The 54,833-nt window shown below is 66.5% G+C and carries 60 protein-coding genes (2 of these 60 cut by a window edge); 32 read left to right on the forward strand and 28 right to left on the reverse strand.

What is annotated here, in order from left to right; genetic code table 11:
- From pgmG to SJY41_RS16810, 3 genes are all read right to left on the reverse strand, one after another.
- Positions 1-79, reverse strand: partial view of a phosphoglucomutase/phosphomannomutase PgmG gene (gene pgmG / locus SJY41_RS16800; protein WP_380783362.1) — the 5' portion only. 1,289 nt of this gene lie to the left of the window's left edge; the window shows 79 of its 1,368 coding nt (coding positions 1-79); the start codon lies at positions 77-79; its stop codon lies off the left edge, out of view.
- Positions 80-144: 65 nt separating this feature from the next.
- On the reverse strand, positions 145-399 hold the full coding sequence (locus tag SJY41_RS16805; RefSeq protein WP_380783363.1) for a DnaJ domain-containing protein: 255 nt from the start codon (positions 397-399) through the stop codon (positions 145-147).
- Positions 396-1,277, reverse strand: coding sequence for a division plane positioning ATPase MipZ (locus SJY41_RS16810; RefSeq protein ID WP_380784175.1), 882 nt, complete (start codon positions 1,275-1,277; stop codon positions 396-398). Before SJY41_RS16810 ends, SJY41_RS16805 begins: the two co-directional genes overlap by 4 nt.
- A gap of 81 nt (positions 1,278-1,358) precedes the next feature.
- On the opposite strand from SJY41_RS16810, the gene panC reads away from it, so the two are divergent.
- Together panC and SJY41_RS16820 are read left to right on the forward strand one after the other, a co-directional pair.
- Entirely contained in the window at positions 1,359-2,195 is an 837-nt protein-coding gene (panC, locus tag SJY41_RS16815; protein ID WP_380783364.1) for a pantoate--beta-alanine ligase, read from the forward strand.
- A gap of 93 nt (positions 2,196-2,288) precedes the next feature.
- Positions 2,289-2,585 carry a hypothetical protein gene (locus SJY41_RS16820; RefSeq protein WP_380783365.1) on the forward strand — a complete coding sequence of 99 codons (297 nt, stop codon included), beginning with the start codon at positions 2,289-2,291 and terminating at the stop codon, positions 2,583-2,585.
- A gap of 115 nt (positions 2,586-2,700) precedes the next feature.
- Here the strand turns inward: SJY41_RS16820 and topA are convergent, their stop codons facing one another.
- Positions 2,701-5,319: a type I DNA topoisomerase gene (topA, locus tag SJY41_RS16825; protein WP_380783366.1), complete on the reverse strand. Its 2,619-nt coding sequence runs from the start codon at positions 5,317-5,319 to the stop codon at positions 2,701-2,703.
- A 175-nt stretch (positions 5,320-5,494) separates the two neighbouring features.
- Here topA and SJY41_RS16830 point away from each other — a divergent pair, with 175 nt between their 5' ends.
- Positions 5,495-5,749 carry a hypothetical protein gene (locus SJY41_RS16830; protein ID WP_380783367.1) on the forward strand — a complete coding sequence of 85 codons (255 nt, stop codon included), beginning with the start codon at positions 5,495-5,497 and terminating at the stop codon, positions 5,747-5,749.
- A gap of 22 nt (positions 5,750-5,771) precedes the next feature.
- On the opposite strand, the gene dprA is transcribed toward SJY41_RS16830, so the two are convergent.
- Both dprA and plsY read right to left on the reverse strand, forming a co-directional pair.
- Positions 5,772-6,863, reverse strand: a complete 1,092-nt coding sequence (gene dprA, locus SJY41_RS16835; protein ID WP_380783368.1) for a DNA-processing protein DprA — start codon at positions 6,861-6,863, stop codon at positions 5,772-5,774.
- Entirely contained in the window at positions 6,856-7,473 is a 618-nt protein-coding gene (gene plsY / locus SJY41_RS16840) for a glycerol-3-phosphate 1-O-acyltransferase PlsY (RefSeq protein ID WP_380783369.1), read from the reverse strand. The genes dprA and plsY overlap by 8 nt, the downstream gene beginning before the upstream one ends.
- A 143-nt stretch (positions 7,474-7,616) precedes the next feature.
- Here plsY and murI point away from each other — a divergent pair, with 143 nt between their 5' ends.
- Positions 7,617-8,405, forward strand: coding sequence for a glutamate racemase (gene murI, locus SJY41_RS16845; RefSeq protein ID WP_380783370.1), 789 nt, complete (start codon positions 7,617-7,619; stop codon positions 8,403-8,405).
- A 135-nt stretch (positions 8,406-8,540) separates the two neighbouring features.
- Positions 8,541-9,803 (forward strand): 5-aminolevulinate synthase, encoded by a 1,263-nt coding sequence (hemA, locus tag SJY41_RS16850; RefSeq protein ID WP_380784176.1) that lies wholly within the window; start codon positions 8,541-8,543, stop codon positions 9,801-9,803.
- A 32-nt stretch (positions 9,804-9,835) separates the two neighbouring features.
- Here the strand turns inward: hemA and SJY41_RS16855 are convergent, their stop codons facing one another.
- From SJY41_RS16855 to SJY41_RS16875, 5 genes are read right to left on the reverse strand one after another with little or no spacing between them, the layout of a single operon-like run.
- Complete coding sequence (locus SJY41_RS16855) at positions 9,836-10,393, reverse strand: Uma2 family endonuclease (protein WP_380783371.1); 558 nt, start codon at positions 10,391-10,393, stop codon at positions 9,836-9,838.
- Positions 10,394-10,444: 51 nt separating this feature from the next.
- On the reverse strand, positions 10,445-10,921 hold the full coding sequence (locus SJY41_RS16860; RefSeq protein WP_380783372.1) for a DUF3429 domain-containing protein: 477 nt from the start codon (positions 10,919-10,921) through the stop codon (positions 10,445-10,447).
- Positions 10,921-11,643: an anti-sigma factor domain-containing protein gene (locus SJY41_RS16865; protein ID WP_380783373.1), complete on the reverse strand. Its 723-nt coding sequence runs from the start codon at positions 11,641-11,643 to the stop codon at positions 10,921-10,923. Before SJY41_RS16865 ends, SJY41_RS16860 begins: the two co-directional genes overlap by 1 nt.
- Positions 11,636-12,205 (reverse strand): sigma-70 family RNA polymerase sigma factor, encoded by a 570-nt coding sequence (locus tag SJY41_RS16870; protein WP_380783374.1) that lies wholly within the window; start codon positions 12,203-12,205, stop codon positions 11,636-11,638. Before SJY41_RS16870 ends, SJY41_RS16865 begins: the two co-directional genes overlap by 8 nt.
- 10 nt (positions 12,206-12,215) lie before the next feature.
- Positions 12,216-12,677: a hypothetical protein gene (locus tag SJY41_RS16875; RefSeq protein WP_380783376.1), complete on the reverse strand. Its 462-nt coding sequence runs from the start codon at positions 12,675-12,677 to the stop codon at positions 12,216-12,218.
- A 111-nt stretch (positions 12,678-12,788) separates the two neighbouring features.
- On the opposite strand from SJY41_RS16875, the gene rpiB reads away from it, so the two are divergent.
- The 5 genes from rpiB to SJY41_RS16900 all read left to right on the forward strand — a co-directional run bounded on the left by rpiB (position 12,789) and on the right by SJY41_RS16900 (position 16,561).
- Positions 12,789-13,223, forward strand: a complete 435-nt coding sequence (rpiB, locus tag SJY41_RS16880) for a ribose 5-phosphate isomerase B (protein ID WP_380783377.1) — start codon at positions 12,789-12,791, stop codon at positions 13,221-13,223.
- A complete protein-coding gene (locus SJY41_RS16885) occupies positions 13,220-14,542 on the forward strand; it encodes a serine hydroxymethyltransferase (RefSeq protein ID WP_380783378.1) in 1,323 nt (440 codons plus the stop codon). Before rpiB ends, SJY41_RS16885 begins: the two co-directional genes overlap by 4 nt.
- A gap of 3 nt (positions 14,543-14,545) precedes the next feature.
- On the forward strand, positions 14,546-14,725 hold the full coding sequence (locus tag SJY41_RS16890) for a hypothetical protein (protein WP_380783379.1): 180 nt from the start codon (positions 14,546-14,548) through the stop codon (positions 14,723-14,725).
- Complete coding sequence (gene nrdR, locus SJY41_RS16895) at positions 14,726-15,190, forward strand: transcriptional regulator NrdR (protein ID WP_380783380.1); 465 nt, start codon at positions 14,726-14,728, stop codon at positions 15,188-15,190.
- Between the two features lie 138 nt (positions 15,191-15,328).
- Complete coding sequence (locus SJY41_RS16900) at positions 15,329-16,561, forward strand: TrmH family RNA methyltransferase (RefSeq protein WP_380783381.1); 1,233 nt, start codon at positions 15,329-15,331, stop codon at positions 16,559-16,561.
- A gap of 148 nt (positions 16,562-16,709) precedes the next feature.
- Here the strand turns inward: SJY41_RS16900 and SJY41_RS16905 are convergent, their stop codons facing one another.
- Positions 16,710-17,009: a chorismate mutase gene (locus SJY41_RS16905; RefSeq protein ID WP_380783382.1), complete on the reverse strand. Its 300-nt coding sequence runs from the start codon at positions 17,007-17,009 to the stop codon at positions 16,710-16,712.
- Positions 17,010-17,200: 191 nt separating this feature from the next.
- Between SJY41_RS16905 and rpsD the strand changes: the two genes are divergently transcribed.
- Positions 17,201-17,815 (forward strand): 30S ribosomal protein S4, encoded by a 615-nt coding sequence (gene rpsD / locus SJY41_RS16910; RefSeq protein ID WP_056053294.1) that lies wholly within the window; start codon positions 17,201-17,203, stop codon positions 17,813-17,815.
- Positions 17,816-17,908: 93 nt separating this feature from the next.
- Here the strand turns inward: rpsD and SJY41_RS16915 are convergent, their stop codons facing one another.
- Positions 17,909-19,882, reverse strand: coding sequence for an alpha/beta hydrolase family protein (locus SJY41_RS16915; protein WP_380783383.1), 1,974 nt, complete (start codon positions 19,880-19,882; stop codon positions 17,909-17,911).
- 163 nt (positions 19,883-20,045) lie between these two features.
- On the opposite strand from SJY41_RS16915, the gene SJY41_RS16920 reads away from it, so the two are divergent.
- A complete protein-coding gene (locus SJY41_RS16920; RefSeq protein ID WP_380783384.1) occupies positions 20,046-21,683 on the forward strand; it encodes a M28 family peptidase in 1,638 nt (545 codons plus the stop codon).
- On the forward strand, positions 21,684-22,655 hold the full coding sequence (locus tag SJY41_RS16925; protein ID WP_380783385.1) for an agmatine deiminase family protein: 972 nt from the start codon (positions 21,684-21,686) through the stop codon (positions 22,653-22,655).
- 323 nt (positions 22,656-22,978) lie between these two features.
- Here the strand turns inward: SJY41_RS16925 and SJY41_RS16930 are convergent, their stop codons facing one another.
- The 8 genes from SJY41_RS16930 to SJY41_RS16965 form a co-directional block, all read right to left on the reverse strand.
- Positions 22,979-23,848: a class I SAM-dependent methyltransferase gene (locus SJY41_RS16930; RefSeq protein ID WP_380783386.1), complete on the reverse strand. Its 870-nt coding sequence runs from the start codon at positions 23,846-23,848 to the stop codon at positions 22,979-22,981.
- A 10-nt stretch (positions 23,849-23,858) separates the two neighbouring features.
- A complete protein-coding gene (gene thrC / locus SJY41_RS16935) occupies positions 23,859-25,259 on the reverse strand; it encodes a threonine synthase (RefSeq protein WP_380783387.1) in 1,401 nt (466 codons plus the stop codon).
- 278 nt (positions 25,260-25,537) lie between these two features.
- Positions 25,538-26,167, reverse strand: a complete 630-nt coding sequence (locus tag SJY41_RS16940) for an SURF1 family cytochrome oxidase biogenesis protein (protein ID WP_380783388.1) — start codon at positions 26,165-26,167, stop codon at positions 25,538-25,540.
- Positions 26,164-26,547 carry a DUF983 domain-containing protein gene (locus tag SJY41_RS16945; RefSeq protein ID WP_380783389.1) on the reverse strand — a complete coding sequence of 128 codons (384 nt, stop codon included), beginning with the start codon at positions 26,545-26,547 and terminating at the stop codon, positions 26,164-26,166. Before SJY41_RS16945 ends, SJY41_RS16940 begins: the two co-directional genes overlap by 4 nt.
- 256 nt (positions 26,548-26,803) lie before the next feature.
- Positions 26,804-27,730 (reverse strand): cytochrome c oxidase subunit 3, encoded by a 927-nt coding sequence (locus tag SJY41_RS16950; RefSeq protein WP_380783390.1) that lies wholly within the window; start codon positions 27,728-27,730, stop codon positions 26,804-26,806.
- Positions 27,731-27,760: 30 nt separating this feature from the next.
- Complete coding sequence (locus SJY41_RS16955; RefSeq protein ID WP_380783391.1) at positions 27,761-28,312, reverse strand: cytochrome c oxidase assembly protein; 552 nt, start codon at positions 28,310-28,312, stop codon at positions 27,761-27,763.
- Positions 28,312-28,458: a hypothetical protein gene (locus tag SJY41_RS16960; protein WP_380783392.1), complete on the reverse strand. Its 147-nt coding sequence runs from the start codon at positions 28,456-28,458 to the stop codon at positions 28,312-28,314. Before SJY41_RS16960 ends, SJY41_RS16955 begins: the two co-directional genes overlap by 1 nt.
- Entirely contained in the window at positions 28,455-29,354 is a 900-nt protein-coding gene (locus tag SJY41_RS16965; RefSeq protein WP_380783393.1) for a heme o synthase, read from the reverse strand. The genes SJY41_RS16960 and SJY41_RS16965 overlap by 4 nt, the downstream gene beginning before the upstream one ends.
- A 181-nt stretch (positions 29,355-29,535) precedes the next feature.
- Here SJY41_RS16965 and SJY41_RS16970 point away from each other — a divergent pair, with 181 nt between their 5' ends.
- Entirely contained in the window at positions 29,536-30,681 is a 1,146-nt protein-coding gene (locus SJY41_RS16970; RefSeq protein ID WP_380783394.1) for a diguanylate cyclase, read from the forward strand.
- Positions 30,682-30,808: 127 nt separating this feature from the next.
- On the opposite strand, the gene ctaD is transcribed toward SJY41_RS16970, so the two are convergent.
- Both ctaD and coxB read right to left on the reverse strand, forming a co-directional pair.
- Complete coding sequence (gene ctaD, locus SJY41_RS16975) at positions 30,809-32,473, reverse strand: cytochrome c oxidase subunit I (RefSeq protein ID WP_380783395.1); 1,665 nt, start codon at positions 32,471-32,473, stop codon at positions 30,809-30,811.
- Between the two features lies 1 nt (position 32,474).
- Positions 32,475-33,617 carry a cytochrome c oxidase subunit II gene (coxB, locus tag SJY41_RS16980; protein ID WP_380783396.1) on the reverse strand — a complete coding sequence of 381 codons (1,143 nt, stop codon included), beginning with the start codon at positions 33,615-33,617 and terminating at the stop codon, positions 32,475-32,477.
- A gap of 229 nt (positions 33,618-33,846) precedes the next feature.
- Here coxB and pyrE point away from each other — a divergent pair, with 229 nt between their 5' ends.
- The 5 genes from pyrE (at position 33,847) to SJY41_RS17005 (ending at position 37,841) form a co-directional block, all read left to right on the forward strand.
- A complete protein-coding gene (gene pyrE, locus SJY41_RS16985; protein ID WP_380783397.1) occupies positions 33,847-34,431 on the forward strand; it encodes an orotate phosphoribosyltransferase in 585 nt (194 codons plus the stop codon).
- Positions 34,428-35,168 carry a pyridoxine 5'-phosphate synthase gene (locus SJY41_RS16990; RefSeq protein ID WP_380783398.1) on the forward strand — a complete coding sequence of 247 codons (741 nt, stop codon included), beginning with the start codon at positions 34,428-34,430 and terminating at the stop codon, positions 35,166-35,168. Before pyrE ends, SJY41_RS16990 begins: the two co-directional genes overlap by 4 nt.
- Before the next feature lie 168 nt (positions 35,169-35,336).
- On the forward strand, positions 35,337-35,771 hold the full coding sequence (gene acpS / locus SJY41_RS16995; protein WP_380783399.1) for a holo-ACP synthase: 435 nt from the start codon (positions 35,337-35,339) through the stop codon (positions 35,769-35,771).
- Positions 35,768-36,757, forward strand: coding sequence for a signal peptidase I (gene lepB / locus SJY41_RS17000; RefSeq protein WP_380783400.1), 990 nt, complete (start codon positions 35,768-35,770; stop codon positions 36,755-36,757). The genes acpS and lepB overlap by 4 nt, the downstream gene beginning before the upstream one ends.
- Before the next feature lies 1 nt (position 36,758).
- The gene (locus SJY41_RS17005) at positions 36,759-37,841 is read left to right on the forward strand and encodes an AI-2E family transporter (RefSeq protein WP_380783401.1); all 1,083 of its coding nucleotides are present in this window, start codon (positions 36,759-36,761) and stop codon (positions 37,839-37,841) included.
- 145 nt (positions 37,842-37,986) lie between these two features.
- Here the strand turns inward: SJY41_RS17005 and SJY41_RS17010 are convergent, their stop codons facing one another.
- Positions 37,987-39,066, reverse strand: coding sequence for a glycosyltransferase (locus SJY41_RS17010; RefSeq protein WP_380783402.1), 1,080 nt, complete (start codon positions 39,064-39,066; stop codon positions 37,987-37,989).
- A gap of 48 nt (positions 39,067-39,114) precedes the next feature.
- Between SJY41_RS17010 and SJY41_RS17015 the strand changes: the two genes are divergently transcribed.
- The 3 genes from SJY41_RS17015 to SJY41_RS17025 are packed head-to-tail and all read left to right on the forward strand — an operon-like array spanning position 39,115 to position 41,832.
- On the forward strand, positions 39,115-40,131 hold the full coding sequence (locus SJY41_RS17015; RefSeq protein ID WP_380783403.1) for a hypothetical protein: 1,017 nt from the start codon (positions 39,115-39,117) through the stop codon (positions 40,129-40,131).
- Entirely contained in the window at positions 40,128-40,634 is a 507-nt protein-coding gene (locus SJY41_RS17020) for a DUF2141 domain-containing protein (protein ID WP_380783404.1), read from the forward strand. Before SJY41_RS17015 ends, SJY41_RS17020 begins: the two co-directional genes overlap by 4 nt.
- Before the next feature lie 13 nt (positions 40,635-40,647).
- Positions 40,648-41,832: a glycosyltransferase gene (locus tag SJY41_RS17025; protein WP_380783405.1), complete on the forward strand. Its 1,185-nt coding sequence runs from the start codon at positions 40,648-40,650 to the stop codon at positions 41,830-41,832.
- On the opposite strand, the gene SJY41_RS17030 is transcribed toward SJY41_RS17025, so the two are convergent.
- Both SJY41_RS17030 and ubiG read right to left on the reverse strand, forming a co-directional pair.
- Complete coding sequence (locus tag SJY41_RS17030; protein WP_380783406.1) at positions 41,774-43,228, reverse strand: DUF2029 domain-containing protein; 1,455 nt, start codon at positions 43,226-43,228, stop codon at positions 41,774-41,776. The two genes, SJY41_RS17025 and SJY41_RS17030, sit on opposite strands and share 59 nt — an antisense overlap.
- Positions 43,229-43,359: 131 nt before the next feature.
- Positions 43,360-44,100 (reverse strand): bifunctional 2-polyprenyl-6-hydroxyphenol methylase/3-demethylubiquinol 3-O-methyltransferase UbiG, encoded by a 741-nt coding sequence (ubiG, locus tag SJY41_RS17035; protein ID WP_380783407.1) that lies wholly within the window; start codon positions 44,098-44,100, stop codon positions 43,360-43,362.
- 52 nt (positions 44,101-44,152) lie between these two features.
- Here ubiG and SJY41_RS17040 point away from each other — a divergent pair, with 52 nt between their 5' ends.
- The 4 genes from SJY41_RS17040 (at position 44,153) to SJY41_RS17055 (ending at position 48,471) form a co-directional block, all read left to right on the forward strand.
- Positions 44,153-45,406, forward strand: coding sequence for an aspartate kinase (locus tag SJY41_RS17040; RefSeq protein ID WP_380783408.1), 1,254 nt, complete (start codon positions 44,153-44,155; stop codon positions 45,404-45,406).
- Positions 45,407-45,662: 256 nt separating this feature from the next.
- A complete protein-coding gene (locus SJY41_RS17045; protein ID WP_380783409.1) occupies positions 45,663-46,682 on the forward strand; it encodes an NAD(P)H-dependent flavin oxidoreductase in 1,020 nt (339 codons plus the stop codon).
- A 109-nt stretch (positions 46,683-46,791) separates the two neighbouring features.
- Positions 46,792-47,607, forward strand: a complete 816-nt coding sequence (locus SJY41_RS17050; protein ID WP_380783410.1) for a hypothetical protein — start codon at positions 46,792-46,794, stop codon at positions 47,605-47,607.
- Positions 47,608-47,706: 99 nt separating this feature from the next.
- On the forward strand, positions 47,707-48,471 hold the full coding sequence (locus SJY41_RS17055; RefSeq protein ID WP_380783411.1) for a hypothetical protein: 765 nt from the start codon (positions 47,707-47,709) through the stop codon (positions 48,469-48,471).
- 20 nt (positions 48,472-48,491) lie between these two features.
- On the opposite strand, the gene SJY41_RS17060 is transcribed toward SJY41_RS17055, so the two are convergent.
- Positions 48,492-48,896: a VOC family protein gene (locus SJY41_RS17060; protein ID WP_380783412.1), complete on the reverse strand. Its 405-nt coding sequence runs from the start codon at positions 48,894-48,896 to the stop codon at positions 48,492-48,494.
- A gap of 112 nt (positions 48,897-49,008) precedes the next feature.
- Between SJY41_RS17060 and SJY41_RS17065 the strand changes: the two genes are divergently transcribed.
- From SJY41_RS17065 to pal, 6 genes are all read left to right on the forward strand, one after another.
- Positions 49,009-49,467, forward strand: coding sequence for a YbgC/FadM family acyl-CoA thioesterase (locus SJY41_RS17065; protein WP_380783413.1), 459 nt, complete (start codon positions 49,009-49,011; stop codon positions 49,465-49,467).
- The gene (gene tolQ, locus SJY41_RS17070; RefSeq protein ID WP_056053223.1) at positions 49,464-50,156 is read left to right on the forward strand and encodes a protein TolQ; all 693 of its coding nucleotides are present in this window, start codon (positions 49,464-49,466) and stop codon (positions 50,154-50,156) included. The genes SJY41_RS17065 and tolQ overlap by 4 nt, the downstream gene beginning before the upstream one ends.
- A 126-nt stretch (positions 50,157-50,282) precedes the next feature.
- Positions 50,283-50,720, forward strand: coding sequence for a protein TolR (gene tolR, locus SJY41_RS17075; RefSeq protein ID WP_307087538.1), 438 nt, complete (start codon positions 50,283-50,285; stop codon positions 50,718-50,720).
- A gap of 10 nt (positions 50,721-50,730) precedes the next feature.
- Positions 50,731-51,804 (forward strand): cell envelope integrity protein TolA, encoded by a 1,074-nt coding sequence (locus SJY41_RS17080; RefSeq protein WP_380783414.1) that lies wholly within the window; start codon positions 50,731-50,733, stop codon positions 51,802-51,804.
- Between the two features lie 134 nt (positions 51,805-51,938).
- A complete protein-coding gene (tolB, locus tag SJY41_RS17085; protein WP_380783415.1) occupies positions 51,939-53,402 on the forward strand; it encodes a Tol-Pal system beta propeller repeat protein TolB in 1,464 nt (487 codons plus the stop codon).
- Positions 53,403-53,454: 52 nt separating this feature from the next.
- On the forward strand, positions 53,455-53,982 hold the full coding sequence (gene pal, locus SJY41_RS17090) for a peptidoglycan-associated lipoprotein Pal (RefSeq protein ID WP_380783416.1): 528 nt from the start codon (positions 53,455-53,457) through the stop codon (positions 53,980-53,982).
- A gap of 171 nt (positions 53,983-54,153) precedes the next feature.
- Here pal and SJY41_RS17095 read toward each other — a convergent pair whose 3' ends face one another.
- A protein-coding gene (locus SJY41_RS17095; protein WP_380783417.1) for a S1/P1 nuclease crosses the window boundary here: on the reverse strand, positions 54,154-54,833 show its 3' portion. It continues 172 nt past the right edge of the window; 680 of the gene's 852 nt are visible here — the last part of the coding sequence; its start codon lies beyond the right edge, outside the window — the gene reads right to left on this strand; it ends in the stop codon at positions 54,154-54,156.

A 54,833-nucleotide genomic window follows, 5' to 3' on the forward strand; every position in this document is an offset into this window, starting at 1 on the left:
CGGCGGGGCCGAGCGCTTTGCCGACGATCCCGCGGATGTCGTACTCGCGGAGCGAGGTCGGGTCGAACTGGTGAGTCATTTTGTAGATTTCCGTTCGTCCTGAGCTTGCCCTTCGACTTCGCTCAGGACGCTCGGCGGTAAGGGTTAGCGCGAGCGCTTCAGCAGCAGGTCGCGCGCAGCGTTCACCCGGCGGGTCAGGTCGGTGGAGCCGCCGCGGTCGGGGTGGACCGATGCGATCAGGCGGCGATGTGCGCTGCGGATCGCGTCGGCGTCCGCGCTGCGGTCGACGCCCAGGATCGAGCGCGCCTCGGCCTCGTCGGATACCACGCGCTGCTTCGGCTTGGGGCGCAGATAATGCCACGCCGCCCAGATGAAGACGGCGGCGACGATCCACTTCACGCAGCGACGCCCGAGACTGGGGCGGGGGCAGGTGCGGGGGCGTGCTCGGCGACGTCCGGCAATTGCAACGCCGCCATCATTTCGCGCAGTTCCTGGCGCGCCGCGACGTGCGCGAGGCCCATGCTGCCGAATGCCTTCGAGTCGATCATCGTCAGGCCGGCAGGAAACATCTCGCGGTAGATCACGCGCTCGCCGAGGCCCGGGATGATCCGGAAGCCGACGCGTTTGGCTAGTTGCGCGAGCGCGTCCGACACGCGGCGCATGTTGCGCGCCTCGATATGCTGGAGGCGGTTGCGCAGCACGACCCAGTCGATCGTCGTGCCGTCGGCGCGGGCACGCTGTTTCCGCGCGTCCCAGATCAGTTCGGAATAGAAGCTCGGGCGTGTCACCTGATAGGTCTCGGGGTCGACCTGACCGATCAGGTCGAAGTCGACGAAACTGTCGTTCATCGGCGTGACCAGCGTGTTCGACAGGGCCGCCGCGGTGCGTGCGAACGGATCGTCGCGGCCCGGCGTATCGACGACCAGGAAGTCGGACCCTTCGCTGAGCGCATGCCACAGATCCTCGAACTGGTCCTCGCTCTGCTCCGACAGCGTCGCGTGGCGCGGCATCGGCAGGGGGGAGCCGGTGCGCTTCACCGTCTCGGCGCGGTTGTCGAGATAGCGGCCGACGGTGCGCTGACGGTGGTCGAGATCGAGACACGCGACGCGCGCGCCCTTGGCGGCAAGCGCGATCGCGACGTGCACTGCGGTCGTCGACTTGCCGGTGCCGCCCTTCTCGTTGGCGAACACGATGACGTGCGTCGATGACGACGTCGGCCCGCCCGCCGGGGCGGGGGCGGCAACAGGCGTCGAAGCTTGGGGTGAGTCAGGGCCCATGGCCAACGCGCGTTTCCTTATTGATCGAGACTGTCACCCTTCATAGAAGCCGCGACCGCACTTATCGAGTAGGAGTTTCACGTGGACACCGTCCGGGACCTTAATGCGTTGCGCGAAAGCGTCGCCGCCTTCCGTGCGGCGGGGCAGCGCGTCGCGCTCGTCCCGACGATGGGCGCGCTGCACGCAGGCCATGTCGCGCTGATCGAGGCGGCGAAGCGGCCGGGGACGAAAGTCGTCGCGTCGATCTTCGTGAACCCCAAGCAGTTCGGGCCGAACGAGGATTTGGCGAAGTACCCGCGGCGGGAAATGGCGGACGTGCGGATGCTGAACGAGGTCGGCTGCGACCTGTTATGGGCGCCGACCGTGGAGGTGATGTATCCGGAAGGCTTCGCGACCAGCATCGGCGTGGCGGGCGTCAGCGCAGGTTTCGACGGCGCGTCGCGGCCGGGGCATTTCGACGGCGTCGCAACGGTGGTCGCCAAGCTGTTCAACCAGGTCGGTGCCGATGCCGCGTATTTCGGCGAGAAGGATTTCCAGCAGCTCGCGGTGATCCGGCGGATGGTCGCCGATCTCGACTTCGCGCTGGAGATCGTCGGCGTGCCGACGCAGCGCGACGACGACGGCCTGGCGATGTCCTCGCGCAACATCTATCTCGACGACGAGCAGCGGAAACAGGCGGTGGCCCTGCCGCGTGCGCTGGGCGTCGCCGCGCGGGCGATCGCGAAGGGCGAGGATGTCGAGGCAGTGCTGGACGATGCGCGGACGGCTCTGGTCGGGGCGGGGTTCACGATCGATTACGTCGCGCTGGCCGACGCCGAGACGCTGGCCGAGAATCCCGCGGCGGATCGGCCGCGACGGTTGCTGGCGGCGGCGCGGATGGGCGCCACCCGGCTGATCGACAACATCGCGATCGAATAGGCGAACGCGTTGTAAAATTACGACGTTAACCCATTAACCATTTCGTAGCCCGACTCACTGCAGGATGCTTTCAAGAACATTGGGGGCAAGACCATGGGCAGCAGTATCAAGAACGCGAATTTTGTGATCGAACGCCGTCTGGCGGATGCCGCCCGCGGCGATGACCGGGCGTGCTACGAATTGGGGATGGTCTATTCGACCGGCACCTCGGGCGTCGTGCTCGACCTGATCGAGGCGCACAAATGGTTCAACCTGGCGGCGGTGTCGGGGAACATCGCCGCGCAGGAATGCCGCGCCGAGATCGCCGAGGACATGACCGCGCGGGAGATCTCGGTGGCGCAGCGCGCGGCCCGGGACTGGTTGCAGCTGACGCAACGCCGGGCTGCTTGAGCTGACGGCTCCCCTTCCGCTTGCGGGAGGGGTTGGGGGAGGGGGTCACCGCGAACGTCGCGCTCGTGGGGTATCTCGGTCCCTCCCCTAGCCCCTCCCGCACGCGGGAGGGGGATTAGGCTTCAGCTTTCTTCTTTGGGGCGGCTTTCTTGGCGGGGGCCTTTTTAGCGGGGGCCTTCTTTGCTGGCGCTTTCGCCTCGGCCGCGTCCTTGGCCACTGCCGTCTTGGCCGGCGCCTTCTTGGCCGCCGGCTTCTTGGCGGGTGCTTTCTTCTTCTTCGTAGCCGGAGCCGCCGCGGCGCGCGCGTCGATCAAGGATGCCGCTTCCTCTAGCGTCAGCTGGTCCTTCTCGATCGACTTGGGCAGCGTTGCGTTGGTCGTGCCGTCGGTGACGTACGCGCCGTAGCGGCCTTCCATCAGCTTGATCTCGGCCTCGGTACGCGGATGGTTGCCGAGTATCTTGAGCGGAGCCTGAGCCCCGCGCGCGGTGCGTCCGCCGCCGGCTGCGGCTTCGGCGAGCTTTACGACTGCGGCGTTCATTCCCGTCTCGAACACGTCTGCCGTGGTCTGGAGTCGCGCGTATTTGCCCGCGTGCTTCAGATAGGGCCCGAACTTGCCGATCGTCGAGATGATCGGTTCGCCGGTTTCGGGATGATTGCCAACCGTCCGCGGGAGCGACAGCAGCTTGACCGCCCATTCCAGGTTCAGTTCGCCGATATCCTTCGGGATCGACGCCATCTTGCGGTCTTCGCCTTCGCCGATCTGCAGATACGGGCCGAAGCGACCCGATTTGCGCTCGATCGGCTGACCGGTGTCGGGATGCGTGCCGAGCGTCGACGGGCCGGTGTCGCCTTCCGCCTCACCGCCGGGCTGCGCGAACCGGCGCGTGTATTTGCACTCGGGGTAGTTCGAGCACGCGATGAACGCGCCGAACTTGCCGCCGCGGAGCGCCAGCTGGCCCTCGCCGCAGTTCGGGCAGAGACGGGGATCGCCACCGTCAGCCTTGGCGGGGAACAGGTACGGCGCGAGGAACACGTCGAGCTCGGCGGTGATCGCGCTAGGCTGCTGCTCCATCACCTCGTTGGTGCGCGGCTTGAAGTCGCGCCAGAACGCGTCGAGCACCGACTGCCACTGCGCGCGGCCGCCGGAGACGTCGTCGAGTTCCTCCTCCAGCTCGGCGGTATAGTCGTAGCCGACATATTTCTCGAAGAAGCGTTCGAGGAACGCCGTCACGAGCCTGCCGGATTCCTCCGCGAAGAAGCGGTTCTTCTCGATCCGGACGTAGGCGCGGTCCTTCAGCGTCTTGATGATCGACGCGTAGGTCGACGGGCGGCCGATGCCGAGCTCCTCCATCCGCTTGACCAGCGAGGCTTCGGAGAAGCGCGGTGGCGGCTGGGTGAAGTGCTGCTCGGCGTCGACCTTCTTCTTCGCAGGCGCATCGCCTTCGCGCATCCGCGGCAGGCGACGTGCGTCCTCGTCGGCCGAGTCATCCGACCCTTCCTCGTACAGCGCGAGATAGCCGGGGAAGAGCACGACCTGGCCGGTGGCGCGCAGGATGTTACGGCCGGTGCCGTCGGCCATCTCGACCGTCGTGCGCTCCATGCGTGCCGACGCCATCTGGCTGGCGAGCGCGCGCTTGAAGATCAGGTCGTAGAGGCGCGCGTGATCGCCGCCGCCGGCCTTGTCCTTGCCGAAGTCGGTCGGGCGGATCGCTTCGTGCGCTTCCTGCGCGTTCTTCGCCTTCGACTGGTACTGCCGCGGTTTGTCGGGGACATAGCTCGCGTCGAAGCGGTTCGCGACGGCGAGGCGCGCGGCGCTGATCGCGCTGCTGTCCATCTGCACGCCGTCGGTACGCATGTAGGTGATCGTGCCGTCCTCGTAGAGGCCCTGCGCGATCCGCATCGTGTGGTCGGCCGAGAAGCCGAGTTTGCGCGAGGCCTCCTGCTGCAGCGTCGACGTCGTGAACGGCGGTGGTGGGTTGCGACCGGCGGGCTTGGTCTCGACCGACTGGACCGAGAAATTGCCGTCGAGCACCGCCTGCTTGGCGCGCAAGGCATCGCCTTCGTTGCCGATCGACAGGCGGTCGAGCTTGTTGCCCTCGAACTGCGTCAACCGCGACGTGAACGCGGTGCCGTCATGCTCCATCTCGGCGCTGACGGACCAGTATTCCTGCGGCTTGAAGACGTCGATCTCACGCTCGCGCTGGACGATCAGGCGGAGCGACACCGACTGGACGCGACCGGCGGACTTGGCGCCGGGCAGCTTGCGCCACAGAACCGGCGACAGCGTGAAGCCGACAAGATAATCGAGCGCACGGCGGGCGCGGTAGGCGTCGATCAGATCGTCGTCGAGCTCGCGCGGGTTCTTCATCGCCTCGGTGACGGTCGCCTTGGTGATCGCGTTGAAAGTGACGCGCTCGACCTCCTTCGGGAGCGCCTTCCGAGCGCGCAGGACCTCGCGGACGTGCCACGAGATCGCCTCGCCCTCGCGATCCGGATCGGTCGCGAGGATCAGGCGGTCGGCGACCTTGGCGAGATCGGTGATCGCCTTCAGCTGCTTCGACTTGTCCGCGTAATTCTCCCACGTCATCGCGAACGCATCGTCGGGATCGACCGAGCCGTCCTTTGGCGGCAGATCGCGGACATGGCCGTAGCTCGCCAGGACGCGGTAATCGCTGCCCAGATACTTCTCGATGGTTTTGGCCTTGGCAGGCGATTCGACGATGACAAGCTGCATGGGGAAACCGTGGTCCTTACGTGTACGCGTACGAGGGTGGCGGCGTCGGGGTGGCTGCGTCAACCCGCGGTGGTAATGAGTGGCGTGCCCAGATGAGGACGTCGGTGCTGCTTTGCGAGAGGGCGGGGTATTTCCCGGATGTCGGCGCGATTGCTAGTCCAATATTCGTTCAGGCGTGATCGAAGTCAGCAACCCTTTTCCCGTAGCTGTCACCGATATGGTCGTCGAGATAGCCGTAATCGAGGTCGCGACGGTATCCGATCGCGTGGACAAGGCGCGCAATTTTCGCCCCGCCGTATGGTTGCGCGAACGGGACTTAACGTTCCGCCAGGGTATCGCGGTGCGTCGCGATCATGAAGGCCTGCTGCTGCGCGCGAGTGGCTCGTGCCCCGGACCGGATGACGAAGCCGGGGAGATGCCGACCGTCTGACCCTGTCGCCAGCGGCCGTCGACTAGCGCAGGCTTACGCGACCCGCCGCGTGGCGTTCGAGGCGGCCAGCCAGTTCGAGTTCGAGCAGCACCGTCTGAACCACCGCCGGCGTGAGGTGCGACTGGCGGATCAGTTCGTCGATCGCGACCGGGACGGGGCCGAGTAGCGCGGCGATCCTGTGCCGGTCGCGATCGTCGGCGTCTTCGGGCGGCGAGCCGGCATAGGCGTCGATCGGCGAGCGGACCGAGCGCAAATCGAACGGGCGGATCTGTTCGAGGATGTCTGCGGCCGATTGGACCAGGGTAGCGCCTTCGCGGATCAGCAGGTTGCAGCCCTGGGCCCGGGGATCGAGCGGGCTGCCGGGAACGGCCATGACCTCGCGGCCGGACTCGTTTGCGAGCCGTGCGGTGATCAGCGAACCGGACTTCGGGACGGCTTCGACGACGACGGTGCCGATCGCGAGGCCGGCGATGATGCGGTTGCGAGAGGGGAAGTTGCGCGCCTTGGGTTCGGTACCGGGCGGCTGTTCGGCCAGCAGCAGACCTTCGGTGGCGATGCGTTCCTGAAGCTCCGTGTTGTCGGGTGGGTAGGCGATGTCGATGCCGCTGGCGATCACGCCGATCGTGCCGCCGCTGGAGCGGCCGCCCAGCGCGCCGATATGGGCCGCGGTGTCGATGCCGCGGGCGAGGCCGGAGATGATCGTCGCGCCTTCCTCGGCGAGTTGCAATGCAAGCTGGCGCGCGAAACGACAGGCGGCGGCCGACGCGTTGCGCGCGCCGACCATCGCGATGCAGGGGCGGGCGGCATGGGCGATGTCGCCGCGCAGGATCAGCGCCGGGGGGGCGGTCTCGATCTCGGCGAGCAGGCGCGGGTAATCGGGGTCGTCGATGAAGAGATAGCGCGCACCGAGCCTGGCGGTGGCAGCCATTTCGCGTTCGGCCACGGCGATTTCGGCGATTCTCGGTGCGCGTCCGCCGCCGCGTTGCGCGAGCATGGGAAGTGCTTCGATGGCGGCTTGGGCGGTGCCGAAGCGAGCGATCAACTGACGATAGGTGACCGGTCCGATCCCGGTCGTGCGGATGAGCCGAAGTCTTGCGACCGTCGGGTCAGTCACTCGCTTGCCGCTTGGCGCCGCCGATGCGCGGTTCGGTGCCCGAGAACAGTCGCTCGACGTTTTCGCTGTGCTTCCACAGGACGATCAAGGCGAGCGCGAGGAGCAGCAGGACCAGATCGAAACGGCCGAACACCGCGGCGGCGAACGGTGCGCTCAGCGCTGCGGCAATGCCGGCGACGGAGGAGATGCGCAGGCCGGCGAGAAGGCCCAGCCAGACGACCGCATAGACCAGGCCGAGCGGCCAATGGAGCGCGACGACGATGCCCATCAACGTGGCGACGCCCTTGCCACCCTTGAATTTGAGCCAGATCGGATAGCAATGGCCGATGAACGCGCCGGCGGCAGCGAGCAGTGTGTTGCCGGGAAAAAGGTGCGCGACGAGCAGAACGGCAACCGCGCCCTTGGCCATGTCGAGCAGCAGGGTCGCGGCGGCGAGCCCCTTGCGGCCGGTACGCAATACGTTGGTGGCGCCGATGTTGCCCGAGCCGATCGCGCGCAGATCGCCTGCACCGCCGAGGCGCGTGAGGATGACGCCGAACGGGATCGAGCCCAGCAGGTAGCTGAGCACGAGCGATAGCGTAGGCGCGACCCAGAGAATTTCCGTCTGCAAGTATGTCCCCCGTTCTGGCGGGGCTTATAAACGACGCGACGCAGACGGCAAATCGCCCAGGTTAAGGTCTGCCACTGCGCTTTCATCAGGATGACGGGGCGGGGTGCTGGTTTACGATGGGCGTTCCGTCCTAAGAGCGCGGCATGGACACCCGCCCCATCCTGTTCTTCGATTCCGGTGTCGGCGGATTGTCGATCGTCGGCCCGGCGCGCGCGGCACTGCCCGATGCGCCGTTCGTTTACGCTGCCGACTCGGCCGGTTTTCCGTACGGGACCAAGAGCGAGGCGGAGATTGCGGCGCGCGTGCCGGTATTGCTGGGACGGCTGGCGGAGCGGTATCGGCCGCGGTTGATCGTGATCGCGTGCAATACCGCGTCGACGATCGCCTTGCCGGTGGTGCGTGCGGCACTCGACCTGCCGGTGGTCGGGACGGTGCCGGCGATCAAGCCGGCTGCGGCGCTGTCGGTCACGCGTACGATCGGTGTGCTGGGGACCGAAGCCACCGTCCGGCAGGCGTATGTCGACGACCTCGCGGCAAGGTTCGCAGGCGACTGCACGGTGTTGCGGTACGGGTCGGCGGCGTTGGTCGAGATGGCGGAGGCCAAGCTGCACGGGCGGGCCGTGGCGCCGGCGCGCTATGCGGCGGTGCTGGACGGGCTGTTCTCGCAGGCCGGTGGCGAACGGATCGACGTGATCGTCAACGCCTGCACGCATTTCCCATTGGTCGAGGCGGAGCTCGCGGCGGCGTCGCCCGGCGTGCGCTTCGTCGATGGCGGACCGGGGATCGCGCGGCGGATCAGTCACCTGACGCAGGGGCAGGACTGGGCGGGCGCGGGCGAGGGGATCGCGGTCTTCACCCGGCTTGGCGACGATGAGCGCGCCCTGGCGCCGACCCTGGCGGCGCGCGGATTTGGCCGGATCGAGCAGCTCTGACGGTCTCGTGGGACAATATGCCCGCTTGCGTCGTTAAGTCATCATGGCAATGTACGCGCAGGATGAGGAAAGCGATCACCGTAAGAGCGGTATTGCGCTGGAAACGAGTGAAAGCGAGGCGTAGTGCCCAAGCCCATGATTACCGACGGCATCTCGGCAACGGATAGCAACAGCGGCCCGCGAGTCGATTATTCGCGCGTGTTCACGCAGGCGATCGACCGGTTGCATGCCGAGGGCCGCTACCGCGTGTTCATCGACATTCTCCGCAACAAGGGCGCGTTTCCGAACGCGCGCTGTTTCGCCGGGCATAACGGGCCGAAGCCGATCACGGTGTGGTGCTCGAACGACTATCTCGCGATGGGCCAGCACCCCAAGGTGATCGCGGCGATGGAAGAGGCGCTGCACGACGTCGGCGCGGGCTCGGGAGGGACGCGCAACATCGGCGGCAACACGCATTACCATGTCGACCTGGAAGGCGAACTCGCCGACCTGCACGGCAAGGAAGCGGCTTTGCTGTTTACGAGCGGTTACGTCTCGAACGAGGCGACGCTGGCGACGCTGGCGAAGGTCCTGCCGGGTTGCATCATCTTTTCCGACGAACTGAACCACGCGTCGATGATCGCGGGCATCCGCAACTCGGGCTGCGAAAAGCGAGTGTTCCGGCACAATGATCTCGCGCATCTCGAAGAGCTTCTCGCGGCTGAAGATCCGGCGGCGCCAAAGCTGATCGCGTTCGAGAGCGTGTATTCGATGGAGGGCGACATCGCGCCGATCTCGGCGGTGTGCGATCTGGCCGACCGGTACAATGCGCTGACCTATTGCGACGAAGTCCACGCCGTCGGGATGTACGGCGCGCGCGGCGGCGGCATCTCGGAGCGGGACGAGGTCGCACACCGGATCACGATCCTCGAGGGCACGCTGGGCAAGGCGTTCGGCGTGATGGGTGGCTATATCGCCGCCGATCGCACGATCGTCGACGTGATCCGGTCGTACGCGCCGGGGTTCATCTTCACGACGTCGTTGTCGCCGGTGCTGGTCGCTGGCGTGCTCGCGAGCGTGCGGCATCTGAAAAGCTCGAGCGTCGAGCGCGAGGGGCAGCAGGCTTCCGCGGCGATGTTGAAGGCGATGCTGAAGGATGCCGGGCTGCCGGTGATGATCGGCGATACGCATATCGTCCCGCTGATGGTCGGCGATCCGGTCAAGGCGAAGAAGATCAGCGACGTTCTGCTCGCCGAATACGGCGTGTACGTGCAGCCGATCAACTATCCGACCGTGCCGCGCGGCACCGAGCGGCTGCGGTTCACGCCGGGGCCGGCGCATACCGAGGCGATGATGCGTGAGTTGACGGACGCACTGGTCGAGATCTGGAGCCGGCTGGACCTGCGCAAGGCAGCCTGAGGCTGGTCCCGCCAAAAGCGGGGCAGCGCTGGTCAATCGATAATGATCGAGCCGTCGGTGCCCGGCAGGTTTAGCGTTTCACCGAAACCTACCGAATGGAACCGCGTGTAATCGCCTTCCAGGGGGTTGGCGTAGACATGGACTACGGACCGGTTTCCATCGACCACCCAGTAATGTGGGATGCCGCCGCCGGCATAGGCGAAGCGCTTCATCGTGGTATCGCGCGCGACCGAGGTTTCCGCGACTTCGATGACAAGCAGGAAGTCGGCGGCGAGCAATAGGCGGCTTTCTTCGACCGATGTACGTAGAACTGCGACGTCGCACCCAAGCACCGTGTCGTTACCCAAATCGACGCCGGCCCCGCCAACGATCCTCGACTCAGCAAATAGACGCGACAGGCGAATGGCAATCTTGGCCTGGCGCGAGGCGTGCGCAAACTGGGGCGGGTTCATCCGGACGAGTTCCCCTTCGACCAGTTCGACTTTCATGTCGTCGAACGCGCCGGACTCACCCATGCGGAGGAACTCGGCGGTGGTGAAACGCGCCTTTTCCTGCCGATCGGTGCGGAGACTCGCGGCGGATGTATTCATGACCGATTCGTACCATCAATCGAGCCAGCCCGCGAATCGTGCGGCGTGGCCTTAAAACGCGGCGGCGAGCATCGTCAGGATGCCGAGACCAAGCGACAATGGTACGCGTAACGCCATCCACCCGGGTGGTGCGATGCCGGCGCGAACCAGCGCCCGGTCGACGAGCAGCGCGGCGATCAGGCTGATGCCGAGCACGACGAGCGAGGGACCGGGCCAGCGCAGGCCGACCATCCAGGGCCAGGCGGTGACGAGCGCAATCAGCGACGGCGCGACGCTCGCGAACCACAGCCAGCGCGGGGGCGAGTCGGTGCGCGCGGCGAGCCCCCACCACAGGCCACCGAGAAAGCTCAGGATGATCGCGGCATAGGCATAGGCGATCGCCAGCGCAGAGTAGCGGCTTTGCGGATCGCCACTCAGCAACAGCGCGACCGCCGCCAGTTGCGGCAGCAGACCGCTCAGCCCGAGCAGGCGGGCGATCGGCGGGATGCCGCCGGATGGCAATCGATCCGGTACGGGTCGATCGGTCATCAGACGCGCGCGACGACACCGGTGGCGACGACCGGGCCGGTCGGAAGGCCGGTCGGCGAGCCGCCAAGCGGTTCGACCGAGATGGCGAGCGTCGCGCCTGGGGCTATGCGACCCTGATCGACGCGCTTCGGCGCGAGCACGGTCGGCGTGCCGGATAGCAGCCCCAGCGCATGCGGTACGCCGTCGCCGCCGATCACCCAGAGCTGCGCGACGCGCGCGTCGGGAACGCTGGGACCCGCCGCGACGCGCAGCGCGCCATTGGCAGGATCGTAGACTGCAGCGATCGGCGACTTCGCATCGCCGAGCATCGCGACGAGCACGCTGGTCGGTCGGGCGGCCGGGATCGGTTGCGACACCGGCACAGTCGGTTCGGGGCGAAGCATGACGAACAGGAGCAGGCACGCGGCCATCGCGCTGGTAATTGCGGCGAGGGCAGGCCACGGGAAGCGGCCACCCTTTGTCGACACCGTCGTACCGATCGCAGCGCGGTCAAGGCTCGCCTCGATCCGCTCGCCGATACGTGGCGGGGCCACGCGTTCGGGCCAGAGGTCGAACAAGACGGCCAGACGCGACCGCCACCATTCGACCTGTGCGGCGAAACCGGGCTCCGCAAGCACGCGCCGTAGCGCCGCGCCGCGCTCCTCGCCTTCGAGCAGCCCCAGCGCGAGTTCGGCGGCCGCGACGTCTTCGGGCAGGCCGGTATCGGTGGTCGGATCAGCCATCGAGGCAATCCTTCAAACGGGCGAGGCCACGGCGTACCCAGCTCTTCATCGTGCCGAGCGGCACGGCGCGCTTCACCGCCAGTTCGGCATAGGTCATGCCATCGAAGAATGCCGTGCGTATCGCGTCGCGCTGTTGTGGTTCGAGACCGTCGAGGCATTCGATCAGTTCGCGCGATGATTCGCTGGCGAGCATCCCCGCCTCGGCGCCTTCGCCAGGATCCGCCACGTCGGGTGCGTCGTCGAGCGGGCTGGTCCGGCGGACGGTCTGCGCACGCTGCCAGTCGATGGCGCGGTTGCGCGCGATCGTCGCCAACCAGGTTATCGGGCTCGCGCGGCCGGGTTCCCAGGCACCGGCGCGTTTCCAGATCGTGAGATAGACCTCGTGCAGCACATCCTCCGCGGCTTGGGCGTTGCCGCAGATACGGTGGGTGATGCCAAAAAGCTTCGCACTGGTCAGTGAATACAGCTCGCGAAACGCGTCGCGGTCTTCGTGGCCGGTACGCAGCAGCATCTCGGAGAGGTGCGCGCGGGCGGCATCGGCATCTGGAAAGGCTCGGGTCACGGCCGCGAACCTAGCGGCTCGGCCCGTCGCGGCAATAGCCTTCGCCCGGCTTTACGGTGAGGCAGTCGTTTTTGCCGGCCAGATATTTCAGCCCGGTCGCGTCGCCGTTGGTCGGGCGCAGGGTTTCATGCAGGCCCTTGCGATCGAACGATATCGTATCGCCCGCCGCGATGCCGACGAACTTGCCGGCGTTGTCGAGATCCCATTGCATGGTGAGATCGTAACGGCCTGGCGCGCCGGCCGGCGCGACGTCCAGGTACATGCCCTCGACGCCGATCCAGCGGCCGGCATAATCGTGCGCTGCGACAGCGGGCCGGGCCGGGGCCGGGGCCGGAGGCGGGGCAACCTTGCGTTCGACCGATCCGACGGACGTCATGTTGCCGTCGCTGCTGGTGTCGGGCGCGGGGCCGGAACAGCCGGCGAGTGCGGCAGAGGCGACAAGGGCGGTGGCCAGCAGGGTGAGGGCTTTCATCGGGCGTCTCCTTGTCCGAGGGTCTACCACATTTGCGAACAGGTGTGGCAATCGCGAGCCTGGGTGGGTAAGGGGCTGGGCACCCGATCCCCCGTCACAGGATTACGCCAGGTGCGCATCGCCATCGCGTCCGATCACGCCGCCGTTTCGTTGAAAGCGGTGCTTGCCGCTTGGCTGCGGGAAGCGGGTCACGACGTGCTCGATCTCGGGCCGGAGGGCACGGCCAGCGTCGATTATCCCGATTATGGTTTCAAGCTTGCGTCGGCGATCGCCGATGGTCGCGCGGATCGCGGTATCGCACTCTGCGGCTCCGGCATCGGTATCTCGATCGCGGCCAACCGCAATCCCGCCTGCCGCTGCGCGCTCGTGTCCGAACCGCTGTCGGCGAGCCTTGCGCGCGTGCACAACGACGCCAACGCCATCGCGATGGGCGCGCGCCTGATCGGCGAGGAAATGGCCAAGGCGTGCGTCGAAGCGTTCCTGTCCGCCGAATTCGCCGGCGGCCGTCATCAACTCCGTGTCGACAAGTTAAAGGTCCCCGCATGAGCACTCAGCCCGAAACCCTCCAGCGCGAACTCCACGACGTCCAGCCCGACGGCTTCTTCACGCGCGGCCTCGCCGATGCGGATGCTGCCGTCTTCGCCGGTGTCGCCGCCGAACTCGAGCGTGAGCAGACGCAGATCGAGCTGATCGCGTCCGAGAACATCGTCTCGAAGGCGGTGCTCGAGGCGCAGGGTTCGGTGTTCACGAACAAGTACGCGGAAGGCTATCCGGGCAAGCGCTATTACCAGGGCTGCGCGCCGTCGGACACGGTCGAGACCCTCGCGATCGAGCGCGCCAAGCAGATCTTCGGCTGCGGCTTCGTCAACGTGCAGCCGCATTCGGGCGCGCAGGCGAACGGCGCGGTGATGCTGGCGCTGGTCAAGCCGGGCGACACGATCCTCGGCATGAGCCTCGATGCGGGCGGTCACCTGACGCATGGCGCGAAGCCGGCGATGTCGGGCAAGTGGTTCAACGCGGTCCAGTACGGCGTCGATGCGACCACGCACCTGATCGACTATGACCAGGTCGAGGCGCTGGCAGTCGAGCATCAGCCCAAGCTGATCATCGCGGGTGGCTCGGCCTATCCGCGGACGATCGACTTCGCGCGCTTCCGGGCGATCGCGGACAAGGTCGGCGCGTATTTCATGGTCGACATGGCGCATTTCGCGGGGATCGTCGCGGCCGGCCTGCACCCGACGCCGTTCGGCCACGCGCATGTCGTGACGACCACCACGCACAAGACTCTGCGGGGCCCGCGCGGTGGCATGATCATGACCAACGACGAGGCGATCGCGAAGAAGATCAACTCGGCGGTGTTCCCGGGGCTCCAGGGTGGGCCACTGATGCACGTGATCGCGGCGAAGGCGGTCGCGTTCGGTGAGGCGCTGCAGCCCGACTTCAAGAGCTATATCGCCGCGGTGGTCGAGAACGCGAAGGTGCTGGCGGCGACGCTCAAGGAGCGCGGCTCGGACGTCGTCTCGGGCGGCACCGACACGCATCTGGCGCTGATCGACCTTACGCCGCTGGGCATCACCGGGCGCGATGCGGACGAGGCGCTGGAGCGCGCGGGGATCACCTGCAACAAGAACGGCATCCCCAACGATCCTTTGCCGCCGGTGAAAACGAGCGGCATCCGCGTCGGTTCGCCCGCGGGCACGACGCGTGGGTTCGGCCCGGCCGAGTTCCGCGAGATCGGCAACATGGTCGCCGACGTGCTGGACGGCCTCGCAAAAAAGGGCGAGCATGGGGACCCTGAAGTCGAGGCGGACGTTCGGACGCGTGTTCGTGCACTCTGCGCGCGCTTCCCGATCTATCAAGGATAAGACATGTCGAAGATCGATGACCTCCAGAACGACATCAAGGCGACCCCCGGCCTCGGCAAGAGCATGGCCAAGTGGAGCGCGCTCGGCGCGGTCGTGGCGATCCCGGTGCCGGTGATCGGCCCGATCTTCGGTGCGCTCGCGGGCGCGGGTTACGCCTACTACAAGGGCAAGAAGAAGGCCTGAATGCGCTGCCCCTTCTGCGGACATGAAGACAGCCAGGTAAAGGACAGCCGCCCCACCGAAGACGGGGCGGCGATCCGACGCCGGCGCCAGTGCGAAGGCTGCGCCGCGCGTTTCACGACGTTCGAACGCATCCAGTTGCGCGAGCTGTTCGTGTTGAAGAGCGAGGGGCGCAGGGAGCCGTTCGATCGGGAGAAGCTGCTGCGGTCGTTGTCGATCGCGACGCGGAAGCGGGCGATCGAGGCGGGGCGGATCGAGAAGCTGGTGAGCGGGATCCAGCGGCGGCTGGAGACGCTGGGCGAGAACGACGTCACGTCCAAGCGGATCGGCGAGATGGTGATGGACGGGCTCAAGGGGCTCGATTCGGTGGCGTATATCCGGTTTGCGAGTGTGTATCGGGATTTTAGCGAGGCGAAGGACTTCGAGGCGTTTGCCGGGAGTGTGGAGGAGATTGGGCGGGCGGAGTGATGTGGGCTCGTAACCCGGCTCGCGTCCGCGCCGCTGGCAGCGTTGCAAACTTTACCTTATCGACGGTTCCTCACCCTCTTCCGTTCGTCCTGAGTAGGGACTGAGCGCGGCGAAGGCCCGTATCGAAGGACAGGTTGCATGAGCTTTTACGCCTACATGCTCCGCTGTTCCGACGGCAGCTACTACGTCGGCCACACCGATGCGCTCGAACGGCGCATTGCCCAACACCAGCACGGTGAGCTCCCCGGATACACGCACAACCGGCGCCCGGTGACGCTGATATGGTCGCAGGATTTTCCAAGCCGGATCGAGGCGCTGGAGGCCGAGCGGCAGTTGAAAGGCTGGACGCGAGCGAAGAAGGAAGCTTTGGCGGCGGGCGATTGGGACGCGGTGCGCTTACTCTCGCGCAAATCCTTCGATACGGGTCTTCGGCTTCGCTCAGCCCCTACTCAGGACGAACGGGGTGGGGTGGGTGAGCAGGATGGTTCTGCCGGGCACAATGTATTGGCTGAGCAGGACAACTTTGGTGGGCTTGGCGAGATTGGTGGATTTGGCGACGTGATTGACGAAAATATGATGGGTACGGACGAAGCTAGCGACGTTGATGTGGGCGCGGATGGGGTTGAGGCGGTCGGTGCTGCCGCCCCACTCCCGGTAATCGTCCTCGTCCGCCCCCAACTCGGCGAGAACATCGGCAAGGCCGCGCGGGCGATGCTCAACTTCGGCCTCGTCGAAATGCGTCTCGTCTCCCCGCGAGACGGCTGGCCCAACCCCTCCGCAGGCCCCGCCGCCAGCGGTGCCGACATCGTGCTGCAAAACGCAAAGGTCTATGACAGCGTCGCCGCCGCCACTGCCGACTGCGCCCAGGTGTTCGCCACCACGGTCCGCAAGCGCGGCGTGACCAAGCCCGTCGTCACCCCTGAGCAAGCCGCAACCGAGGTCCACGCCGCCCCCGGCCGTTCCGCGATCCTGTTCGGCCCCGAGCGCTCCGGCCTCGAAACCGACGACGTCGCGGTCGCGCGGACGATCATCACGGTGCCGATCAATCCCGAGTTCGGGTCGCTCAACCTTGCCCAGGCGGTAATCCTGGTCGCGTATGAATGGTCGAAGGGGCTCACCGCCGAACGCGGGCTGTCGCAGCCGTCGATCAACCCGATCATGCCGCCCGCGCCGCAGGAGGAGCTCGACGGGATGATCGGGCAGCTCGATGCGATGCTGATGGGGGCGGGTTTCTTCCATCTGCCCGACAAGATGCAGTCGACGCGGCGGACGCTGCGGACGCTGCTGACCAAGCCGGGCTGGTCGAGCCAGGAGATCCGGACGCTGCGCGGGGTGCTGTCGTCGCTGGCGGGGAAGAGGCCGCGGGTCTAAGTTTCCGACTGACCCACCAGCCTCCGTTCGCCCCTCTTTCCGTTCGCCCCTCTTTCCGTTCGCCCCTCTTTCCGTTCGCCCTGAGCGAAGTCGAAGGGTGTGCCCCAAGCAAAGGTGCTTCGACTTCGCTCGGCACGAACGGGTGGGGTTAGCGGCGGTCGAACGCAGCTAGCTCATACGCGATCGAGGCTTCGACCAGCGTCTCCCACAGGTCCGCAACCACTGCGTCGGGCAAGCCGAGCTTCATCGCCTCGGCGCGCGCGTTCTCGATCACCTGCGTCTTGCGCGCTTCGTCGCGGACATGCCCGCGCTCGGGCTTGATCCGCGCGGCGGCGTCCATGTATGCGAAACGCCTCGCGAGCAGCGTGACCAGGTCGCGGTCGAGCGCGTCGACGCCTGCGCGGACCTCGGTCATGGTCGTGCAGTCTGGGCCGGATAGGATGGTCATGCGCCGCCTCTTGCCGAGCCACTTGCACCCTGTCCAGCTTGACTCTCGACCCCTCTCCGTCTAGGCGCCCCCCTTCGCAATGGCCCTGCACCCCGGTGAAGCGGTGGCCCTGCCCTGTCTGGACATCCGTCTCGTACAGCCAGCAGAGCGATACCGGGACCAACGTTGTTAGCATTTGCCAAGGACTTACTATGTCGAAGCGTCAAAGCGCGAAGTACAAACTCGATCGCCGTATGGGCGAGAACATCTGGGGTCGTCCCAAGTCGCCGGTCAACAAGCGCGAATACGGCCCGGGCCAGCACGGCCAGCGTCGCAAGGGCAAGGTCAGCGATTTCGGTATCCAGCTGCGCGCCAAGCAGAAGCTCAAGGGCTATTACGGCGACGTGACCGAGAAGCAGTTCCGTGCGTGCTACCACGAGGCTGCGCGTCTGAAGGGCGATACCTCGCAGAACCTGATCGGCCTGCTCGAGCAGCGCCTCGACATGATAGTCTACCGCGCCAAGTTCGCGCCGACGATCTTCGCGGCACGCCAGATCGTTTCGCACGGCCACATCCGCGTCAACGGCGTGAAGTGCAACATCGCCTCGCGTCGCTGCTTCGTCGGCGACGAGATCACGCTGGGTTCGAAGGCGCAGGAAATGGCGCTGGTGATGGAAGCACAGAGCCTCGCGGAGCGTGAGATCCCCGACTACGTCGCCACCGACGGCGCCGCCAAGGTCACCTTCACGCGCGTCCCGACGCTCGACGAAGTGCCTTACCCGGTGAAGATGGAACCGAACCTCGTCGTCGAATTCTACTCGCGCTAAGCCGCGTAGAACGCGACCGTCCGACGACGTGGCTTTGCCACGGCGCGGTCCGGAACAGGAAAAGGGCGGTCCCGCTGGGGCCGCCCTTTTTCGTTACATCTTCATCGTCGTCCGCAGAAACGTATCGGCCCGGTCGAGCAGGTCGGTGCGCGCGGTGTCGTCTTCCAGCTGGTGATCGAGCCCCTTATACTCGACGAACTGCACCAACTTGCCCGCACCCTTCAAGCGCGATGCCATCAACCGGCTTTCGGCAATCGACACGTTCTGGTCGCGATCGCCGTGGAACAGCAATACGGGAGCAGCGAAGCGATCGGCATGCCGGGCAGGCGAGCCCTCCTCCGCAGTGATCCGCGTCCCGAACGTCTCGTCCAGCGATTGCGGCGTCGAATCCCCTTTCCACTCCTCGCGAAGCAGATCGAAGTCGGTGACCGGCGCGACCGCGACGATCGCTTTGAACAAGGTGGGATCCACTGCGCCCGACTGTAGCGCCGCGTAGCCGCCATAGGACCAGCCGACGATCGCGAGCCTGGCGGGATCGGCGATCCCCTGTTTGACAAGCCACCGACCGCCATCGTCGATGTCGCCGACCGCGGTCTTCCATGAGCGGAACCCGTTCTGCTGGAACCAGCTGTCGCCATAGCCGGTCGAGCCGCGATAATTGGGCTGCAGCACCGCGTAGCCGCGGTTGGCGAAGAACTGCGACAGCCAGTGGAAATTCCATTCGTCGCGTGCCCAGGGGCCACCATGCGGCAGGACGATGGTCGGCAGGTTCTTGCCATCGCTACCCGGCGGCAGCGTGAGATACCCCGGCACCATCGTGCCGTCGCCGGCGGGGAAGCTGATGGGCTTGACCTGCGCCAGCTTGACGGTCGCAAGTTGGGGGCGGATCGGCAGGATCTCGGCGAGCTTCTTGGTGGCCTTGTCGAACAGGTAGAAGTGGCCCGGATCGGTGTCGGCGCCCGCGAACATGACCAGCTTCTGCTCGTCCGAACTCGCATCGACGAAGCTTGTCAGCGGTGCGCCCGGCAGTGCCTTCGACAGCGATGCGGCGAATTGCTTCAAGGTAGGATCGAACATTGCCGTCGCCCGCTTGTCGGTCACCCAACTGGCCCCGACTACGCGGTCCTGTCGGCCGATCTGGACCAGTTCGTCGACGTCCGCATCGGGGCGGGAGAAGACGAGTTTCTTGGCCATGCTGCCGTCCAGCGCGATGCTGTAGACACCCGTGCGTCCGCCGGTCGCGTCGAAGCCGTAGACGACGTCGAGATCGGGATCGACGGCCTGGGGCACGAAGCCGCTCGAGCGACCGCCGGATGTCGTCACCGTCGACAGCGGCAGCCATTCGCGACTAGCCTTGCGGCGGTAGAGGAAGTCGTAGCGTCCGGCATTCTGTCCCAGCGTCGTCGTCGGCCGGCGCACCATGATGCGCACCACGCCGCGTCCATCGGTGACATAGCCGGCGACGCCGCCGCGGGGCGCTTCTACCATCGCGCGCGACAGCGTGGTGGTATCGACACGTTCTACCATCAGTCCCTCGCGGGTTTGGCCGGTTATGCGTCCGGTCGTCACCTCGGGAACGGCAAGGCGCTGCATCAGCACGGAGCCGTCGCCCTTCTCGCCCAGCCAGTCGATCACGCCGCCGCCGCCAAGCGCGATGCCGAGCGAATATTCGTTGCCGCGTGCGCTCAACAGCTTCTGGTCGCTACCGTCTGCGTTGATCGAGAAGAGTCGGGTATAGCCGTAATAGGACGTGCCGATCATATCGATCACGTACAGCCCGCAGACCAGCCGCGTGTTGGTCGACCAGCGGCAATAGCGCAGCCGCTCGGGGTTTCCACTGGTTGTCAGGATGGGCTTCAGACCCTTGCCATCATCGAGACGGACGATCGACAGCACCGCGCCGCGGCCGACGGTCGGTTGGATGACCGCAAGTGCCTTGCCGTCCGGTGAAATCGTGACACCCGTCACATTGTCGCGCGCACCGAATTGTCGTGCCGCATCGCTTGGTGCCGCACCGGCGGACACCGTACTCAAGCTCGTCGCCGCTGCCAGTATCAACGCTGTCATCGCCCCTGTTCGTACCGTCACGAAACCCCCTGAACCCCAATTATGCGCCGATAGTATCGTGCGCGCGCCCGCTGGCAATCGGTGTGGATCGGAATTGGATCGTGTTCGTGGACAAGCGCTAGTCCCGGTGCAAAAAGAGCCGCGCCAATCGATCGGAGCACCGATGCGTCACCTGATATTTGCTGCCCTGCTGTTGCCCGTCCCGCTCGCCGCCCAGACGGCGCCAGCGCCCGCAATCTCGGTAGCGACGCTGAAGACCGTGACGCAGGTCCTTTCGTCCGACGCCTACGAGGGCCGCGCGCCGACCACGCCCGCGGAGGCGAAGACCGTCGCGTATATCGTCGAGCGGATGAAGGCGGCGGGATTGAAGCCCGGTAACAAGGGATCGTGGACGCAGGACGTGCCGATGGTCCAGATCACCGCGGGCAACGTGCAGCCGTACGTGTTCTCCGGCGGCAAGGCGCCGGTCAGCCTGAACTTCCGGACCGACATGGTCGCGGGCACCTACCGCGTCGTGCCGAAGGTCGCGGTGGCGAACAGCGACGTGGTGTTCGTCGGCTACGGGATTACCGCGCCCGAAAAGGGCTGGGACGATTATGCCGGCACCGACGTCAAGGGGAAGACCGTGGTCATCCTCATCAACGACGCCGACTGGCAGACGATGTCGCGCGAGGGGCCCTTCGAAGGGCGCGCGATGACGTGGTACGGGCGCTGGCCGTACAAGTTCGAGAACGCCGCCAAGCATGGCGCGGCGGCGGCGATCATCGTCCATGATACCGAGCCGGCGGCGTATCCGTGGGCGGTGGTGCAATCGTCGTGGACCGGGCCGCAGCTCGAGCTGGACGAGAAAGGCGATCATCTCGACCAGTCGCAGATCGTCGGCTGGATGCAGAAGCCGGCGGCCGAGCGCGTGTTCGCGAGCGCGGGCAAGGATTATGCGACGCTGGCGGCGGCGGCGAAGGTAAGGGGCTTCAAGGCGGTACCGCTTGGGCTGACGTTCGCGGGCGGCTTTACCAACACGATCAAGCGGCAGGCGTCGAAGAACGTCATCGGCGTGCTGCCGGGGACCGCGGCGCCCAATGATTACGTGATGTATTCCGCGCATTGGGATCATCTCGGGCGCTGCGACGCGGTCGATGGCGACGACATCTGCAATGGCGCGGCGGACAATGCGAGTGGCGTTGCCGGGCTGGTAGCCTTGGCCGAGGCGCAGGTGAAGGCGGGGCCGGCCAGGCGGTCGATCGCGTTCCTGGCGGTGACGGCGGAGGAATCGGGGCTGCTCGGCTCGCGCTATTATGCCGAGCATCCGATTTATCTACTCGCGCATACCGTTGGCGGCGTGAACATGGACGTGCTGAACGTCGATGGCCGCGCGAAGGATTTCGTCCTCACCGGCGCGGGGAAATCCGAGATCGAGGATCTGGTGAAGCCGTTCGTCGCCGCCGAGGGCCGCGTGATCGGCGTCGAGGCGAACCCGGAACGTGGCGGCTATTACCGGTCGGATCACTTCAGTTTCGCCAAACTGGGCGTGCCGATGCTCGACGGCGGCAGCGGCGAGGACCTGGTCGTTGGCGGCACCGCGGCGGGACATGCCGCGCGCGAGGATTATGTCGCGCACCGGTATCACAAGCCCGCCGACGAATATGACGCCAGATGGGACTGGTCGGGCGCGGTCGAGGACCTGACGATCTATTACGGGCTCGGGCGGAAACTCGCGGACGATACCAGTCTGTGGCCGAACTGGTATAAGAGCGCCGAATTCCGCGGCATTCGTGACCGCGATCGCGCAGGAGCCAAGTAAGTGACCACGACCGTCTCTACCCCCGCCGAATGGGCGCACCACAAGGCCGTCTGGATCGGTTTCCCGAGCCATGCGGACCTATGGCTGGAAGACCTGGAGCCTGCGCGGGACGAGGTCGTCGCGTTTGCGAAGGCCGTGCATGCCGACGGCAAGGGCGAGACGGTGATCCTGGTCGCCGCGGACGTCGGGTCAGCTACGACCGCTCAGCGGCTCGCGCCGTTCGCGCAGGTGGTGGTCGAGCCGTTCGGCGACATCTGGCTACGCGATACCGCACCGATCATCGTCGGCGACGGCAGCGCGCGCGACTTCCGGTTCAACGGCTGGGGGGGCAAGTACGACCTGCCGGGTGACGACACGATCGGCGAGCGGCTGGCGGCGAGCCGGCACAAGCGGGTCGAGGCATGCGACTGGGTGCTCGAAGGGGGGGCGATCGATGGCGACGGTACCGGGACGGTCGTGACGACGGCGCAGTGCCTGCTCAACCGCAACCGCAATCCTTCGCTGAGCAAGGCGGAGATCGAGGCGCGGCTGGCGTCCGACCTCGGTTATACCCGCGTGGTGTGGCTGGGCGACGGCTTGGTCAACGATCACACTGACGGCCATGTCGACAACCTCGCGCGGTTCGTCGGCGAGGGGCGGGTTGCGATCCCGAAGGCGACCGACAATGATCCGAACTGGCAGGTGTACCAGAACGCGGCGCGCGATGCGCAAGCCGCCGGGCTGGAGGTCGTGACGATCCCATCGCCGGGCCGCGTGCTGCGTGACGAGGAGGTCGTGCCGGCGAGCTACATGAACTTCTACATCGGCAATGCCGCGGTGGTCGTGCCGTTGTACGGCGCGGAGAACGACCAGGCGGCGGTGGTGGCGATCCAGGCGCTGTTCCCGGATCGCGAGGTTGTGGGACAGCGCGCGGATCACATCCTGACCGGGGGCGGGAGCTTCCACTGTATCTCGCAGCAGATCCCGGGGTAGGTCCCGCAACCGCCGTACGTCCTGAGTAGCTGTCGAGTAGCTCCGCAAGGCGCGTATCGAGACGGCATATCGAAGGACAGGTTGGCGCGCTGAACCTGTACCTCGATACGCGCCCTCGATACGCCCTAGCGGGCTACTCGGTCGCTGCTCGGCACGAACGGTATGGGAGTTGCCGTGTTTGTCCCGTCCCCTGAACCAACCACCACCCCGGCGAAGGCCGGGGCCCAATTGGGGGACTTAGCCAATGGAGGACTGCCCTTCGTTACGCCAACCTTGCCAATTGGGCCCCGGCCTTCGCCGGGGTGGTGGCTAAGAAGGCGAGTTCAGCGGCTCCAGCGGGCCCAGATTGCCGTCGGCAATACCAGTCCGCGCGCTTCTTCGCGGACGCCCAACTCGCCGACTTCCACCTTGCCCGGCAGGTCCGCGAACACTTGGTTGAGCAGTTCGCCGATCGCCAGCGCCGACATCCGCACCGCGTAGACCGTCAGGAACAGGAAGCGCGAATTCTCGTCGAGCAGTTTCCTGCAGTCGGCGATGAGCTTGGGGAGGTCCTCTTCCAGGCGCCAGACCTCACCCTCGGGCCCGCGCCCATATTTCGGCGGATCGAGCAGAATCCCGTCGTACCGCCGCCCGCGCCGAACCTCGCGCGCGACGAACTTCGCCGCGTCGTCGGTCATCCAGCGGATCGGCGCGTCGGCCATGCCGGACAGCTTGGCGTTGGCCTTGGCCGCCTCGACCGACTTCTTTGACGCGTCGACGTGGACCATGCGGACGCCCTTGGTCGCCATCGCCAGCGTGCCGACGCCGGTATAGCCGAACAGGTTCATGCATTCGGGCGAGTCGAGCCCCGCCACGCGCTCGCGCATCCAGCTCCACACCGGCGCCATGTCGGGGAAGAAGCCGAGATGGCGGAACGGGGTGGTCTGCGCGGTGTACGACACCTCGTTCCACTTGAGCGTCCAGCCTTCGCGGGGGACCGGCTCGGAGAATTCCCAGCGGCCGCCGCCATCTTCGTCGGAGCCGGGGACGAATTCGCCCTGCGCCTTCCAGTCGGTCGAGGCGGGCGCCCACATCGCCTGGGGTTCGGGGCGGATGAAGCGGAAGCGGCCATAGCGCTCCAGCTTCTTGCCGTGGCCGGAGTCGATCAGGCCGTAGTCGGCCCAGGGTTCGCCGACGAGAGTATCGAGCTTCATGCTGCCCTCTTCAAACCGACGGCGTCGCGCGTTCGGCGATGTATGCCGTGATCGCATCGAACGTCGCAGGCAGCGTGGCGTAGCGTTCCTCGCGCTGGAACAGGTCGCCGACCCGCGCCGGCAGCGTTGGACGAACGCCGGTGGCACGCTCGACCGCATCGCCGAACTTTGCCGGGTGCGCCGTCGCGAGCGTCACGATCGGCACGCCGGCCGGGACTTCGGTGCGCAGGGCAGCGGCGAGCGCGATGGCGGTGTGCGGATCGATTACCTGGCCAGCGCGCTCGTGCGCCCAGCGCATCGCCAGCGTCATGTCGTCGAGATCGACGCGGTCGCTCTGGAACAGGGCGGAGGAGCCCCGCGACTGCGTGTTGGTGAGGCGCATCGCGCCCGACGACTCGAACCCCGCCATCTGTGCGGCAAGCGCGGCGCCATCGCGGTCGCCAAGGTCGAACAACAGGCGTTCGAAGTTCGAGCTGACCTGGATATCCATCGACGGGGTCGGGGTCTGCTGGACGCCGCCCTTGGAATAATCGCCGGTGCTTAGCGCGCGGTGGAGGATGTCGTTGACGTTGGTCGCGACCACCAGCTTGGCGACAGGGAGGCCCATGCGCGCCGCGACATAGCCGGCGAAAACGTCGCCGAAATTGCCGGTCGGGACCGCGAACGCGACCTCGCGGTCGGGCGCGCCGAGGCGAACGGCGGCGTAGAAGAAGTAGACCACCTGCGCCATCAGCCGTGCCCAGTTGATCGAGTTGACCGCCGACAGCGCGAATCTGTCCGAGAAGGCGGGATCGTTGAACATCGCCTTCACCAGCGCCTGCGCGTCGTCGAAGCTGCCTTCGATCGCGATGTTGTAGACGTTGGGGCTGAGCACCGTGGTCATCTGGCGGCGCTGCACGTCGGAGATGCGGCCGACCGGGTGGAGCATGAAGATGTCGATGCCCGCGCGCCCGGCGACCGCGTCGATCGCGGCCGAGCCGGTGTCGCCGCTGGTCGCGCCGACGATCGTCAGGCGCTTGTCCGTGCCGGCCAGGAAACGCTCGAAGAACAGGCCGAGCAGCTGCAGCGCGACGTCCTTGAACGCGAGCGTCGGACCGTGGAAGAGTTCGAGCAGCCACTGGTCGTGGTCGAGCTGCACCAGCGGCGTGACCGCGGCGTGCGAGAAGCGGCCATAGGCCTGTTCGCACAGTGCCTTCAGTTCCTCGCGGGTCATCGCGTCGCCGACGAACGGGGCCATCACCGCCACGGCCGTATCGACGTAAGAGAGCCCGGCGAGTGCGGCGATCTCGTCGCGGGTCATCGTCGGCCATGCCTCGGGAAGGTAGAGGCCGCCATCGGAAGCGAGGCCGGTGAGCGTCGCCGCTTCGAAATCGAGGACGGGGGCCGAGCCGCGGGTGCTGATGTAACGCATGGCCGCGCGACTTAGCGGGTGGGGGAAGAAGCGACAAGCGGCCGGGTGTCGTCTGGTGGTCATGTCTGAGCATGCGCGGGAGAACGGGGCGGCTATTTTCTACTCCCGTTTCCCGCCGCGCGGCGCCAATCCGTCACCCCAGCGGAAGCTGGGGTATCCCTCGATGCAGGTGACGTGGGCCAAACGGGAATATCCCAGCTTTCGCTGGGATGACGGTGTTGGGCTCAGGCGTGACATGGCGTGACGTGAAGGGCGCGTCATCTCGCGCACTCCGAAACTCAGCGCGGGCTCGGCGCCGTCCGCGGGCGACGGCGGAGTGCCAGGGTGTAGATGATCGCGGCGATGGCGGCGAAGAAGAACCATTGGCCTGCGTAGGCGAGGTGGTTGTTCGGGACCGTGGCGATGTCGGGCCTCCCGTTCGGAGAGAGACCGGCCTGCGGCGTGTCCGCGACCAGCATCAGGCGCTGCGCGGAGTGAGCGAACAGCGAGCCGATCAGCGAACGGCCGTCGGGGGCATGGCTGATGTAACCCGACACTTCGCCGCCGGCCCAGGCGATCTTCGCCATCGGATCGCGGGTAGTGCCGAGCTGGACGATCATGCCGGGACCGTCCGCGCCGGTTCGGCATTGCGCGATCGCGCGGAAGCCGAACTTGCCGGCGCCGGCGAGCGTTATCCCGGTCGGCTGGAGGCATACGCCCGTAGCGCGGCGAAAGAGCAGCGCTTCGTCGGGCACGCGCGGGAAGGCCATCGGCGGCTTGGCAGGATTGGCGGCCAGCTGGACCAGGAACGCTTCCTTTTTCGGGAGGCGGTCGATGAGTTGCCACAGGCCGAGCGCGATCATCGCCGCGATCGCGAGCGTGACGAGGATCGTGGGAATGATCGGGACGCGTCTTGCGGGTCGGGTCACGGGTCGATTCGGCCTTCGCGGGCGGCGTTGCGGTATTCGGCGGACATCAGCGCGCCTTTCGCGGCGCGGAGCGACAGGACGACGCCGCCGGCGGTGAAGGGGATCCAGATCAGCATGTGCACCCAGAGCGGGGGATGAACCTTGAGTTCGAGCGTGATCGCCAGGGCTACGACGAGTGCGCCGAGGATCAGCGTCAGGAAGGCGGCAGGGCCGTCACCGACGTTGAACTTGGAGAAGTCGAGCCCGCAGTTCGTGCAGCGATCGGCGAAGTTGGACCATTTGGCGAAGAGGGTCGGCTTGCCGCAGCGGGGGCACAGGCCTTTGAGCGCGACCTCAGCGATCGTGGGGGCGTTCGCGAGCGGGTATGGGTCTTCGGTCATGCGGTCAGCTTATCCGTCGTTTGTATCCCCGCGAAGGCGGGGACCCAGACTGGGCTCCCGCCTTCGCGGGAGAACAAGCTTGAGGCCGGATCTTTCGATAGCGTCCGTGCAGTACCGGAAAACGCCACCACCCCGGCGAAGGTCGGGGCCCAGGTGGGAGACACCGCTAGCTGCGGACAGCGCTTCGTTACTGCAGCCTTCCCAATTGGGCCCCGGCCTGCGCCGGGGTGGCGGCCATAAACTTGCGGATCGACCCTCAACCGCCGTGGACGGGTGCGCCCCAGCCGCCCCAGACGTAGACGGTGACGAACAGGAACAGCCACACGACGTCGACGAAATGCCAGTACCAGGCCGCGGCCTCGAACCCGAAATGCTGCTTCGGGGTGAAGTCGCCGCGATACGCACGGACCAGGCAGACGATCAGGAAGATCGTGCCGATCAGCACGTGGAAGCCGTGGAAGCCGGTCGCCATGAAGAACGACGCGCCGTAGTTGATCCCCTTGAACGGGAACGGAGCGTGCGCATACTCGTACGCCTGGATCGAGCTGAACAGGATCCCGAGGATCACCGTCAGCCACAGGCCCTTGAGCACGCCGTCGCGGTTGCCGACGCCGATCAGGCCCCAGATCCCGGTCTTCTCGCCACCGCGCTGGTTGTGGATCAGCGCATGGTGCGCCCAGGTCACCGTGGTGCCGGACGTCAGCAGGATCAGCGTGTTGAGCAGCGGCAGTTCGAACGGATTGATGACCGTCAGGCCCTTCGGCGGCCATTGCGCGACGATCGCCGCGCCGCCTTCGACCGCGCGCGTGACGGTCCCGTCGGCGAAGGTCATCGCGGTCGGGAACAGCGAGAAGTCGAAGAACGCCCAGAACCAGCCGACGAAGAACATCACTTCGGAAGCGATGAACAGGATCATGCCGTAGCGGAAATGGAGCTGGACGACCGGTGTATGATCGCCTGCGCGCGCCTCGTGCACGACCTGGGTCCACCAGGAATACATCGTGAAGAGCACGCCCGCGAGGCCGATGAAGAACACCCAGCCGCCGCCATTGGGCTTGTCGACATGGCCGCCGTGCATCCACATGATGCCGCCCGCTGCCATGATCAGTGCTGAGAACGAACCAACCAGCGGCCAGATGCTCGGCGGCAGGATGTGATAATCATGGTTCTTGGCGCCGGCCATCGTAACTCCCCTATATTCTTTGCGGCTGTTCTAGCTGGCTGTTTTGGCAGAATCCACCGGGTAAAACGTATAGCTGAGCGTGATCGTCTGGATATCGGCGGCATCCGGGTCCGTCAGGATCTTCGGATCGACGAAGAAGATCACCGGCATCCGCGCGGTCTCGCCGGGCTTGAGCGTCTGCTGGGTGAAGCAGAAACACTGGATCTTGGTGAAATACTTGCCGGCCTGCGCGGGCTGGACGTTGAACGTGGCGGTGCCCGTCAGCGGCTTGTCGGAGGTGTTGGTGGCGGTGAAGAACGCCATGTCGCGCGCGCCGACGTCGATCGTGTCGGAGCGATTTTCCGGCGTGAACTTCCACGGCAGCTTGGGGCTGACATTGGTGTCGAAGTCGATCGTGATCTGGTGATTCACCGCGCCGGGTGCGGCGAGCCCGCGATTGGTGGTGCCGTTGAGACCGGTCGCGGCGCAGAACAGGCGGTAGAGCGGCACGCTGGCCCAAGCGAGCCCGGTCATGAAGCAGATGAACAGCACCGCGAACGCCGCGGTGCGGTTGGTACGCGACATGGCCCGCCAACCGGCCATCAGTGCGGCATCCCCGCGCGGATCTTGGCGATCGAGATCGCGAAGACGAGGATTACGAACGCGCCGAGCAGCAGCGCCATGACTCGCGCCCGCCCCCGCTGGCGGCTGCGGATCAGGTCCGACTGGTTCGGGTCAGGCACGCTCATGCGAACCACCGGTCGACGACCAGCGCGCCGAACATAACGAACAGATACAGGATCGAGTATTTGAACAAGGCCTTCTCCGGCTTCATCAGGTCGTCGGCATGGGTAGTGCGCCTGGCGACGCGGACCGCGAGCAACGCGAACCAGCCGGTCAGCAACACGGCAGCGATACCGTAGATCGGACCGGTCAGCCCGAGCGGCCAGGGCAGGATCGCGACCGCCGCCATCGGGATCGTGTAGAGGCCGATCTGCGTCCGCGTGGTCCGTTCGCCCGATACGACGGGGAGCATCGGCACGCCTGCGGCGGCGTAATCGCTCTTCATGAACAGCGCGAGCGCCCAGAAATGGGGCGGCGTCCAGAGGAACACGAACAGGAACAGCAGCACCGGCAGCAGCGCGATATCACCGGTCGCCGCGGCCCAGCCGATCAGCGGTGGGAACGCGCCGGCGGCGCCGCCGATAACGATGTTCTGCGGCGTGCGGCGCTTCAGCCAGACTGTGTAGACGAGAACGTAAAACAGGATCGACGCGGTGAGGATCGCGGCGGCGACGATATTGACCGCGAATCCCATGAACAGGACCGAGAACGCGCCGAGGCCGACGCCGAAATGGAGTGCCGCCTGCCGGTCCATCCGGCCATCGGGAAGCGGGCGCTTCTGCGTGCGTCGCATGACCGCGTCGATGTCCGACTCGTACCATTGGTTGAGCGCACCCGCGGCCCCTGCGCCGAGCGCGATGCAGAGGATCGCGGTGAAGCCGATCACCGGGTGAACGCCGACAGGCGCGGCGAGCATGCCGCACAGGCCGGTGAAGACGACGAGTGTCATCACGCGCGGCTTGGTGAGCGCCAGGAAATCGCGCCAATGCGCCGGTGGCAGGAGGGGAGTAGCAAGAGTCATGGTTCGGGTATGCTATACGCGCTCGCGGGGATTGGGGAAAGGCGTGGTTCGCGGACCGCGCGCGGGCAGGCGGGCGCTGCGCTCCGTAGCGACAGCGCGGTGATCTCCAAGCGTGAGTGGAGTGGTCTCGTTTCAGCGAGGCGTTAACCACTGCCGCGGTATCGTTCGCGCCATTATGGTCATGGCTCCCGATCTGTCGACGCTCCGCCTGTGCAGCATGCTCTCCAGCTTTGCCTTCGCCGTCGTGTTCCTGGCGCTGTGGCACGGCAATCGCGAGGCGCGGTATCTGGGGCACTGGGCGGCAAGTTCGGTCATCTACGTCGCGGTCATGCTGGCGTTCGAGATCTGGCCGCCGCCGTTCGGGATCACCTTAGGCTGCGTGCTGTTCGCGGCATTGTCCGGATCGAACGTGTTCCTGCTGTCGGGTGTCCGGATCCTCGAGGGGCGCGCCGCCTTCGCGCGGTGGATGGTGGTGCCCAGCCTGGTGTCGATGCTGTGCTTCGCCGGCCCATATGCGCTGCGGGTTTCGGGCGTGCCTGTTTCGACTGCGACCGGGTCGGTGGTCGTCACGGCCGGCCTCGCGTTCGGAATGACGGTGTTCGGCATGGCCCTGTTGCGCGGTGCGAAGCGGAACCATGTCGATGACGGCGCGCACGACAGCGCGCGGGGACGGCGGATCGCGGGGCTGGCGCTGCTCGGCTATCTGCCCGGCTATGCGCTGTCGATCGCGGCGACGCTGACGCCGTTCGACGGGATCAACACGCTCGCGATGTTCGCGATGCTGTCGGACCAGGTGTTGCTGGTCGTCATCAATCTCGGACTGCTCGCGATGCGTGGCGATCTGGCGATGGGGCAACTGCGCGAAAGTGCGGCGCGCGACGGGCTGACCGGCGTGCGCAACCGGGCGTGGCTGACGGCGAACCGGCACCGGCCGGCGATCGCCAGCGCAGCGGTGGTGATCGTCGATGTCGACCATTTCAAGCGCGTCAACGATCGTCATGGCCATGCGGCGGGGGATACCGTGCTTCGAACACTTGCCGAGCGAATGGCGGCGTTGTGCGAACCCGTGAACGGGCATGTGGTGCGCCTCGGCGGGGACGAGTTTCTGGTAATCCTGCCGGGCGCAGCCGACGCCGACGTGAGGGGGTTTGCCGAGCATGCGCGCCAGTTGGCGGGCCGTCCGATAGCCGAGGCGCCGAGGATCACGATCAGTCTGGGCGTGGCGGTGGCGCAGGGTGCAGCGCCGACGCTCGGCGATACGATGGCAGAGGCGGACCGGGCCATGTACGCTGCCAAGGCGACGGGGCGGGACCGAGTGGCGGCGTAACGAAAAACGCCCCGGATTTCCCCGAGGCGTTTCCTTTGTGGCTGGCTCGACTTGGGAGCAGGTCCCGTGTCGTCGGATCCGGCTTTGCCGCGCCGGCCGGGCGGGGGCCTGATGGCCCTTATCCGCGTCAGTCGATCTTCGGCAGGGTCTCGAACTGGTGGTACGGCGGCGGCGAGGAGATCGTCCACTCCAGCGTCGTCGCGCCTTCGCCCCAGGGGTTATCGCCGGCCGGCTTGCCCGCGATCAGCGACCAGATCAGGTTGACGAAGAACACCGCCATGCCCGCAGCCATGATCATGTAGCCGACCGAGGCGACCGTGTTCCAATGCTCGTACTGCGGCGTGTAGTCCGGAATACGGCGCGGCATGCCCTGGAGACCCAGGAAGTGCATCGGGAAGAACATCACGTTCACGCCCACGAAGAATACCCAGAAGTGCAGCTGGCCGAGGAACTCGTTGTACATCTTGCCGGTCATCTTCGGGAACCAGTAGTAGAACCCCGCGAACAGCGAGAATACGGCACCAAGGCTCAGCACGTAGTGGAAGTGCGCCACCACGTAATAGGTGTCCTGCATGTAATCGTCGATGCCGCCATTGGCGAGCACCACGCCGGTCACGCCGCCGACGGTGAACATAAAGATGAAGCCGATCGACCACACCATCGGCGTCTTGAAGGTGAGCGATCCGCCCCACATCGTCGCGATCCACGAGAAGATCTTGATGCCGGTCGGTACCGCGATGACCATCGTCGCCGCGGTGAAGTACATCTTGGTGTTCACGCTGAGGCCGGTGGTGAACATGTGGTGCGCCCACACCACGAACCCGACGACGCCGATCGCGACCATCGCATACGCCATGCCGAGATAGCCGAAGACCGGCTTGCGGCTGAACGTCGAGATGACCTGGCTGACGATGCCGAAGCCGGGCAGGATCATGATGTAGACTTCGGGATGGCCGAAGAACCAGAACAGATGCTGGTACAGGACGGGATCGCCGCCGCCGGCCGGGTCGAAGAACGTCGTGCCGAAGTTGCGATCGGTCAGCAGCATCGTGATCGCGGCCGCGAGCACCGGCAGTGCCAGCAGCAGCAGGAACGCGGTGACCAGCATCGACCACACGAACAGCGGCATCTTGTGCAGCGTCATGCCCGGCGCACGCATGTTGAAGATCGTCGTGATGAAGTTGATCGCGCCGAGGATCGACGATGCGCCCGCGAGATGCAGCGCGAGGATCGCCATGTCGGTCGAGGGGCCAGGCTCGCCGTACGTCGAGAGCGGTGCGTAGAGCGTCCAGCCGTTACCAGCACCACCGAAGAACGGCGAGGCCAGCAGCAGCGTGAAAGCGGGGATCAGCAGCCAGAACGACACGTTGTTCATGCGCGGGAACGCCATGTCCGGCGCACCGATCATGATCGGCACGAACCAGTTGCCGAATCCGCCGACCATCGCCGGCATGACCATGAAGAACACCATGATCAGGCCGTGTGCGGTGATCAGCACGTTCCAGAGGTGGAGCGATTCGTCGAGGCTGGCGGGGCCGCCGTGGAGCATGCTCGCCCAGCCCTGCAGATACTGGATGCCGGGATGCGCGAGTTCGGCGCGCATGAGACCCGAGACCGAGCCGCCGATGATCCCCGCGACGATCGCGAAGATCAGGTACAGCGTGCCGATGTCCTTGTGGTTGGTCGACATGAACCAACGCGCGAAGAAGCTCGGCTTGTGATCGGTATCGTGATGATGATCGTGCGCTTCGTGCGAAACGAAGGCCGACGGGTGGAGAGCGGTGTCGGTCATCTTACTGTCCCGCGTTGCCGGCGCCGGCCGGGTTTGAGGTCGCGCCCTGCGTCGTCGCGGGCGCTGCGGTTGTTACGTTCTCGACCGGGCCGGTAGCGTTGGCGGTTTCCGCGGCCTCCTCGACCTTCGCGGCGGAGCCGTCGGCACCAGGCTGGGGGATAACCTTGTCGGATGCCTCGCCGGGGGTCGGCATCGTGCCGCCCTTGGCCTTTATCCAGGCAGCGAATTCGGCCGGGCTGACCGCCTCGACCGCGATCGGCATGTAGCCGTGGCGCGCGCCGCACAGTTCCGAGCACTGGCCGAAATACAGGCCGGGCTTGTCGATCGTGAAGCTGGTCTCGTTCAGGCGTCCCGGAATCGCGTCGAGCTTGATCCAGAAGGCAGGGACGGCCCAGCTGTGGATCACGTCGTTGGCGGTGGTGATCAGCCGGATCGGCACGCCCACCGGCAGGACGATGCGGTTGTCGGCGGCGAGCAGCTTCGGACCGTCGGCATCGGTGCGGGCGCGCTCGCCGGCAGCGACGTCACCCTTTTCCTTCAGCATGTTGGCGGTGATCTCGAAGCCGCCATTGTCCGGGTATTGATAGGTCCAATACCATTGGTTGCCGATCGCCTTCAGCGTCACCGCTCCGGACGGCGCCGGCTTGAACTGCGCCTGGAGCAGGCCGATCGACGGGACCGCGATCAACACCAGGATCACGACCGGAAGCAGCGTCCAGAGGATTTCGATGAAGGTGTTGTGGCTGGTCTTCGACGGCACCGGATTGGCGGCGCGGCGATAGCGGAACGACACCCAGAAGAGCAGCGCGAGCACGAACAGCGAGATGACCGTGATCGTCGGCACCAGGATCGAATTGTGCATCCAGTGCGCGAACTGGCCGTTCTTGGTCACCTGCGGCTGGAGGCCGAACAGGCCGTCGGTCGGCTGGCCGATCATCGGCTTGACCGTCATCGCCGGCGCACCGTCCATCGCGAGTTCGGGGCTCGACGGGTTGGCGGTCGGCGTCGCCGCGGCCGTGGTCGGCGCGGTGTTCGACACGCCGGCCGGAGCAGCGGCTGCCTGCGGTGCTGTTGGTGTGCTCGAAGGCTGGGCCGCATGCCCGGCGACACCACCGAGACTCGCCAGTGCGAGCCCCGCTGCCATCGCAAATCCTCTCATCCCCATCTTGCGCATCGTTTTTCTTGACCCCGGTTTATAGCGAACCCGATATCACGGACGCGCGGATGTCTGCTTATCATTTTGCGGCAGCATACCCGGCAGGAGGGTTCGCCTCAAGCCTTCTCCGACCGTTCATTAATGAACCAGTAGTCGTTGCACGTGGTTTCACGCGCTCGTATCAGCGCGAACAGACCATTTGGAGCGATGACCCGCGATGACCGAAGACGACGTGCTCGCCGAATTCCGCGCTGCCGAAGCGTTGCTCGAAGGGCATTTCATCCTGTCCTCGGGCCTGCGCAGTTCGCGCTACCTGCAATGCGCGCGGGTGTTGATGGACCCCGCGCGCGGTGCGCGTCTGTCTGAGGCTTTGGCGGCGTCGATCCCGGCCGAGTTGCGTGCGCAGATCGATATCGTGGTCTCGCCGGCGATGGGCGGCGTCATTGCCGGCCACGAGATGGGCCGCGCGCTTGGTGTCGAGGCGGTATTTCTCGAGCGGCCCGACGGCGTGTTCGAACTGCGCCGCGGGTTCCGGCTCGCGCCCGGTCAACGCGTGCTGATGATGGAGGACGTCGTCACCACCGGCCTGTCGTCGCGCGAGGCGATCGCGGCGATCGGGCGTGCGGGTGGCGTGACCGTTGCGGCGGCGGCCTTGGTCGATCGCTCGAACGGGACGGCGGATCTGGGCGTGCCGTTCTTCCCGCTGATCCGGCTCGACGTGCCGACCTATCCGGCCGATGCGCTGCCGCCCGAACTGGCGGCGATCCCGGCGATCAAGCCTGGCAGTAGGGCCGCGGCATGAGCCCCCCCGGCAACGACCACCTGCGCCTCGGCGTGAATATCGACCACGTCGCGACCGTGCGGAATGCGCGGGGGGCGGGGTATCCCGATCCGGTGCGCGCGGCGCTGGTCGCGGCGGCGGCGGGGGCGGACGGGATCACTGCGCACCTGCGAGAGGATCGCCGGCACATCACCGACGACGACATCGCGCGGCTGTCGGCCGATCTGACGATCCCGCTCAACCTCGAGATGGCGGCGACCGACGAGATGCTCGGCATCGCGCTGCGCCACAAGCCGCACGCGGCCTGCATCGTGCCCGAGAAGCGCGAGGAACTGACGACCGAGGGCGGGCTCGACGTCGCCGGGCATTACGACCGGATGGCGCGGCTGGTGGATGCACTGGCGGGGGCGGGCATCCGCGTCTCGCTGTTCATCGAGCCCGACGCGCGCCAGATTGAGGCGGCGGTGCGGCTCAAGGTGCCGGTGATCGAGCTGCATACCGGGCTGTACGCGGAACTGTCGGGCGAGGCGCGCACCGCGGAGCTGCGACGGCTGACCGATGCCGCGGCGCTGGCGGCGAAGAACGGCATCGAGGTGCACGCGGGGCATGGGCTGACCTATGACAACGTCGCGCCGATTGCGGCTATCCGGCAGGTTCGGGAGCTGAACATCGGGCATTTCCTCGTGGGCGAGGCGCTGTTCGTCGGGCTCGGCGAGGCTGTGCGGCTGATGCGCGAGGCTATGGATGCGGCGCGGTGAATTAGAAAGTTTGTTCACGCGGAGACGCGGAGACGCGGAGCAGAAGGGGTTTGTTGGGAGCCGTCCTGCTTGCTTCTCACCTTCGCCGCGCTTGCGGCTCTCATACTCTCCGCGTCTCCGCGTCTCCGCGCGAACACATTCTCTTGTCTTCCGACTCCAGGCGTCGCGATGATTATCGGGCTTGGGTCCGACCTGTGCAACATCGAGCGGATCACAGCGTCAATCGAGCGGTTTGGCGATCGGTTCGAGCAGCGGGTGTTCACCGATGTCGAGCGCGCGAAGGCGGCGCGGCGACCTTTTACGAAGGCCGGGACCTTGGCCAAGCGGTTCGCGGCTAAGGAGGCGTTTTCGAAGGCGGTCGGCACCGGGTTTCGCGCGGGCGTGTTCATGCGCGATATCGGCGTCATCAACGCCCCGAGCGGCGCGCCGACGCTAGCACTGACCGGAGGCGCCAAAGCGAGGCTTGACGCGTTGACCCCCGAAGGCCACGCCGCACGCGTGCATTTAACCATGACCGATGATCATCCCTGGGCGCAGGCCTTCGTGATCATCGAAGCCATACCCTTGATATTCCCGGACATGGGCCAGGACATGAATCGATGAAGGACGCTGCGTTGGACGGCAACGAGTTCCCCGAGAAGCCTGTCGCGGCAGCTCACACGACGGCGGCCGATGCAGCCGTACCAGCCGGCACCACGCCGGACACGACGACCCGCCGCCGCGGCACCGATTGGTGGGGCGAGGTGAAGGGCATATTCTGGCTGATCCTGGTCGTGCTCGGCTTCCACAGCTTCATCGCCAAGCCCTTCTATATCCCCAGCGAATCGATGCTGCCCGGCCTTCGCATCGGCGACCGGCTGGTGGTGACGAAGTTCGCGTATGGCTGGTCGTTCGTGTCGCCGACGATCCCGAACCCCGTAGCGATCTTCAAGGGCGTGGTATTGCGCGAGCCCGAGGATAGCTGGAGCGTGTCGCTGCCGTTCATGCACGGCCGGCTGTTCGGCTCGCTGCCGACGCGCGGCGACGTGGTGATCGTGACGCCGCCCGGCACGCACAACGACTATATCAAGCGCGTGATCGGCCTTCCCGGCGACAAGCTGGCGGTGCGTGGCGGGATCGTGTTCCTGAACGGCGTCGCGGTGAAGCGGGGTCCCCTCCACGACAAGCTGATCCCGGTCGATACCAACAGCCCGTGCAGCGACATCGACTATCCCGGCGCGAAGGAAACGCTGTCGGACGGGCGTGCGATGTGCCGCCTGCCGACCTATACCGAGACACTGCCGAACGGCCGTCGCTACGAGACGATCGACCTCGAGCCCGACAGCCAGGGTGACAATTTCGCGGAGATCACGATCCCCGCGAACCATGTCTTCCTGATGGGCGACAACCGCGATCGCTCCGCCGACAGCCGCTTTGCGTTGAGCCAACTGGGACTCGGCGGGCCGGTGCCGTACGAGAATCTCGGCGGGCGTGCGGAGTTCATCACCTTTAGCCTCGACGGCGATGCGACGTTCAACCCGTTGAGCTGGTGGGGTTCGCTCCGCTCTGACCGCGCCGGCACATCGCTCCATCCCGCCAAGGCGAATTGATATGGCCGAGCCACAGGCGGTCACCGAGCTCAGCCCGGTCGAAATGCGCGATCCGTTCCTGCGCAAGGAACTGAAGCGGGCGCTGATCTGGCTGGGCCTGGCGTGCGGGATCGCGTTGCTGATCGTGCTGGTCCAGCCATTGCTGATCATCTTTGCGGGCGTCGTGTTCGCGGCCTTGCTCGATGGCGGCGTGCGATTACTCGGGCGGGTGCTGCCGATCGGGCGTGGCTGGCGATTGCTGATCGTCGTGTTGCTGACCTTCGCGTTCCTGATCGGGACGTTCGTGCTGACCGGCGTGCAGGTGACCGAGCAGGTAACGCAGCTGCGCTCGACCCTGGAGATGCAGGCGAACCGCTTCACCGGGTTCCTGTCGTCGCACGGGGTCATGCCGGGCGCGTCGGACGTCAACGGGATCGTCAAGCAGGCGCTCGGCTCGGTCGGGCGCGTGACGTCGTGGGTCGGCACCGCGATCGGCGCGATCACCAGCATGTTCATGATCCTGATCCTGGGGCTGTTCATCGCGATGGATCCGGGCACCTATTCGCGCGGGCTCGAATGGATGGTGCCGCTCGACCTGCGGCCCGAGTTCGCCCGGACGCTGGTGAAGATGGGCGACACGTTGCGCAAGCTGCTCGCCGGGCGCCTGCTCGGCATGGCGGTCGAGGGTGTCGCGAGCGGCATCGCGCTGGCGGTCGGCGGCGTGCCGATGGCGATGCTGCTCGGCATCATCGCGGGCATCCTGGCGTTCATCCCGAACGTCGGCGCGATCGTGACCGGCGTGCTGATGGTCGCGGTCGGGTTCAGCGCCGGCGTCGATACGGGCTATTGGGCGATCGGCACGTACCTCGTGGTGCAGACGATCGACGGATACGTGATCGTGCCGATGGTAGCGAAGCGCACGGTGGACCTGCCGCCGGCGCTGACGCTGGGGGCGCAGATCATGGCGAGCGCCTTGTTCGGGATACTGGGGCTGGCGCTGGCCGACCCGATGACGGCGATGATCAAGACCGCGCTCGAGCGGCGGTCGGAGCGGGAAGAGGAGCAGGTCGAGGCGGGTGAGATGGAAGCGGGCGCGACTGCCTGAATTTATCCATCACTCTTCGTGTCATCCCCGCGGACGCGGGGACCCATACCGGCAAACCCCTGAAGATATGGGTCCCCGCCTCCGCGGGGATGACGGACGGTGGGGCGGAGTGACGTCAATGAGGCGCAGGCTAAAAGGGTAGGGATTACCGCCTTACCAATTGGTCGAAGAGCGCGAGGTAGCGGGCGGCCGAGTCCGTACCGGGTTGCGGAACCGCCTGCGGCCGTTGCGCAATCGGCGCTAGCCACGCGTCCAGCGCCGCGACCAACGCTGCGGCGTCGTCTCTCGCAATAACCGTACCGCGGTCGGGTTGGTCGATAATCTCCGCCACCGCCGCGCTCGAGTCGGTCGAGATCACCGGCGTTCCCACCGACAACGCCTCTCGCAACACACCCGGTACGCCTTCGTAATCCGACGTCAGCGCGAGTACCGTTGCACGAGCCATCACTGGTAACGGATTGCTGCTATGGCCGAGCAGAAGGACTCGGCCCGGCAAACCGAGCGAACGGATTTGCGTCTCGATAGTCGCGCGTTCGCTGCCATCGCCGAGAATCACCAACGGAATGGCCTGGTCCTTCAGCAGTGGGAGCGCGGCGATAAGCCGGTCCCAGCGTTTTTGCGGCTCCAGCCGCCCGACGCCGAGGATGAAACGATCGGGCAAGTCCGGTAGCTCACTCGAGGTCGAGTCACTCGGAATCGACACCGCCGGCGGATTGGGGATGACGCTCGTCCGCCCGACCATCCGCGTCGCCACCGCGGCCTCGTCCGCCGTCGCCGGAGTCATCGCGACGAGGTGGTCGAGGAAGCTGCCGTGGCGCGCGAGCCAGACCTGGTGCGCGGCGTGCATCAACCGGCCGTGATCGGCCCGCGCTGGCGCGTTGGACATCTTGGCGACGATCGGCGGGCATGCCTTGCCAAGCCGCAGCCGGGTCCATGCCGCGATGCCGGTATAAAAGTTACCGGGGCAGAAGAGGACATCCGGCGCGAGGCGGCGGACGACTCCCGGCAGCGCCAGCAGCCGCGAGGGCGCGATGATCTCCAGCCCTTCGGGCAGTTCCGCCGCCAACGGACCATCGATGTCCTCGATCGCCAGCGTCACCCGCCGTCCCGCCGCCAGCCAGCCCCGCGCGAGGCGGAGTTGCGCACGCTCAACGCCACCGCCGCGCAGGTCCTCGGCATAGGTCAGGATGTGCCGGGCGATCGGTGGTTCGCTCAGGGCTGACATACGGGGGTCATCATAACGCGCGATTGGTAGAGCGGAGATCGCGACCGAATGAAACCGACTTTAGGTGCACGCGGGCGGACGGGCGGCTATTGGGCCGACCGACAGGCGATGGAATGGCTTGAGGACCGGCGATTGAATACGCGTGCCAAAACTGCCGACCCGGAAGGCTATGCGGATCTCGCGCGCGCCGGGCTGGAGCCGCTGAAGACGATCGGCAGCCGCTGGCCGGCAATCATCGGCGCGGTGCTGACGCTCGCGATGATCGTCGGGCTGGGGCGCGCGCTGCTTGGCCACGGACTCGCCGGTCTGTCGCGGTCGGTACCGCACGACCCGCGGTTCTATTTGTGTTTCGGCCTGCTCTACATGTCGCCGCCGACCGGGGATTATGTGATCTTCCGCCGGCTCTGGAACATCCCGCTTGGTGGCCTCGTCGCGCTGATCAAGAAGCGGATCGCGAACGAGGTCGTGTTCGGATATTCGGGCGACGCGTATTTCTACGCATGGGCGCGGGCGAAGGCGCGAATGGTCGCGTCGCCGTTCGGCGCGGTGAAGGACGTCACCATCTTGTCGGCGATCGCCGGGAACGCGATCACGCTGCTGCTGGTGGCGATCGCGCTGCCGCTCGGCCGGCACCTGCTGACGCACGATCAGTTTCGGACGGTACTCGGCTCGGCGGGCGTGACGCTCGCGATATCGCTGCCGTTCCTGCTCTTCTCGAAACGGGTGTTCTCGCTGCCGCGGGGAAAGCTGTGGTGGGTGTTCGGCGTCCACTGCATCCGGCTGATGTGCGGATCGCTGCTGATCGCGTTCGCGTGGCATTTCGCGTTGCCGGGCGTGCCGGTGGGCATGTGGCTGTTCCTTGCCGCCGGGCGCCTGCTCGTGTCGCGCCTGCCGCTGGTGCCCAACAAGGACCTGTTGTTCGCCAATGCCGCGATCCTGTTGATCGGGCAGGATCAGGCGCTGTCGGAATTGATCGCGTTTACCGCGGCGTTGACGCTGCTGGTGCATGTCGCGTTGATCGTGGCGTTCGGCGCTCATGCCATCGCCGAGAGGAGTCGCGCATGATCCGATATGCTCTCGCAGGCGCGCTGGCGCTGGTAGATCCGGCGAGCGCGCAAATGCTTGGCAGCGACGCGGCGGCCTGTCGGTCGGGCGAGGGCCCGGCAATCGCGGTCGAGATCACCGGGTTGAAGGACCGCACCGGCGAATTGAAGCTCGAACTCTATCCGGGCGAGGAAGCGGATTTCCTGAAGGATGATCATGTCCTGATCGCTGCGGGCAAGACGTTCCGGCGCGTGATCGTGCCGACCCCCGCGACCGGACCGACGACGATGTGCATCCGGGTACCGCGGCCAGGTCGCTACGCGCTGTTGTTGACGCATAATCGCGACGGCAAGAACAAGTTCAGCATCTGGACCGACGGCGCCGGGTTCGCGAGCAATACCAAGCTCGGACGGTCGCGACCCAAGGTGGGTCAGGCGCTGGTCGAAGTCGGCGCGGGCGTGACGACCGTCCGCATCACCGCCCAATATCTGCGCGGTCTCGGCGGCTTCGGACCGATCGGCTGATGTCGGCCCGCGCATGAGAATCGTCGACGTCAACGAGTTCTACTCGCCCACCGGCGGCGGAGTCAGGACCTATGTCGACCGCAAGATGGGGATTTTGGCAGACCTCGGCCATGAGTTGATCGTCGTTGCTCCGGGCAGGGAGGACCGCGTCGAGGAGCGGCCCGGCGGTGGCCGGATCATCTACCTCAAGTCGCCGGGAATGCCGTTCGATCGCAACTACGGGCTGTTCTGGGACAGCGCGGCGATGCACCGGGTGCTCGACGAACTCGATCCCGACGTGGTCGAATCATGCTCGCCGTGGCGGCCGGCGTGGTTCGTCGGGGACTGGGAAGGACGCGCGGTGAAGGCGTTCTTCATGCACAACGACAATATCGCGGCATACGCACATCGCTGGTTCGCGGGTGTGGCCAGCCATGACCAGATCGAGCGCGGGTTCGCCTGGTACAGTCGGTACATGCGGCGGTTTCTCGAGAAATACGACGTGGTCGTCACCAACGGCCCCGCGCTGGAGAAGCGGTTGCGCGCGCGGGGACTGCGGATCGACATCGCGATGCCGCTCGGGATCGAGCGCGGGCATTTCTCGCCGGACCTCCGCGACACGCGGTTGCGCGCGGCGTTGCTGCGGCAGTGCGGGTTGCCCGAGGACGGCATGCTGTTGCTCGGGCTCGGGCGACATCACGGCGAGAAGCGCTGGCCGCTGGTGGTCGATGCGGTGGCGCGGGCGGGATCGACGCTGCCGGTCGGGCTTATCCTGATCGGCGCGGGGGCACAGACCAAGGCGATCGAGCGGCGGATCGGCGGCTCGCCGCACATCCGGATGTTCGCGCCGGTGTATGATCGCGAGCGGCTCGCGCGGATCATGGCGAGTTGCGATGCGCTGATCCACGGGTCGGAAGCGGAGCCGTTCGGGCTGGTCGCGTCGGAGGCGATGGCGTCGGGACTCCCGTTGATCGTGCCCGATTCAGGGGGGTGTGCCGAGGTCGCCGATGCCCATGCCAGCGAACTCTACGCGGCGCGCGATGCCGGGAGCGCGGCGGCAGCGATCGGGCGGTTGTTCGCCCGGGATCGCGCGTTGCTGCGGCGCGCGGCAGCGGTGGCGGCGCGGCATGTGCGGAGCGACCGGGAGCATGCGGTGGAACTCATCGACTATTATGCGGGGCTGGTCGCGGCGAAGCAGGGCGCGCGACGTACAGCGTGAAGCGGGTGCCGCGGATCGGTACCGCTCGATAGCCCCGGTTGATCGCGTAAGTGGCGAGCGTTGCGTCGATCCGGTCGTCGCCACTGCTCCACGCGCCTTCGCCACCGATCAGGATCGCGGGCGGCTGGCCGAGTAGGGCGATCCGCGCGTGCGAGACCAGGCGGTGCTGGCGTTCCTGACCTGCGTTCAGGAGCGCGACGCTGCGGAAATAGAAGGGGCCGGCGGCGAAACGCGGGTCGATCGCGCGGCCGGGGAGGAATTGCGGGGAGAGCGTCGCGACCGGGCCGCTGACGTGCTCGCGGTCCAGCGTCTCGCGAATCATGGCCGCATCGCGCATCGCGTCGAGCATCGGAATGCTGCCGCTCGCCACGGCTTCGACAGTGGGGGCGAGACCGGCGCAGGCGAAGACGACCGCGACGATCCGCATCGCCTTGCCGGGCGGGTGCGCGTGCCAGACCAGCGCGAGCCGGACGAACAGCGCGGGCAGCATCGGCAGGAGATATTGCCGCCACGTCGGCACCGGCGCGAGCGCGGCGATCAGGCCAGCCAGGATCAGCAGGTCGAGGATCCTGTGCCAGCGATCGCGTTTGCCTGCTGTGGCGATGATCGCCAGCAGCGCGGGGCCGAGCGCGAGGAACTTGAGGATGTCGATGATCTTGGCGGTGTTCGACAGCTTCCACGGGTGGGCCAGGTACCATTCGGCGGGCGCTTTGCTCGGGAAGTCGATCACCCCGAACAGGAAGCCTTCCGGCGATGCGACGAACAGCGCCAGCGTGAAGAGCGCGAACGGCATCGCGCCGAGCAGCGTCCACCACGGGCGCCGGCTGCGTCTGAACAGCGTCCAGGCTCCGTAGGTCAGCGCGGGGAGCGCGTAGGAGATTTTGGCGGTCGCGGCGGTGGCTAGCAGGGCGCCGATCAGGACGGCGTCACGGCGGCTGGCCTCGCTGCGCGCGGTACGGACGATCGCGGGTAAGGCTAGCGCGAGGCAGGCGGCGGGGAGCGCATCGTTGCGCGCGGTGCCGATGCTGAAGAGGAGGATGTCGCAGGTCGCGAACAAGGCGGCGGCGATGGTTGCGGCGCGGGGGCTCGCACCGCCGATGCGAGCGGCGCGGTGGATGGCGGCGATCGTTGCTGCGCCGAGAAAGGCATTGGTTATGCGCAGGGCTGGCCAGGTCCAGGTGCCGGCGATGAGCGCGATCGGGGCGAACAGGTACGGCTGCAGCGGAGTCTGCAGGTAGGCGAAATGGCGGTAGGGGATCAGGCCGTGCGCGGTGAGAATCGCCGCGGCGACATACTGGCTCTCGTCGTGATCCATGGGGCGAAGGAGTGCGAGGGCGGTGAGGATCATCGCCAGCGCCGCAAACGCCGAACAGGGTTGGCTACGACTGTCGCCCATTATTCTGCACCACCCCGGCGGAGGCCGGGGCCCAATTGAGGGCCGGTTATGGTTGAGGATGGCGCTTCGTTACCTTGGCTTCCCCAATTGGGCCCCGGCCTTCGCCGGGGTGGGGTAGCCGCGGGCACGAGTCAGGCTTTTACCGCGGTCAGGAAGTAATCGAGGCTGGTCGAATCGCTCAGCGTGAACCCCGTCGCCGGCGAGAAGCTCAGCCCGCGCGTATCCGTCACGCGGAGACCGGCGTCTTTCAGCAGGGCGGTCAGTTCCTCGGGCGTGAGGAACTTGTTCCAGTCGTGCGTGCCCTTGGGAATTACCCCGGCACCTTCCGCCACGGTGATCATCGCCAGTCTAGACAACGGCGTCCGGTTGGGTGTCGACAGGATCAGCAACCCGCCTTCCGCCAGTGTTCGTGCGAGGCCGCGGACGAAGCCGGCGGGATCGCTGACATGCTCGATCACCTCGAGGCTGGTGACGAGATCGAACGCGCCGACCAGCCCCTCGACGCCGCCTGCGCGGTAGTCGATCGCCAGACCGCTCTGCGCTGCATGTATCTCTGCAACCATGATATTTTCGGGCGCCGCGTCGATACCGGTTACCGCTGCGCCAAGCCGGGCGAGCGGTTCGCACAGCAGCCCAGCGCCACAGCCGACATCCAGCGCAGTCTTTCCTGACAGCGGGGTAAAGGTCGAACCGTCGCCACCCCAATGCGCGTCGACCTGCTCGCGGATATAGCGCAGGCGCGGCGGGTTGAGCTTGTGGAGCGGGGCCGACGAGCCTTTCGGATCCCACCAGTCCTTCGCCATCGTGCCGAAGTGCGCGGCTTCCTTCGGATCGATTGTTGCGCCCATTACGGTGTCACTTGCCAGTATCATGCGCGCTACCTATCAGGGCCGCCGCTTCGACCCAAAGGGATTTGCGCTGCCAATGGCCCGTATCGTGATGAAATTCGGCGGGACGTCGATGGCTGGGATAGAGCGTATCCGCAACGTCGCCGCGCGCGTGAAGCGCGAAGTCGACGCCGGCAACCAGGTCGCCGTCGTCGTCTCCGCGATGGCCGGCGAGACCGACCGGCTGGTCGGCTTCTGCCGCGAGGCGTCGTCGCTGTACGACGCGAAGGAATATGACGTCGTCGTCTCGGCCGGCGAGCAGATCACGAGCGGCCTGCTCGCGATCGCGCTTCAGGCCGCCGGCTGCAAGGCGCGGTCGTGGCTCGGCTGGCAGCTGCCGATCAACACGTCCGACGCACATGGCTCGGCGCGGATCGGCGAGATCGATACTGCCGCACTCGATGCGAGCCTAGCGGACGGCGTCGTCGCGGTGATCCCCGGTTTCCAGGGTGTCGCTGACGGCCAGCGCGTCACCACCTTGGGGCGCGGCGGCTCGGATACGTCGGCGGTGGCGATCGCGGCGGCAATGAAGGCCGATCGCTGCGACATCTATACCGACGTCGATGGCGTCTACACCACCGACCCGAGGATCGTGCCGCGTGCGCGGAAACTCGGCAAGGTGACGTATGAAGAGATGCTGGAACTCGCCAGCGTCGGTGCCAAGGTGCTGCAGACCCGGTCTGTAGGCTTGGCGATGAAGGAAAACGTGCGTGTGCGCGTCCTGTCTTCGTTCGAAGACGGCGATACCAATGACGGACACCGCGGCACGTTGATCGTGGGCGAAGAGGAAATCGACGATATGGAACGCCAGCTCATCACCGGCATCGCGCACGACAAGAACGAGGCGAAGATCACCCTGACGCAGGTCAGCGATCGGCCGGGTTCGGTCGCCGCGATCTTCGCACCGCTCGCCGATGCGGGGATCAACGTCGACATGATCGTGCAGAACGTCGCGCATTCGACCGGCTCCACGGACGTGACGTTCACGGTGCCGTCGGCGGATCTGGCGCGCTCGCTCGACGTGCTCGACAAGGCGAAGGACGCGATCGGCTATGCGACGATCGTCCACGACATGCGCGTCGCCAAGGTCTCGGTGGTCGGCGTCGGCATGCGCAGCCATGCGGGCGTGGCGGCGACGATGTTCACCACGCTCGGCGAGCGCGGGATCAACATCCAGGCGATCGCGACGTCGGAGATCAAGGTCAGCGTGCTGATCGAAGAGGATTATACCGAGCTGGCGGTGCGCGTGCTGCACACGGCGTACGGGCTCGATGCCGAGGATGCGGCTTGAGTTTGAACGCCGTCCTCAAAGCCGTTACCCCGGACTGCTCCGTCACTCGGGCCTGCTCCGTCACCCCGGCCCGCGCCGCCACCACCGCCGACGTCGTCACCCCAGCGAAAGCTGGGGTCTCCCGCGGCCAGGGCGCGCGCTATCGCCGGGAGATCCCAGCTTTCGCTGGGATGACGGACAGAGTTGGGATAGCGGGCTTTGCGATGACGGACATGATTGCAACGGCGAACAGGGTTGCGACGACGGGGATGGATGCATGACGATCGGTACTGAACGGCTGCAGCGCCGGATGGCGCGCGGCGCCGCGTTCCTCGGGTCGGAGGTCGCGATTCTCGGCGGCGCGATGTCCTGGGTGAGCGAGCGGCACCTCGTGTCGGCGATCTCGAACGCGGGCGGGTTCGGCGTGATCGCGTGCGGGGCGATGACGCCCGCGCTGCTCGATACCGAGATCGCCGCGACCAAGGCTCTCACGACCAAGCCGTTCGGCGTGAACCTGATCACGATGCACCCCGACCTGTTCGAACTGATCGCGGTCTGCGCCAAGCACAAGGTCGGTCACGTCGTGCTCGCCGGCGGCCTGCCGCCCAAGGGCAGCATCGAGGCGATCAAGGAGACCGGTGCCAAGCTGATCGCGTTCTCGCCGGCGCTGGCGCTTGCGAAGAAGCTGATTCGCAGCGGTGTCGATGCGCTCGTGATTGAGGGCATGGAGGCCGGTGGCCATATCGGCCCGGTCTCGACCAGCGTGCTCGCGCAGGAGATGCTGCCTGAAATCGCCGAACAGGTGCCTGTGTTCGTCGCCGGCGGGATCGGTCGCGGCGAGGCGATCGCGGGCTATCTCGACATGGGTGCCGCCGGTGTTCAGCTCGGCACGCTGTTCGTCTGTGCGACCGAATCGATCGCGCATGCCAATTTCAAGAAGGCGTTCATCCGGGCCTCGGCCCGCGATGCGATCGCCAGCGTGCAGATAGATGCGCGGCTTCCCGTCATCCCGGTCCGCGCTTTGAAGAACGCGTCGAGCGAGTTGTTCACCGCGAAGCAGCGTGAAGTCGCCGGGCATCTCGATGGCGGCCGAGTCGAGATGGCCGAGGCACAGTTGCAGATCGAGCATTACTGGGCAGGCGCGCTGCGCCGTGCGGTGATCGACGGCGATGTCGAGCATGGCTCGGTGATGGCCGGGCAGTCGGTCGGCATGGTCAAGCGCGAGGAGCCGGTCGCCGAGATCATCGGCGGTTTGATGGCGCAGGCCGCCGCCGCGCTGGAGGCGCGTGCCGTTTAAGCAACAGTCGCGCAATCCCAAAGGGTTAGCGCGACGTTACACCTGTTTCTTAAAGCCTTGGTGACGGACTCCGCGCGAAACCCCTCCTTGTATCCGAGGGGGGTATTTCATGTTTGTTTACAAGCGGTTCGCTACATCACTGATCGGTGCGTTCATCGCTGCGACGCCGGTCGCGGCACAGACGTCCGAGGTATCGACGGCCGAGCTATCGCCGGGCCAGCTATCAACAACCGGTCCATCATCGGTGCCCGCACCAACCGACGCTGCGCCGGCCCTGCCACCCGCAGCCGGGCCGTTAGCCCTGCCGGTCGCCGACCTGCAACCGGCGCCGCCCGAGGGGATGGCGGCGACATTCCCGGTGCCGTCGCACGACGCGGTCGGCTACGTCACGCCGAACCGCGATCTGTCGCCCGAGGAGATGGTGTGGCACCTGCGCGCCGCCCTGAACGTCGCGGCGCTCGGCTGTCGTGGCGCGACTGAGGCGCAAACGGCCGCCGCCTACAACGCGCTGCTGACCAAGGCGAAGGCCGAACTCGCGGCGACGTCGGAGGCGGTCGCGGCGCGCTACCGGGTCAAGTTCGGCGATGCCTGGCAACAGCGCAACGACGATGCGATGACGCGGCTCTACAATTTCTTCGCGCAGCCCTCCGCGCACCGCGATTTCTGCGAGGCCGCCAACGCCGTGCTGCACGAGGCGGAAGCGGTCGATCCGGCCGCGCTGCCCGTGTTCGCGGCGGCGGCGCTGCCACGGCTCGAATCGCCGTTCCTGATCGCGTTCGCGGAATATGACCTGTACCGGATGAAGCTGGCCGGGTGGCGGCTGCGGCATGCCCCGACCATCGTGATCGCAAGTGCGGCCAGCCCGCAAATGGGTCCGCAACCGGAGCTCCAGCCCGGACCGCAGCATATCGGCCCTCAGCCCTGACCGGACAACGGTCCACCGCAAAACCCGTACGGCTTACGCGTCGTTAACCTTCCGCATGCCAGACATGTCCCGTCGGGGGACGTTGCGAAGGTGGTTGAGATGAGTCGTCGGTTTGCGTTGCTGTCCGTTACCGCGCTGGGTCTGCTGGCCGGGTGCACGTCGAAGCCCCGGACCGTGGCGGCGGTCGCGCCGCCCGTCATCATGGTGCCGGTGCCTGCGCCGACCATGCCGAAGGGGGCGTCGCCGACGATCGTCATTCCGGTCGCGCTGGCCGACGGCACCTATCCGACGCCGAATCGCAATCTCACCACCGCTGCCAAGGTCTGGCATCTGCGCGCCGCGTTGAACGTCGCCGCGCTCGCGTGTCGCGGGCCGCAGGAGGGGGCGATCATCGCCGGATATAACGCGATGCTGGCGGCGCAGAAGCCGGTGCTCGCCAAGGCCGAGGCGATCTATGCCAGCGAGTATAAGGCGGGCGGCGGCGACTGGCAGGATCGCTACGATGATTCGATGACGCGGCTGTACAACTTCTTCTCGCAGTCGCCGGCGCGCGACGATTTCTGCACGGCCGCGGGGGCCGTCCTGGCGCAGAGCGCAGGCGTGTCGGCCGAGGCGATGCCGATGTTCGCCGCACAGAATCTGCCCGCGCTGGAGCGTCCGTTCACCGATTTCTACCGCGCGGTCGATGCCTGGCGTGGGCGCGCGCCGCGGCCGGTACCGCCACAGTTGATGGTCTCGCGCCAATATGCGTCGAACATGCCGATGCAGACGATCACGCAGGCGCGGCTCCAGCCGATCTCGCAACCAGTGCCGCCCGCCCAGCCGCGCCCGCAGCTCAGTCTTGATCCCAGCGTCTTCCAGTAATCAGGGCGCCTTTTTGGCAATCAGCTTTTGATAGACGATCCGATCGACCAGTTGTGGCCGAACGGATCGCGCACCTGGCCGTAGCGATCGCCCCAGAACTGGTCGGCGACGGGCAGCGTCAAGACCGCCCCCGCCGCGACCGCGCGGTCTGCCCAGGCATCGGTGTCGTCGACCTGCAGATGCAGCGTGATGCCGGCTGGCTCGGGCTCGTCATGACCGCGCCATTCCGGAAATTCGTCGGACAGCATCAGCCAGCCATCGTTGATCCGCAGGCTGGCTTGCATCAGCCGGACGGTATCGTCCGCGAAGTTCGTCTCGACGATGGTCGCGGCGAACGCATCCTCGTAGAACGCCAGTGCCTCGCGGCCCCGCTTGTCGCGAATGACGAGGAACGGCGTGATTCCGCCAGTGGGACGATCGGCCATGCGAGTCTCCTGCGTTTGATGCGTCGAGACTAGGCGTATTGCCCATGGCTCGCCAGCGATCGTAACGGCAATGGTTGGCTTCATGGCAAATGTTGCGTTAACAGCCCCGTGAATGGCAGAGGATCCAGATCGTCCGGCGGAAGGCCGCTTCGCAGGGCGCGAGCACCGGTTTCCGCTGCGCGTGTACTTCGAGGACACCGATCTGTCGGGTGCGGTCTATCACGCCAACTACCTGCGCTACATGGAGCGCGCGCGATCGGACATGCTGCGGCTCGGCGGGATCGACCAGCGCGCGACGTTCGAAGCGGGCGAGGGCTCCTACGCGATCGCCAGCGTCACCATCCGCTATGCCGCGCCGGCCAGGCTCGACGACGCCTTGCTGGTCGTCTCGCGGATCACGCAGGTGCGCGCGGCCGGGGTCGCCATTCATCAAAGAGTCATGCGTGGCGGGCTTGTCTTGGCCGAGGCGGAATTGGTGGCGGCATTGGTCGCCCCCAACGGTCGCCCGCGCCGCCAGCCGCGCGCTTGGGTTGAAATTTACGAACGCCTTGTCTGGCAGGGGGAAGCATGAATCCGGTTCTGACTATGGATAGCGCGACGCTGTCGCCGATCCACCTGTTCCTCCAGGCCGACTGGGTGGTGAAGGGCGTGATGATCGGGCTGTTGCTCGCGAGCATCTGGACCTGGGCGCTGATCGTCGCGTTCTGGCGGCGGATCGGCAAGACGCGGAAAGGCATGACCCGGTTCGAACGCGATTTCTGGAAGGCCGAGGATATCGACGTCTTCTACAAGGCGGAGGGCGAGAACGACCTGCCGTCGGCGCGCGTGTTCGCCGCCGGCGTGACCGAGTGGCGGCGCTCGACCGCGGGTGGCACGATCGACAAGAGCGGCACGCGCGAGCGGCTGGCGACGACGATGGGCGCAGCGGTTGCGGGCGAGATCGACAAGCTGTCGGATCGGCTCAACGTGCTGGCGACGGTAGGCTCGGTCGCGCCGTTCGTCGGGCTGTTTGGGACGGTGTGGGGCATCATGCGGAGCTTCACCAGCATCGCGGCGGCGCAGAACACGTCGCTCGCGGTGGTCGCGCCAGGGATCGCGGAGGCGTTGTTCGCGACCGCGATCGGCCTGTTCGCAGCAATTCCGGCGGTGATCGCGTACAACCGGTTCTCGCATGGGATCAACCGGATCGAGGCTAGCCTCAACCGCTTCGCCGATGGCTTCCACACGACCCTCTCGCGCCAACTGGACGGCTCGCGATGAGCGCCCTGCTTATTCCCCTTCCGCTTGCGGGAGGGGTTAGGGGAGGGGCTTCTGCCTCTCTTAGCAACGGCGGCGTCTGCGACGCTGCCCTCCCCCGCCCCCTCCCGCGAGCGGGAGGGGAGTAGAGTGGCGATGAATCTTCCTTCGTCCCGCGGCCGCGGGCGGCGGGCGCCGATGGCGGATATCAACGTCACGCCGCTGGTCGACGTGATGCTGGTGCTGCTGATCATCTTCATGGTGACCGCGCCACTGATGACCGCGGGCGTCCCCGTGAACCTGCCCGACGCGCGCGCCAAGGCGCTCGACCAGGAGCAGAAGCCGGTCGAGATCTCGATGGACGGTACCGGCGCGCTGTTCATCGACAAGGATCAGGTGACCGACGACGCGTTGCCGATCCGGCTCGCGTCGATCGCTGCCAGTCGTGCTGTGGGGGACGAGCCGCAGGTGCTGCTGCGCGCGGATCGCAAGCTCGATTACGGCCGCGTGATGCGGGTGATGGGCGAACTCAACCGCGCCGGTCTGAACCGCGTCGCGCTGGTCACCGTCGAGGGTAACCAGAACTGATGGCTGGCTGATGGACCGTTCGGAGAAGATCGGCTTTGGCGTCGCAGTCGTCGGGCACGTCCTGCTGTTCGGCGCGCTGTCGCTCGGCTTTCTCAGTGCGCCCGAACTGCCGAAGAAGATCGAGCAACAGCCGATCGACGTCAGCCTCGTGCCCGACGTCGCGCTGGAAGCGACTGCGCCGCAATCGGTGGAGACGCCGGCCGAGTCGGTCGCGCCGGACGAAGGAGCGCCCGAGGATGCCGCGCCGCCTGCGCCCGAAGAGGCCGAGCCCGAGCCGAAGCCGGATCCCGTGCCGCCCGCGCCGCAGCCCAAGCCTGCGCCGCCGAAGCCTGCGCCCAAGCAGCAACCGGCGCCGGAACCTGCGCCCAAGCCGCAGCCGAAACCCAAGCCTGCGCCACCAAAGCCTGCCGCCAAGCCGGCGCCGGTCGCGAAGCCTGTCGTGAAGCCGCAGCCCAAGCCCGAAAAGGCGCCACCGACCAAGTCTGCCCCTGCCAAGGCGGCGCCTGCCAAGGCTGCGCCGACCAAGGCCGCCGCCAAACCGAGCGCCGCACCGGCGAAAACGTCGTCCACGTCGGGCAAGACGTCCTCCGCTTCGGCCAAGCCTGCAAAACCGTCCACGACCAAGGGCGGCGGCTCGACCGCGGAGGCCAAGACCTCGCGGCCACGCGGCTCGCGGCTCGGCGACAATTTCTTGAAGGGGCTGTCGGCCGATCCGTCGCCGAGCAAGTCGGAAGCGCCCAAGGCCGCCAAGCTCGGCGCGCAGGCGGCGGCGAACATCGGCTCGGCGATCCTGCGGCAGGTGCAGCCCTGCGCCAACCGCCAGGTCACGCCCGGCCCCGGTGCCGAGCGGATTCGCGTGACGATCAACCTGCGGCTCAACCGTGACGGCACGCTCAAGGGGCGTCCCACGATCAGCGATCACGCCGGCGTCGACGACGAGAACCGGCGCTATGTCGACCGCGTCGACGATCTGGCGATCGCAACCTTCACCGGATGCTCGCCGTTACGCGGTTTGCCCGACGACCTGTATGACGTGCAGAACGGCTGGAGCAATTTCAGCCTGCGCTACAAACTTCCCGGCTGAGGATGTCTATTATGACTCGATCGATCCTGGGGTTTTGCCCTTTACGCCAGCCGCTCGGTTTGGAGAAGCACCACCCTTTGCACGGCACCCACCCCGGCGGAGGCCGGGGCCCAGTTGGAAAGGTTGATGTAACGATGCGCGCACCTCACTCAGCAGCGTCCCCCAACTGGGCCCCGGCCTTCGCCGGGGTGGTGTTGGGTGGGCGGAAGGCTCGATCGGTTCTTGCTTCGGTTGGGTTGATCGCGTTCGCCTCCAGTGCGGCCTACGCGCAGGACGCGCCCGCGCCGGCACCCCAGCAAGCCCCCGCCGGTCCAGCCGCCGCAGGCGATCAGTCCGGCGGGCTCGTGGTCGACGTGACCGGCGGCATCTCCGCGCCGATGCCGATCGCGATTCCCGTCATGCCGACGTCCGCGGTCGTCTCCACCCCCGCAGGATCGACCGACGTGCTCGGCCGCCAGCTCGCCGACATCGTCACCAACGACCTTCGCAACTCCGGCCTGTTCACGCCGCTGTCGCCCGGCCAGCTCCGTCCGATCACCTTCCCCGAAGTCACCGCACCCGGGTTCGATTACTGGGGCAGCACCGGCGCACAGGCGCTGGTGCAGGGCTTCATCCGCGCGAACGGCGACGGCAACCTGACCGTCGGCTGCTACCTCTACGACGTTTCGTCCAAGGCCGAGCTGACTCGCTCGGGCTTCGTCGTGCCGCCGTCGGACTGGCGTCGCGCAGGCCACAAATGCGCCGACATGATCTACACCCGCCTCACCGGTGAAGGCGCGTATTTCGACAGCCGCGTCGTCTATGTGTCCGAGACCGGCCCCAAGGGTCACCGCATCAAGCGGCTTGCGATCATGGATCAGGACGGTGCCAACCACCGCTTCCTGACCAACGGCCAGTCGATCGTGCTGACCCCGCGATTCGCGCCGAACCAGCAGTCGATCGTCTATATGAGCTATCTCAACAATCGTCCGGCAATCTATGTCTATGATATCGGTTCGGGGAAGCAGCGGCTGGTGGTGGCGAACGCCAACCTGACGTTTGCACCGCGCTTCTCCCCCGATGGCCGCAACATCCTGTTCTCGATGGCGCAGGGCGGCAATACCGACGTCTACCGCGTGTCCAGCCAAGGCGGCACGCCGCAGCGGCTGACCAATTCGCCGGGGATCGATACCGGCGGCAGCTATTCGCCGGACGGCTCGAAGATCGTATTCGAGAGCGATCGGTCGGGTGGCCAACAGATCTACGTGATGAACGCGGACGGCTCGAACCAGCAGCGGATCAGCTTCGGTGGCGGGCGCTATGCGACGCCGGTATGGAGCCCGCGCGGCGACCTGATCGCATTCACCAAGCTCGGCGGCGGCTTCCGGATCGGCATCATGAGCCCGAGCGGCGGCGGCGAGAAATTGCTCACCAACGACTGGCAGGACGAGGGTCCGAGCTGGTCGCCGAACGGTCGCGTGATCAATTTCTACCGTTCGGGGCGCGGCAGTGGCGGCAAGGCTGACCTCTGGTCGGTCGACCTGACCGGCGTCAACGAGCGGAAAATCCCGACGCCGCTCGACGGCTCGGATCCGGCGTGGGGCCCCTTGCGGCCCTGAACCTGCTATGGGGGCATAACGGGGAAACGTGATTTTCTACGGGAGACTATCTATGTCGAAGCTTTCCAACGCCTTGCTCGCGTGTACCGCGCTGATCGCCGTCGCCGGCTGTTCGAAGAAGCGCCCCGAGGTGCTGCCGCCGGCACCGGTCGACAACAACGCTGCCGTCGATCCGAATGCCGGTCAGAACAATGGCAATGTCGGCGGGGCGATCGTGCCCGGGTCGGATGCCGACTTCCAGCGCTCGGTCAGCTCGAACACGGTGAATTTCGGTCTCGACATGTACGATATCGATCCGACCGCACGCGCGATCCTCGACAGCCAGGCGCAGTGGCTGGCCAAGTTCCCGAACCAGCGCATCACGATCGAGGGTCATGCCGACGAGCGTGGCACGCGCGAGTATAACCTGGCGCTCGGCGATCGTCGCGCGAACGCGACCAAGAACTATCTGGCGGCAAAGGGCGTGTCGTCGTCGCGGATGACGACGATCAGCTACGGCAAGGAGCGCCCGGTGGCGATGGGCTCGGACGATCAGAGCTGGGCGGCGAACCGTCGTGCCGTGACGGTCGTGCTGAACTAAGTTTGTCGCGGCAGTCCCTCTCCCCTCCGGGGAGAGGGAAGGAGGAGCCACTTGGCGACGGAAGGGTGAGGGGCTGTTGGGATCTACGTCCCGAGCCTCATTCCCCTCACCCTCCCACGTGCAAGAGCCCGCGGGCCCCTCCCTCTCCCCGTAGAGGCGAGGGAAAGTGGGTCAGCCCAGCGCCTTGTCGAGCAGTTTGGCTAACCGGATGCCGCCGCGGCGGATTTCTTCGCGGGACACCGGCACCATCTTCGCGATCGTGGCATCGTCCATTTTCACGCGCGCCGGGACCGTTCCGCAAGCGTCGCCACCCAGCGCCGCCGCATACGCCGTATGGGCCGCTTCCCAAGACTCGCGGCTCCAGTCGGTGACCGTCCCCGCCCCGATCTTCGCCCGCTCGGCGGCTGGATAGCGCCGTACCAGCGACGGCGGCGTCGAGATCGCGCGCTCGGCCAGCGGACCATCCCAGATCGAATGCAGATTGAACCGCGCGGGACCGTAGATGCCGTAGTCCGCCTTCACGTCGTTGCCGCCCTTGTCGTTGCGGTCGCCCGCGTGAAGCGGTTGGTGGAGATCGCCGACGAAGTGGATCAGGAACGCCAGCGCCTGGACGCGGTCCGTTGGCGAAGTGGTGCGATCCCGCAGCAGCATCACGTCGCGGTCGATCTGCACCGACACGCAGTTGCCGTCCTTGCACGCCGGCGTCAGGTCGAACGGCGCGCAGACGTCGGCATCCTGGAAATGCCACGTATACGCAAAGCCGAAACGCGACTTGCCGTCCGCGGTCTTCAGCGGCTTGACGCAGTCCGCCCAGACGCTCGCTTCCTCGATCGTGCCCGCCGGGCACTCGG

Origin of the sequence: Sphingomonas sp. R86520 (assembly GCF_042466285.1) — a bacterium.
Classification (GTDB): domain Bacteria; phylum Pseudomonadota; class Alphaproteobacteria; order Sphingomonadales; family Sphingomonadaceae; genus Sphingomonas.

Bases quoted from the DNA above. Each gene is read 5' to 3' on its own strand.
- SJY41_RS16810 (WP_380784175.1), bottom strand. From the start codon at position 1,277: ATGGGCCCTGACTCACCCCAAGCTTCGACGCCTGTTGCCGCCCCCGCC.
- ctaD (WP_380783395.1), bottom strand. From the start codon at position 32,473: ATGACCGACACCGCTCTCCACCCGTCGGCCTTCGTTTCGCACGAAGCG.
- SJY41_RS17020 (WP_380783404.1), top strand. From the start codon at position 40,128: ATGATCCGATATGCTCTCGCAGGCGCGCTGGCGCTGGTAGATCCGGCG.
- tolQ (WP_056053223.1), top strand. From the start codon at position 49,464: ATGAATCCGGTTCTGACTATGGATAGCGCGACGCTGTCGCCGATCCAC.
- SJY41_RS16945 (WP_380783389.1), bottom strand. From the start codon at position 26,547: ATGACCGAAGACCCATACCCGCTCGCGAACGCCCCCACGATCGCTGAG.
- murI (WP_380783370.1), top strand. From the start codon at position 7,617: ATGGACACCCGCCCCATCCTGTTCTTCGATTCCGGTGTCGGCGGATTG.
- SJY41_RS16890 (WP_380783379.1), top strand. From the start codon at position 14,546: ATGTCGAAGATCGATGACCTCCAGAACGACATCAAGGCGACCCCCGGC.
- acpS (WP_380783399.1), top strand. From the start codon at position 35,337: ATGATTATCGGGCTTGGGTCCGACCTGTGCAACATCGAGCGGATCACA.
- hemA (WP_380784176.1), top strand. From the start codon at position 8,541: ATGATTACCGACGGCATCTCGGCAACGGATAGCAACAGCGGCCCGCGA.
- SJY41_RS16855 (WP_380783371.1), bottom strand. From the start codon at position 10,393: ATGAATACATCCGCCGCGAGTCTCCGCACCGATCGGCAGGAAAAGGCG.
- SJY41_RS16960 (WP_380783392.1), bottom strand. From the start codon at position 28,458: ATGAGCGTGCCTGACCCGAACCAGTCGGACCTGATCCGCAGCCGCCAG.
- SJY41_RS16820 (WP_380783365.1), top strand. From the start codon at position 2,289: ATGGGCAGCAGTATCAAGAACGCGAATTTTGTGATCGAACGCCGTCTG.
- SJY41_RS16955 (WP_380783391.1), bottom strand. From the start codon at position 28,312: ATGGCCGGTTGGCGGGCCATGTCGCGTACCAACCGCACCGCGGCGTTC.
- SJY41_RS16920 (WP_380783384.1), top strand. From the start codon at position 20,046: ATGCGTCACCTGATATTTGCTGCCCTGCTGTTGCCCGTCCCGCTCGCC.
- SJY41_RS16860 (WP_380783372.1), bottom strand. From the start codon at position 10,921: ATGACCGATCGACCCGTACCGGATCGATTGCCATCCGGCGGCATCCCG.
- nrdR (WP_380783380.1), top strand. From the start codon at position 14,726: ATGCGCTGCCCCTTCTGCGGACATGAAGACAGCCAGGTAAAGGACAGC.
- SJY41_RS16875 (WP_380783376.1), bottom strand. From the start codon at position 12,677: ATGAAAGCCCTCACCCTGCTGGCCACCGCCCTTGTCGCCTCTGCCGCA.
- SJY41_RS16970 (WP_380783394.1), top strand. From the start codon at position 29,536: ATGGCTCCCGATCTGTCGACGCTCCGCCTGTGCAGCATGCTCTCCAGC.
- ubiG (WP_380783407.1), bottom strand. From the start codon at position 44,100: ATGATACTGGCAAGTGACACCGTAATGGGCGCAACAATCGATCCGAAG.
- SJY41_RS17040 (WP_380783408.1), top strand. From the start codon at position 44,153: ATGGCCCGTATCGTGATGAAATTCGGCGGGACGTCGATGGCTGGGATA.
- SJY41_RS16965 (WP_380783393.1), bottom strand. From the start codon at position 29,354: ATGACTCTTGCTACTCCCCTCCTGCCACCGGCGCATTGGCGCGATTTC.
- SJY41_RS16905 (WP_380783382.1), bottom strand. From the start codon at position 17,009: ATGACCATCCTATCCGGCCCAGACTGCACGACCATGACCGAGGTCCGC.
- pal (WP_380783416.1), top strand. From the start codon at position 53,455: ATGTCGAAGCTTTCCAACGCCTTGCTCGCGTGTACCGCGCTGATCGCC.
- rpsD (WP_056053294.1), top strand. From the start codon at position 17,201: ATGTCGAAGCGTCAAAGCGCGAAGTACAAACTCGATCGCCGTATGGGC.
- SJY41_RS17050 (WP_380783410.1), top strand. From the start codon at position 46,792: ATGTTTGTTTACAAGCGGTTCGCTACATCACTGATCGGTGCGTTCATC.
- SJY41_RS17055 (WP_380783411.1), top strand. From the start codon at position 47,707: ATGAGTCGTCGGTTTGCGTTGCTGTCCGTTACCGCGCTGGGTCTGCTG.
- pyrE (WP_380783397.1), top strand. From the start codon at position 33,847: ATGACCGAAGACGACGTGCTCGCCGAATTCCGCGCTGCCGAAGCGTTG.
- SJY41_RS17060 (WP_380783412.1), bottom strand. From the start codon at position 48,896: ATGGCCGATCGTCCCACTGGCGGAATCACGCCGTTCCTCGTCATTCGC.
- SJY41_RS17065 (WP_380783413.1), top strand. From the start codon at position 49,009: ATGGCAGAGGATCCAGATCGTCCGGCGGAAGGCCGCTTCGCAGGGCGC.
- SJY41_RS17030 (WP_380783406.1), bottom strand. From the start codon at position 43,228: ATGGGCGACAGTCGTAGCCAACCCTGTTCGGCGTTTGCGGCGCTGGCG.
- SJY41_RS16990 (WP_380783398.1), top strand. From the start codon at position 34,428: ATGAGCCCCCCCGGCAACGACCACCTGCGCCTCGGCGTGAATATCGAC.
- SJY41_RS17025 (WP_380783405.1), top strand. From the start codon at position 40,648: ATGAGAATCGTCGACGTCAACGAGTTCTACTCGCCCACCGGCGGCGGA.
- SJY41_RS16950 (WP_380783390.1), bottom strand. From the start codon at position 27,730: ATGGCCGGCGCCAAGAACCATGATTATCACATCCTGCCGCCGAGCATC.
- SJY41_RS16885 (WP_380783378.1), top strand. From the start codon at position 13,220: ATGAGCACTCAGCCCGAAACCCTCCAGCGCGAACTCCACGACGTCCAG.
- SJY41_RS17045 (WP_380783409.1), top strand. From the start codon at position 45,663: ATGACGATCGGTACTGAACGGCTGCAGCGCCGGATGGCGCGCGGCGCC.
- topA (WP_380783366.1), bottom strand. From the start codon at position 5,319: ATGCAGCTTGTCATCGTCGAATCGCCTGCCAAGGCCAAAACCATCGAG.
- lepB (WP_380783400.1), top strand. From the start codon at position 35,768: ATGAAGGACGCTGCGTTGGACGGCAACGAGTTCCCCGAGAAGCCTGTC.
- SJY41_RS16930 (WP_380783386.1), bottom strand. From the start codon at position 23,848: ATGAAGCTCGATACTCTCGTCGGCGAACCCTGGGCCGACTACGGCCTG.
- coxB (WP_380783396.1), bottom strand. From the start codon at position 33,617: ATGGCAGCGGGGCTCGCACTGGCGAGTCTCGGTGGTGTCGCCGGGCAT.
- SJY41_RS17010 (WP_380783402.1), bottom strand. From the start codon at position 39,066: ATGTCAGCCCTGAGCGAACCACCGATCGCCCGGCACATCCTGACCTAT.
- SJY41_RS16865 (WP_380783373.1), bottom strand. From the start codon at position 11,643: ATGGCTGATCCGACCACCGATACCGGCCTGCCCGAAGACGTCGCGGCC.
- SJY41_RS16900 (WP_380783381.1), top strand. From the start codon at position 15,329: ATGAGCTTTTACGCCTACATGCTCCGCTGTTCCGACGGCAGCTACTAC.
- SJY41_RS17080 (WP_380783414.1), top strand. From the start codon at position 50,731: ATGGACCGTTCGGAGAAGATCGGCTTTGGCGTCGCAGTCGTCGGGCAC.
- SJY41_RS17015 (WP_380783403.1), top strand. From the start codon at position 39,115: ATGAAACCGACTTTAGGTGCACGCGGGCGGACGGGCGGCTATTGGGCC.
- SJY41_RS17005 (WP_380783401.1), top strand. From the start codon at position 36,759: ATGGCCGAGCCACAGGCGGTCACCGAGCTCAGCCCGGTCGAAATGCGC.
- tolB (WP_380783415.1), top strand. From the start codon at position 51,939: ATGCGCGCACCTCACTCAGCAGCGTCCCCCAACTGGGCCCCGGCCTTC.
- SJY41_RS16915 (WP_380783383.1), bottom strand. From the start codon at position 19,882: ATGACAGCGTTGATACTGGCAGCGGCGACGAGCTTGAGTACGGTGTCC.
- thrC (WP_380783387.1), bottom strand. From the start codon at position 25,259: ATGCGTTACATCAGCACCCGCGGCTCGGCCCCCGTCCTCGATTTCGAA.